General features: G+C 68.2%; 46 protein-coding genes and 1 tRNA gene (1 of these 47 running past the window's edge). 27 read left to right on the top strand and 20 right to left on the bottom strand.

What is annotated here, in order from left to right; all coding sequences use genetic code 11:
• Positions 1–17, top strand: the end of a protein-coding gene (locus tag AC07YH_RS07525; protein ID WP_494746377.1) for a metallophosphoesterase family protein. 898 nt of this gene lie to the left of the window's left edge; only the last 17 of its 915 coding nucleotides appear in the window; its start codon lies off the left edge, out of view; its stop codon occupies positions 15–17.
• Here AC07YH_RS07525 and AC07YH_RS07520 read toward each other — a convergent pair.
• On the bottom strand, positions 14–511 hold the full coding sequence (locus AC07YH_RS07520) for a DUF2141 domain-containing protein (RefSeq protein ID WP_494746376.1): 498 nt from the start codon (positions 509–511) through the stop codon (positions 14–16). The two genes, AC07YH_RS07525 and AC07YH_RS07520, sit on opposite strands and share 4 nt — an antisense overlap.
• A 62-nt stretch (positions 512–573) precedes the next feature.
• Here AC07YH_RS07520 and AC07YH_RS07515 point away from each other — a divergent pair, with 62 nt between their 5' ends.
• The 5 genes from AC07YH_RS07515 to AC07YH_RS07495 are packed head-to-tail and all read left to right on the top strand — an operon-like array spanning position 574 to position 5,195.
• Complete coding sequence (locus tag AC07YH_RS07515; protein WP_494746375.1) at positions 574–1,005, top strand: HIT family protein; 432 nt, start codon at positions 574–576, stop codon at positions 1,003–1,005.
• Complete coding sequence (locus tag AC07YH_RS07510; protein ID WP_494746374.1) at positions 1,002–2,222, top strand: LptF/LptG family permease; 1,221 nt, start codon at positions 1,002–1,004, stop codon at positions 2,220–2,222. Before AC07YH_RS07515 ends, AC07YH_RS07510 begins: the two co-directional genes overlap by 4 nt.
• A complete protein-coding gene (locus AC07YH_RS07505; RefSeq protein ID WP_494746373.1) occupies positions 2,219–3,280 on the top strand; it encodes an LptF/LptG family permease in 1,062 nt (353 codons plus the stop codon). Before AC07YH_RS07510 ends, AC07YH_RS07505 begins: the two co-directional genes overlap by 4 nt.
• Complete coding sequence (gene bcerS / locus AC07YH_RS07500; RefSeq protein WP_494746372.1) at positions 3,280–4,434, top strand: ceramide synthase; 1,155 nt, start codon at positions 3,280–3,282, stop codon at positions 4,432–4,434. The genes AC07YH_RS07505 and bcerS overlap by 1 nt, the downstream gene beginning before the upstream one ends.
• Entirely contained in the window at positions 4,338–5,195 is an 858-nt protein-coding gene (locus tag AC07YH_RS07495) for a nucleotidyltransferase family protein (RefSeq protein WP_494746371.1), read from the top strand. Before bcerS ends, AC07YH_RS07495 begins: the two co-directional genes overlap by 97 nt.
• A 108-nt stretch (positions 5,196–5,303) precedes the next feature.
• On the opposite strand, the gene AC07YH_RS07490 is transcribed toward AC07YH_RS07495, so the two are convergent.
• Positions 5,304–6,068, bottom strand: coding sequence for a phosphocholine cytidylyltransferase family protein (locus tag AC07YH_RS07490; protein WP_494746370.1), 765 nt, complete (start codon positions 6,066–6,068; stop codon positions 5,304–5,306).
• Positions 6,069–6,485: 417 nt separating this feature from the next.
• Here AC07YH_RS07490 and AC07YH_RS07485 point away from each other — a divergent pair, with 417 nt between their 5' ends.
• Both AC07YH_RS07485 and AC07YH_RS07480 read left to right on the top strand, forming a co-directional pair.
• Positions 6,486–7,625, top strand: a complete 1,140-nt coding sequence (locus AC07YH_RS07485) for a glycosyltransferase family 4 protein (protein WP_494746369.1) — start codon at positions 6,486–6,488, stop codon at positions 7,623–7,625.
• On the top strand, positions 7,622–8,620 hold the full coding sequence (locus tag AC07YH_RS07480) for a flippase-like domain-containing protein (RefSeq protein WP_494746368.1): 999 nt from the start codon (positions 7,622–7,624) through the stop codon (positions 8,618–8,620). The genes AC07YH_RS07485 and AC07YH_RS07480 overlap by 4 nt, the downstream gene beginning before the upstream one ends.
• Here the strand turns inward: AC07YH_RS07480 and AC07YH_RS07475 are convergent.
• Genes AC07YH_RS07475 through AC07YH_RS07460 form a run of 4 tightly spaced genes read right to left on the bottom strand, consistent with a single transcriptional unit; the run spans position 8,617 to position 12,062 of the window.
• Positions 8,617–9,222, bottom strand: coding sequence for a response regulator transcription factor (locus tag AC07YH_RS07475; protein WP_494746367.1), 606 nt, complete (start codon positions 9,220–9,222; stop codon positions 8,617–8,619). The genes AC07YH_RS07480 and AC07YH_RS07475 overlap by 4 nt on opposite strands.
• Positions 9,219–10,361, bottom strand: a complete 1,143-nt coding sequence (locus AC07YH_RS07470; RefSeq protein WP_494746366.1) for a sensor histidine kinase — start codon at positions 10,359–10,361, stop codon at positions 9,219–9,221. The genes AC07YH_RS07475 and AC07YH_RS07470 overlap by 4 nt, the downstream gene beginning before the upstream one ends.
• Positions 10,362–10,363: 2 nt before the next feature.
• A complete protein-coding gene (locus AC07YH_RS07465) occupies positions 10,364–11,101 on the bottom strand; it encodes an ABC transporter permease (protein WP_494746365.1) in 738 nt (245 codons plus the stop codon).
• Between the two features lies 1 nt (position 11,102).
• Entirely contained in the window at positions 11,103–12,062 is a 960-nt protein-coding gene (locus tag AC07YH_RS07460; RefSeq protein WP_494746364.1) for an ABC transporter ATP-binding protein, read from the bottom strand.
• A 183-nt stretch (positions 12,063–12,245) separates the two neighbouring features.
• Between AC07YH_RS07460 and AC07YH_RS07455 the strand changes: the two genes are divergently transcribed.
• Together AC07YH_RS07455 and AC07YH_RS07450 are read left to right on the top strand one after the other, a co-directional pair.
• Entirely contained in the window at positions 12,246–15,026 is a 2,781-nt protein-coding gene (locus AC07YH_RS07455) for a PAS domain S-box protein (protein ID WP_494746363.1), read from the top strand.
• Positions 15,027–15,095: 69 nt separating this feature from the next.
• Positions 15,096–17,402, top strand: coding sequence for an acyl-CoA dehydrogenase (locus tag AC07YH_RS07450; RefSeq protein WP_494746362.1), 2,307 nt, complete (start codon positions 15,096–15,098; stop codon positions 17,400–17,402).
• Here AC07YH_RS07450 and AC07YH_RS07445 read toward each other — a convergent pair.
• Positions 17,399–18,460 (bottom strand): sterol desaturase family protein, encoded by a 1,062-nt coding sequence (locus tag AC07YH_RS07445; RefSeq protein ID WP_494746361.1) that lies wholly within the window; start codon positions 18,458–18,460, stop codon positions 17,399–17,401. The genes AC07YH_RS07450 and AC07YH_RS07445 overlap by 4 nt on opposite strands.
• A 145-nt stretch (positions 18,461–18,605) precedes the next feature.
• On the opposite strand from AC07YH_RS07445, the gene AC07YH_RS07440 reads away from it, so the two are divergent.
• The 6 genes from AC07YH_RS07440 to AC07YH_RS07415 all read left to right on the top strand — a co-directional run bounded on the left by AC07YH_RS07440 (position 18,606) and on the right by AC07YH_RS07415 (position 27,270).
• Positions 18,606–20,573: a TonB-dependent receptor gene (locus tag AC07YH_RS07440; RefSeq protein ID WP_494746360.1), complete on the top strand. Its 1,968-nt coding sequence runs from the start codon at positions 18,606–18,608 to the stop codon at positions 20,571–20,573.
• An 83-nt stretch (positions 20,574–20,656) separates the two neighbouring features.
• Complete coding sequence (locus AC07YH_RS07435; RefSeq protein WP_494746359.1) at positions 20,657–23,071, top strand: M1 family metallopeptidase; 2,415 nt, start codon at positions 20,657–20,659, stop codon at positions 23,069–23,071.
• Complete coding sequence (locus tag AC07YH_RS07430) at positions 23,068–23,586, top strand: DUF6702 family protein (RefSeq protein WP_494746358.1); 519 nt, start codon at positions 23,068–23,070, stop codon at positions 23,584–23,586. Before AC07YH_RS07435 ends, AC07YH_RS07430 begins: the two co-directional genes overlap by 4 nt.
• Before the next feature lie 97 nt (positions 23,587–23,683).
• The gene (locus AC07YH_RS07425; RefSeq protein WP_494746357.1) at positions 23,684–25,918 is read left to right on the top strand and encodes a TonB-dependent receptor domain-containing protein; all 2,235 of its coding nucleotides are present in this window, start codon (positions 23,684–23,686) and stop codon (positions 25,916–25,918) included.
• Positions 25,919–26,049: 131 nt separating this feature from the next.
• Positions 26,050–26,997, top strand: coding sequence for a UDP-glucuronic acid decarboxylase family protein (locus AC07YH_RS07420; RefSeq protein WP_494746356.1), 948 nt, complete (start codon positions 26,050–26,052; stop codon positions 26,995–26,997).
• 199 nt (positions 26,998–27,196) lie between these two features.
• Positions 27,197–27,270 (top strand) — tRNA-Cys (locus AC07YH_RS07415).
• Positions 27,271–27,404: 134 nt separating this feature from the next.
• On the opposite strand, the gene AC07YH_RS07410 is transcribed toward AC07YH_RS07415, so the two are convergent.
• Positions 27,405–28,058 carry a sugar transferase gene (locus tag AC07YH_RS07410; RefSeq protein ID WP_494746355.1) on the bottom strand — a complete coding sequence of 218 codons (654 nt, stop codon included), beginning with the start codon at positions 28,056–28,058 and terminating at the stop codon, positions 27,405–27,407.
• A gap of 374 nt (positions 28,059–28,432) precedes the next feature.
• Between AC07YH_RS07410 and AC07YH_RS07405 the strand changes: the two genes are divergently transcribed.
• From AC07YH_RS07405 to atzF, 5 genes are read left to right on the top strand one after another with little or no spacing between them, the layout of a single operon-like run.
• Complete coding sequence (locus tag AC07YH_RS07405; RefSeq protein WP_494746354.1) at positions 28,433–28,900, top strand: CopG family ribbon-helix-helix protein; 468 nt, start codon at positions 28,433–28,435, stop codon at positions 28,898–28,900.
• Positions 28,897–29,721 carry an urea amidolyase associated protein UAAP1 gene (locus AC07YH_RS07400; RefSeq protein WP_494746353.1) on the top strand — a complete coding sequence of 275 codons (825 nt, stop codon included), beginning with the start codon at positions 28,897–28,899 and terminating at the stop codon, positions 29,719–29,721. Before AC07YH_RS07405 ends, AC07YH_RS07400 begins: the two co-directional genes overlap by 4 nt.
• 9 nt (positions 29,722–29,730) lie before the next feature.
• A complete protein-coding gene (locus tag AC07YH_RS07395; RefSeq protein WP_494746352.1) occupies positions 29,731–30,357 on the top strand; it encodes an urea amidolyase associated protein UAAP2 in 627 nt (208 codons plus the stop codon).
• Positions 30,358–30,367: 10 nt separating this feature from the next.
• Positions 30,368–33,991, top strand: a complete 3,624-nt coding sequence (gene uca, locus AC07YH_RS07390; protein ID WP_494746351.1) for an urea carboxylase — start codon at positions 30,368–30,370, stop codon at positions 33,989–33,991.
• Positions 33,988–35,760, top strand: coding sequence for an allophanate hydrolase (atzF, locus tag AC07YH_RS07385; RefSeq protein WP_494746350.1), 1,773 nt, complete (start codon positions 33,988–33,990; stop codon positions 35,758–35,760). Before uca ends, atzF begins: the two co-directional genes overlap by 4 nt.
• Positions 35,761–36,006: 246 nt before the next feature.
• Here atzF and AC07YH_RS07380 read toward each other — a convergent pair whose 3' ends face one another.
• The 3 genes from AC07YH_RS07380 to AC07YH_RS07370 are packed head-to-tail and all read right to left on the bottom strand — an operon-like array spanning position 36,007 to position 38,701.
• Positions 36,007–36,771: an ABC transporter ATP-binding protein gene (locus tag AC07YH_RS07380; protein ID WP_494746349.1), complete on the bottom strand. Its 765-nt coding sequence runs from the start codon at positions 36,769–36,771 to the stop codon at positions 36,007–36,009.
• The gene (locus AC07YH_RS07375) at positions 36,771–37,586 is read right to left on the bottom strand and encodes an ABC transporter permease (protein WP_494746348.1); all 816 of its coding nucleotides are present in this window, start codon (positions 37,584–37,586) and stop codon (positions 36,771–36,773) included. The genes AC07YH_RS07380 and AC07YH_RS07375 overlap by 1 nt, the downstream gene beginning before the upstream one ends.
• A gap of 5 nt (positions 37,587–37,591) precedes the next feature.
• On the bottom strand, positions 37,592–38,701 hold the full coding sequence (locus AC07YH_RS07370; RefSeq protein WP_494746347.1) for a putative urea ABC transporter substrate-binding protein: 1,110 nt from the start codon (positions 38,699–38,701) through the stop codon (positions 37,592–37,594).
• Positions 38,702–39,132: 431 nt separating this feature from the next.
• Between AC07YH_RS07370 and AC07YH_RS07365 the strand changes: the two genes are divergently transcribed.
• The 3 genes from AC07YH_RS07365 to AC07YH_RS07355 all read left to right on the top strand — a co-directional run bounded on the left by AC07YH_RS07365 (position 39,133) and on the right by AC07YH_RS07355 (position 41,975).
• Positions 39,133–39,708: a GbsR/MarR family transcriptional regulator gene (locus AC07YH_RS07365; RefSeq protein WP_494746346.1), complete on the top strand. Its 576-nt coding sequence runs from the start codon at positions 39,133–39,135 to the stop codon at positions 39,706–39,708.
• Between the two features lie 66 nt (positions 39,709–39,774).
• Positions 39,775–40,491: a DUF4166 domain-containing protein gene (locus tag AC07YH_RS07360; protein ID WP_494746345.1), complete on the top strand. Its 717-nt coding sequence runs from the start codon at positions 39,775–39,777 to the stop codon at positions 40,489–40,491.
• The gene (locus AC07YH_RS07355) at positions 40,488–41,975 is read left to right on the top strand and encodes a TIGR01777 family oxidoreductase (protein ID WP_494746344.1); all 1,488 of its coding nucleotides are present in this window, start codon (positions 40,488–40,490) and stop codon (positions 41,973–41,975) included. The genes AC07YH_RS07360 and AC07YH_RS07355 overlap by 4 nt, the downstream gene beginning before the upstream one ends.
• On the opposite strand, the gene AC07YH_RS07350 is transcribed toward AC07YH_RS07355, so the two are convergent.
• The 7 genes from AC07YH_RS07350 to AC07YH_RS07320 form a co-directional block, all read right to left on the bottom strand.
• Complete coding sequence (locus tag AC07YH_RS07350) at positions 41,972–43,069, bottom strand: pectinesterase family protein (RefSeq protein ID WP_494746343.1); 1,098 nt, start codon at positions 43,067–43,069, stop codon at positions 41,972–41,974. The two genes, AC07YH_RS07355 and AC07YH_RS07350, sit on opposite strands and share 4 nt — an antisense overlap.
• Positions 43,070–43,153: 84 nt before the next feature.
• A complete protein-coding gene (locus AC07YH_RS07345; protein ID WP_494746342.1) occupies positions 43,154–46,219 on the bottom strand; it encodes a TonB-dependent receptor in 3,066 nt (1,021 codons plus the stop codon).
• Between the two features lie 111 nt (positions 46,220–46,330).
• A complete protein-coding gene (locus AC07YH_RS07340) occupies positions 46,331–47,275 on the bottom strand; it encodes a FecR family protein (RefSeq protein WP_494746341.1) in 945 nt (314 codons plus the stop codon).
• Complete coding sequence (locus AC07YH_RS07335; protein WP_494746340.1) at positions 47,250–47,831, bottom strand: RNA polymerase sigma factor; 582 nt, start codon at positions 47,829–47,831, stop codon at positions 47,250–47,252. The genes AC07YH_RS07340 and AC07YH_RS07335 overlap by 26 nt, the downstream gene beginning before the upstream one ends.
• Before the next feature lie 124 nt (positions 47,832–47,955).
• Positions 47,956–48,261: a GNAT family N-acetyltransferase gene (locus AC07YH_RS07330; RefSeq protein WP_494746339.1), complete on the bottom strand. Its 306-nt coding sequence runs from the start codon at positions 48,259–48,261 to the stop codon at positions 47,956–47,958.
• An 81-nt stretch (positions 48,262–48,342) separates the two neighbouring features.
• Positions 48,343–49,308: a hypothetical protein gene (locus AC07YH_RS07325; protein WP_494746338.1), complete on the bottom strand. Its 966-nt coding sequence runs from the start codon at positions 49,306–49,308 to the stop codon at positions 48,343–48,345.
• Between the two features lie 57 nt (positions 49,309–49,365).
• Entirely contained in the window at positions 49,366–50,322 is a 957-nt protein-coding gene (locus tag AC07YH_RS07320) for an AraC family transcriptional regulator (RefSeq protein WP_494746337.1), read from the bottom strand.
• Positions 50,323–50,471: 149 nt separating this feature from the next.
• On the opposite strand from AC07YH_RS07320, the gene AC07YH_RS07315 reads away from it, so the two are divergent.
• From AC07YH_RS07315 to AC07YH_RS07305, 3 genes are all read left to right on the top strand, one after another.
• Entirely contained in the window at positions 50,472–51,530 is a 1,059-nt protein-coding gene (locus AC07YH_RS07315; RefSeq protein ID WP_494746336.1) for an NAD(P)-dependent alcohol dehydrogenase, read from the top strand.
• Between the two features lie 28 nt (positions 51,531–51,558).
• Positions 51,559–52,287, top strand: coding sequence for an NADPH-dependent F420 reductase (locus tag AC07YH_RS07310; RefSeq protein ID WP_494746335.1), 729 nt, complete (start codon positions 51,559–51,561; stop codon positions 52,285–52,287).
• Between the two features lie 256 nt (positions 52,288–52,543).
• Positions 52,544–53,845 carry a M20/M25/M40 family metallo-hydrolase gene (locus AC07YH_RS07305; RefSeq protein WP_494746334.1) on the top strand — a complete coding sequence of 434 codons (1,302 nt, stop codon included), beginning with the start codon at positions 52,544–52,546 and terminating at the stop codon, positions 53,843–53,845.
• A gap of 75 nt (positions 53,846–53,920) precedes the next feature.
• Here AC07YH_RS07305 and AC07YH_RS07300 read toward each other — a convergent pair whose 3' ends face one another.
• Both AC07YH_RS07300 and AC07YH_RS07295 read right to left on the bottom strand, forming a co-directional pair.
• Complete coding sequence (locus AC07YH_RS07300) at positions 53,921–56,797, bottom strand: TonB-dependent receptor plug domain-containing protein (RefSeq protein ID WP_494746333.1); 2,877 nt, start codon at positions 56,795–56,797, stop codon at positions 53,921–53,923.
• 348 nt (positions 56,798–57,145) lie between these two features.
• Positions 57,146–57,370, bottom strand: coding sequence for a hypothetical protein (locus tag AC07YH_RS07295; protein ID WP_494746332.1), 225 nt, complete (start codon positions 57,368–57,370; stop codon positions 57,146–57,148).
• Between the last annotated feature and the right edge of the window lie 301 nt (positions 57,371–57,671).

Genomic DNA, 57,671 nt, shown 5'->3' with positions numbered 1-57,671 from the left:
TGATGGACGTCGCCTAGCGCGGGTAGCGCACCTTGACGCGGATCGTCGTCTCGCCCGGCTTCACGCCGAACCGCACCGCGTCGAACGATGGGGAGGCGAACTTGGTCGGGGCGTCGTTGGAGAAGCCATAGCCCTCGGTCGGCATGCCCTGCGGGCTACGGTCCAGGTCTCCATCGCTATCGGTGTCGTGATAGACCAGCACCGCATAGGCGTCGGTCGCCGACGGCAGCCAGAAACAGGCCTGGCTCATCGGGGCCGAGGTCTTGATCTTCGCCCGCTCCACCTTGCCGCGCGGAGCCAGGAATCGGCTGGGATCGCCGGGATAGACCACGATGACCACCGATCCGGCGTCCGAGCGCAGCGCGCCGACCTGCACGGTCAGACGGGTCGCGCTCTTGTGGCCCACGCACTCCTTGTCCGTCAGCGGACGCGCCACGCCTTCGGCCTGGGCGAGACCCGCCATCGCGCACATCGCCAAGATCGCGCCGAAGAGAACGGAACATGCTTTCATCTAAACTGCCGCATCCCTATTGTTACGCGCAGGCGATACCAGCCTGAAGTTCCGGCTTTCTCATGACCAACCCCACAGCGCTGGCCTTCGGCTATCCCGGCTCCAAGATCGCGGAGACCGATCACTGGCTGATTCTGGTCCGTCCGAAGCAACCGACATTTGGGTCTTTGGTCCTGGTGTGCAAGGAAGCGGTTCAGGCGTTCTCCGACGTGAGTCCCGCCGCCTTCGCCGACCTGCAGGTCGCCGTGGCCGGCATTGAACGCCTGCTGAAGGCGCAAGTCGACTACGAGAAGATCAACTACCTGATGCTGATGATGGTCGACAAAGACGTCCATTTCCACGTGCTGCCCCGCTATGCGGGCGCGCGCGAGAACGAGGGTATCCTCTTCCCCGACGCCGGCTGGCCCGCCGCCCCGGCCTTGGGAACGGCCGTGGAGCTGTCGCCCGAAAGCCTCGAGCGCCTGACGCAACGTTTCGCAGAGGCCTGGGCGTGAGCGCCAAGGCCTTGACCACCGGCCCGGTGCGGCTGATCGATCGCTACCTGCTGCGCCTGCTGTTCTGGCCGCTGGTCGGATGCCTGGGCGTCACGGTCGTGGCCCTGTTGCTGGAACGCGTGCTGCGCCTGCTGGACGCCCTGTCGCAGAGCAGCGCCCGCTTCGGCTATGTCGCCCAGCTGGCCGCCAACCTGATCCCGCACTATCTGGGCCTGGCCTTGCCCGTGGCCTTCTTCGTGGCCCTGTTCATCGTCATCACCAAGCTGTCGGACGGCGCGGAGATCGACGCCCTATTGGCCAGCGGCCAGTCGCTGGAGCGCATCGCCGCCCCGTTCCTGGCCGTGGGCCTGTTCCTCAGCGTCTTCAGCCTGGGCGTGTTCGGCTATATGCAGCCCTACAGCCGCTACGCCTATCGCGCCGTCATGCACGCGGCGATCAACGCCGGCTGGAACGGGAGGCTGGCCGGCGGGGCCTTCATCGACGACAAAGGCTCGCTGATGACCGCCGACAGCGCCGACCTGGCCGGTCAGCGCCTGACGCACGTCTTCATCCGCCGCCTGGACACGCACGGCCAGGAAGAGATCATCACCGCCGCCACGGCCGACCTGAAGATGGACCCCGGCGGCAAGACCATCACCATGGGCCTGAAGGACGGTCGCCGCATCGCCCGCGACTCGGCCGGCGCCTATCGCAACCTGGCCTTCAGCAGCCTGACCACCCAGACGCCGCTCTCCGCCGCGGCCGTGCTGCTGCGCGCGCGCGGCGGCGACGAGCGCGAGCTGACCATGGGCGAGCTCTATCGCCAGGCCCACTCGCCCCACCCGGTCGTCTCCAAGGCCACTCTGATGGCCGAGTTCTACGGCCGCCTGGCTCGCGCGGCCTTCCTGCCGTTCCTGCCCATGCTGGCCTTCCCGCTGGGCCTGGCGTCGAAGCGCGGCAACCGCGCCCCGGGCCTGGTCATGGCCGGCGTCCTGCTGCTGGCCTTCCAGCACTCGCTGCTGCTGGGCCAGAGCATGGCTTCGTCCGGCAAGCTGCCGACCTTGCCGGCGGTCTGGGTCCCGTTCGCGATCTTTTCGGGCCTGGGCGTCTGGTTGTTCATGGGCAGCCGCACCCGTCCCGGCGACACGCCCGTTTCACGCACCGTGCGCCGCATCAACAAGCTGGCTGCCCGCGTGATCCACGCCCTGCCCCTGCCGAAGAAGCGACAAGCCGCATGAGACTGCAGCTCTACGTCCTGAAGACCGTCGCGACCCGCATCCTCGGCGCCGCGCTGATCCTGATGTCCATCCTGCAGATCCTGGACCTGCTGGACGTGACCAACGACATCCTCGACCGGGGCCTGGGCATGGCCGGCGTGGCCTATTACGCCTACATGCGCCTGCCGCGCCTGTTCGAGCAGATCGCGCCGATCGCCGTCCTGGCCGGCGGCCTGTTCGCCTTCTCGCAGCTGGCCCGCGAGAGCGCGATCGTCGCCATGCGCGCCACCGGCATCTCGGGCTACCGCATCATCGGCATGGCCATGCCGGCCGCGATCTTCGTGATGCTGCTGGACGCCCTGTGCGGCCAGTACCTGGCCCCGCGCGCCGACCCGGCGCTGGCCGACTGGTGGAAGAACACGACCCCCGTCGCCGAGCGCAAGGTCGTCCCGCCCCGCACCTTCCGCTCGGGCGCCGACCTGGTCATCGGGGCCAGCGCCAGCGCCGACGGCCGCCAGATCGCCAACGTCACCATCTTCCGCCGCGACCCCAAGGGCATCCTGGTCGAGAAGGTCGAGGCGGCCAAGGCCGTCTACGCCAACCATAGCTGGACGCTGGAACAGCCCAAGACCACCCGCTTCGCCGGCGACCTGGCCCAGACCTCGAGCGCGGCCTCGACCAACTGGCCCGCCGCTCTGCGGCCTCGGGACGTCCAGAGCCTGTTCGGCGACGACACGGTCCCCACCGCCGCCTCCGCCCAGCGAGCGCTGGAGAACGGCGGGTCTGACCGGCCCGAGAGCTTCTACCGCACCCACTTCCACGCGGCCTTCGCCGGTCCGTTCGTGGCCCTCGTCATGCTGCTGCTCAGCGCCCCCGTCGCCCTGGCCAATTTCCGCAGCGGCCAAGGCGCGGTTCTGCTGACCGCCGGCCTGGGCGCGGGTCTCTTCTTCCTGGTGGCCAACGGCATGCTGACCGCCCTGGGCGAGTCCGGCGCCGTGTCCCCGTTCCTGGCCGTCTGGGCCGCCCCCGCGATCTTTGGCGCCCTCGCCATCCGCACATTCCTGGCCCTGGAGGGGTGATGCCTTTCGACTCCGCGAACGCCGACCTCACGGTCATCCCGGTCAAGACGGCGAAAGAGCTGCAACGCTTCATCGCCCTGCCCGCCCGCCTGAACGCCAAGGATCCGAACTGGATCACGCCGCTGTTCATGGAGCGCACCGAGGCCCTGACCCCGAAGACCAACCCGTTCTTCGCCCATGCCGAGGTCCAGCTGTTCCTGGCCACGCGCGGCGGCCGCGACGTGGGCCGGATCAGCGCCCAGATCGACCAGCTGACGCCGCAGCCGACGCCGGGCCGCCTGGACGGTCACTTCGGCATGATCGCCGGCGAGGATGACGCCGCCGTATTCCAGGTGCTGTTCCGCGCCGCCGAGGACTGGCTGCGCGCGCGCGGCCGCACCCACGTGGTCGGCCCGTTCAACCTGTCGATCAATGAAGAGGTCGGCCTGCTGGTCGAGGGCTTCGACACCCCGCCGATGATCCTGATGGGCCACGACCCGGTCTATGCCGGCAAGCGCGTCGAGGAGCAGGGCTACGTCAAGGCCCAGGACCTGTTCGCCTATCGCGCCGACGAGACCGGCGATATCCCCGAGATCGCCCAGCGCCGCGTCAAGCGCGGCCTGCCTTCGGGCGTGGTGCTGCGCCAGCTGGACATGACGCGCTACGACCAGGAAGTCGTTACCCTGACCGAAATCCTCAACGACGCCTGGTCCGACAACTGGGGCTTCACCGCCACCACCGAGGCCGAGACCGCCCAGCTGGGCAAGGCGCTGAAGCAGGTGATCGACAAGCGCCTGATCTGGTTCGCGGAAATCGATGGCGAGGCCGCCGGCGTCGTGGTCTTCCTGCCCAACGTCAACGAGGCCATCGCCGACCTGAAGGGCAAGCTCCTGCCGTTCGGCTGGGCCAAGCTGCTGTGGCGCCTGAAGGTCAAGGGCGTGAAGTCGGCCCGCATCCCGCTGATGGGCGTGAAGAAGAAGTTCCAGACCTCCCAGCGCGGCCGCATGCTGCCTTTCTGGATGATGAAGGCCAGTCGCGATATGGCGATGAGCCTGGGCTACAATCGCTACGAGATCTCGTGGGTGCTGGAGGCCAACAAGGCCATGACCCACATCGCCGAGAACGTCGGCGGCACGCACTACAAGACCTATCGCGTCTACGAGAAGGCCCTTTGACTTCCTTCAAGGTCCTGATCCTGGCCGGCTCGCGCGGCGGCGAGACCGATCCGGCCGCCGCCTATGCGGGCGTCAGCCACAAGGCGCTGATCACCCTGGAAGGCCGGACGCTGCTGGACCGCGTGCTGGACGCCGTCCGCGCCGCCGGGCCCGAGACCATCGGCGTCGCGGCCAATGACGAGGCGATCAAGACCCGTCTGGCCGACACCGGGGTCGTGGTCCTGCCCACCGCCTCGGGCCCCAGCCAGAGCGTCGAGAACGCCGCGCGCACGCTGGGCTTCCCGCTGGTGGTGACCACGGTCGACCACGCCCTGCTCAAGCCCGAATGGATCACCCAGTTCCTGGCCGACACGCCCGAATGGGCCGATGTCGCGGTGATGCTGGCTTCGGAAGAGAAGGTCCAGGCCGCCGCGCCGCAGACCAAGCGGACCTATCTGCGCTTCCAGGACGGGCGCTATTCCGGCTGCAACATCTTCCTGCTGCGCAACGAGACGGCGCTGAACGTGGTCGAGACCTGGCGCAAGGTCGAGGCGCTGCGCAAGCAGCCCTGGAAGATCGCCGCCATGCTGGGGCCGTCGTTCCTGATCCGCTACCTGCTGAACTGGCTGACCCTGGACCAGGCCGTGCTGAAGCTGGGCAAGCTGGCCAAGGTCAAGGCCGCCGCCACGCGGGCGCACGACGGCCTGGCGGCCGTCGATGTCGACAAGCCGTCGGACCTGGACCTGGTGCGGGAACTGGTGGGCGAAAAGCCCGCCGCTTGAGCGGAGAAACCTCGTCCTTCGACAAGCTCAGGATGAGGTTTCTACTGAAACGCCGTCAAAAGTAGCCCTCATCCTGAGCTTGTCGAAAGACGAGGGCGACCGCTGAGTTTAAGCCGAAACGGCTTCCTGCTCGGCCCACTTCGCCGTCAGGGCGCGGTTGCCGATCAGGTCTTCCGGGAAGTCCATCTCGGCCCATTCCAGGCCCTGGATCGAGCGCACGCGGACCACATCGTGCTCCTGGGCGATCTCGTTGATGACGCTCAGGTACCAGCGCTTCAGGCCTTCCGGCGTGCGCATGATCTTTTCCAGCGTCTCGATGAACAGCGCCGAGCCCTCGGCGTCGAAGCGCAGGAAGCCGATCGATTCCGCGTCGTACTCGGTGATGGTCTTGCCGATGGCGCGAAGGCTGTCGCCCTCGGTCAGCACCTTCATGTCGTCGCTGTCGTAGACGCCGTCGTCCTTGCGATCGACCGTCACGGTGATCGGGCCGGCCGGGGCGCTGATCAGCCGCTCGGCGATCGCCGGCTCGAACAGGGTGTCGCCGTTGAGGATCATGAACGGCCCGCCGCGCATCTCCTCGCGCGCCAGCCAGCAGGTCGCGAGGTTGTCGGTCACGCTGTAGAAGGGGTTGTAGAGCGTGCGCACGCTCAGACCGTCGAACTGCAGGCGCGCGACCTCGGCCTCGACCAGATCGGCGCGGAAGCCGGTGACGACCACCGCCTCGGTGACGCCCGCTTGAGCCAGGTGGCGCAGCTGCCACTCCAGGACCGTGCGGCCGGCCAGCTCGACCAGGCACTTGGGCCGGTCGTCGGTCAGGGGCGAGAGGCGCTTGCCCTGACCGGCGCTGAGGATGAGGGTCTTGACCGGCTGCATGACGTTTCGAAATCTCGCTGGAATCCGGGGCGCTTCGCCCCGCTAGGAATCGGTGGGCCGCGAACCTGGCGGCCACGCGCGCATAACTGAGCACGAACCAGCCCGACGGCAAGTCCGCGCGGACCGCCAGAAACCGGTCATGACGTCGCGGCGCAAGCCCCCATCGGCGTTTTTCGTCAAGCGCGCTCCCGAGGACACGCCCCGACGAGGTGTAACCCAGACGCTACACCCGATGGGCCGTGCACGGAAAAGGACGCCCTCCTCCCCTTCCGGAAACTGAACCATTCCACCATATGCCCATTGTCATACTCGGAGATGGGCGGGGGCCTCGGAGACGTAACCAACGGAGGCGTCGTGCTGCTCGCGGAAAGAACCTTTCATCAGCCCGCAGAAGAAAACCCCGCCGAAGGCCTGCGCTTGGCGCTGTTCTCCGGGAACTACAATTACACGCGCGACGGCTCGAACCAGGCTCTCAACCGCCTCTCCGCCTACCTGATCAGCCAGGGCGCGGAGGTCCGGGTCTATTCCCCCACCACCGACACCCCGGCCTTCGAGCCAGCCGGTGAACTGGTGTCCGCGCCGTCGGTGGCGATCCCGGGCCGGGGCGAGTACCGCCTGGCCCTGGGCCTGAACCGTGCGCTGCGCGCCGACCTCGCCGAGTTCCGTCCGACCGCCGTCCACCTGTCCGCGCCCGATCTGCTGGGCAACCAGGCCGGCAAGTGGGGTCGCCGCAACGGCCTGCCCGTGGTCGCCAGCCTGCACACCCGCTTCGAGACCTACCTTTCCTACTACGGCCTCGACTGGCTGCGCCCGAGCGCCGAGCGCTATCTCGACAAGTTCTATCGCGGCTGCGATCGCGTGCTGGCCCCCAACGCCCCGCTGGCCGACCTGCTGCGCGAACAAGGCCTGGGCGAGCGCGTCCGCGTCTGGGGCCGAGGCGTCGATCGCGAACGCTTCGCGCCGACCAAGCGCGACATGGACTGGCGCCGGTCGATGGGCATCGGCGACAACGAGATCGTCGTCGCCTTCCTGGGCCGCCTGGTCATGGAAAAGGGTCTGGACGTCCTGACCGAGACCCTGGTCCAACTTCGCGGCCAACCGATCCGCCCCCTGATCATCGGCGAAGGCCCCGCCCGCGCCTTCGTGGAAGAACGCCTGCCCGAGGCGATCCTGACCGGCCACCTGGACGGCGCCGATCTGGGTCGCGCGGTCTCCAGCGCCGACATCCTGTTCAACCCCAGCCTGACGGAAGCCTTCGGCAACGCCAGCCTGGAAGGCATGGCCGCTGGCCTCGCCGTCGTCTGTCCCCGCGCGCCCAGCACCAGCGCCCTGATCGCCGACGGTCAGGACGGCGTGCTGACCGCGAGCGCAGACGCGCAGGCCTACGCCGCCGCGATCCAGAGCCTGATCTCCGAACCCCTGCGCCGCGTGCGCCTGGGCCGCGCCGCCCGCCAGTCCAGCGCCCGCTACGACTGGAGCGCCATCTGCGCCGAGGTGCTGGCGGTCTATCGCGAGCTGGGCGTCACCTCCGACCGGCGAGCCCGCTCTGCCGCATGACGACGGAGACGGGGGACCAAGACACGGGTAAGCCTTCGCCGCTGCGAGGCTGGCTGCTGACCATCGGGGTCGCCTTGCTGGCGATCCTGCTGGCGACGCATGGCGTGGGCGCGGTCCGCGAGATCGTCGCCCAGGTCGGCTGGCAGGCGCTGATCGTCATCGCCGCCCACCTGCCCGTCACCTTCATGGCCACGGTCGGCTGGCAAGTCCTGCTGCCGCCCGATCGCCGCCCACCTCTGTCGTTCCTGTTCCGCGTCCGCCTGATCAAGGAGGCCGTCAACGCCCTCCTCCCCGTCGCCCAGGTCGGCGGCGACGTGGTGCGGGCCAAGCTCTCGGTCCGCAACGGCCTGACCTTGGCCGAGGCCACCGCCAGCTGTGTCGTCGATGTGTTGACCGGCACGGTCGGGCTTGTCCTGTTCGTCCTGACCAGCTTGATCGTGGCCATGGTCACGCTGCACGACCCGCGCCTGGCGCAGGCCGGTCTCGCGCTGGTCGGCATCGTCGCGGCGATCGTCGCCGCCGCCTATCTGGCTCACAGGGCCGGGCTGCATCGCCGCCTGGGCCAGTTCTCCCAGCGCTGGACCGCCGCCGCCAGCCGCATCGGCAAGCTGGGCGAGGCCTTCCGGGACATCGGCCGTCAGCGCAACAACCTGTTCGCCTCCTGGGCCTGGCACATGGCCGCCTGGATCGCCGGAGCGTTCGAGACCTATGTCTCGATGTGGGCCCTGGGCCTCAACCCCACCCTGCTGCAGGCCCTGATCGTCGAGGGCCTGGCCCAGACGGCCAAGGTCGTCGGCTTCGCCATCCCCGGCGCCCTGGGCGTGCAGGAAGGCGGCTACCTGCTGCTGGGCGGCGCGCTGGGCCTGACGCCCGACCAGGCCCTGGCCCTGTCGTTGCTGCGTCGCCTGCGGGAGCTGACCCTGGGCGTCATCGGCCTTGTGTTGTGGCGTACGACCCGCTCGCCAGCGCCCGAACCTGAGCCCGTGACCGCCTAGAGCCAGCCGTTCGAGCGGGCGATGCGACCGGCCTCGACCCGGTTGGCCGCGCCCAGCTTCTGGGCCGCTTCGGACAAGTAGTTGCGAACCGTGCCGGGCGAGAGGTCCAGCACGTCGGCGATATCCTTGTTCGAGCGCCCCTCTTCCGCCAGGCGCAGGATTTCACGCTCGCGGTCGGTCAGCGGGTCCGGCTCGGCGTCCCAGATCGCTTCGGACAGCTCCGGCGCGATGGCCCGGCCGCCGGCGGCGACGGTGCGGACGGCGGCGGCCAGCACGCTGCTGGGACCGTCCTTCAGGAGATAGCCCTTCACCCCCGCCTCCATCGCCCGGCGCAGATAGCCCGGCCGGCCGAAGGTGGTGACGATCAGCACCCGGGTCGCCGCGCCCTCGGCCTTCAGCCGGGCGGCGACGTCGATGCCGGTCAGGCTGGGCATCTCGATGTCGGAGATCAGTACGTCCGGCTTTTCGGACTTCACGAGCTCCAGGGCGGCGGCGCCGTCCGGAGCGCGACCGACGACCTGGATGTCGCCCTCCATCTCGAGCAAGGCGCTGAGCGCGCCCAGCACCATCTTCTGGTCTTCGGCGATGACGACGCGGATCACGAGAAAGTCTCCAGCGGCGCGGTCGCGGTCAGACGCGTCCCGGCCTTGTCGGATTTGATGTCCAGCGCCCCGCCGATGGCGGCCAGGCGCGCGCGCATGCCCTTCAGGCCCGAGCCCTCGACCAGCCTCCCGCTGCTCGGCCCATCGTCGGCGATGGTCAGGACCAGGGCCTTGGCGCTGGGCTCCAGCTTGATGTCGCAATGCTTGGCGCCGGCGTGGCGGATGACGTTGGTCACCCCTTCGCGCAGGGCCATGGCCAGCACCGCCTCCTGGGCCGGATGACCATCGGTCGTCAGAGCCGAGATCTCGGCCCTGATGTCGGCGGCGGCCAGGGCCTGGCGGGCCTTGTCGATCTCGAACGCCAGCGAGGCGCCCTTCATGCCGACCACCGCCGTGCGGACCTCGGACAGCGCCTCGCGGGCGGCGGCGGCGACGGCCTGCATCTCGCGCTCGGCGGCCTCGGCGTCACGACTGACCAGGCGAGCGGCCAGCTCGGCCTTCACGGCGACCAGGGTCAGGGTATGGCCCAGGAGGTCGTGCAGGTCGCGCGAGATTCGCTCGCGCTCGGCCGTGGTGGCCAGGGCCCGGACCTCCTCGTGAGCGACGGCCAGCTCCTGGTTCTTCCGCTCGACATCCATCTGCATCAGGGTGGCGAAGCCGGTGATGCCGCCGAACACCACGCCCGAGGCCCAGATCGGCCAGGGCTCGCGATAGAAGGTCAGGCCGATCACAAGCAGCGCGATCTCCAGGGCGATCATCACCCGGATCGACATCCGCCGCGACGCCAGGCGCGAGGCGAACGACATGGCGTAGATCGTGTAGACGCTCCAGCCGGCGTTGAAGGGCGAGAGCGCCAGGCCGATGCCGTAGATCGCCAGCACCTGCCACAGCATCGGCCGGCCCCGCTTGTTCCAGATCATCCAGAACAGGACGATGAAGACCGCCAGGCCCGCCAGCGAGGCGACCAGCTCGAACGTATCCGGCCGGTGGTTGAACCAGGCGATGAAGTAGAACGGCAGGTAGGAGAGGAAGATCAGGCTGCCATTGCGCCGGAAGTTGGCCCCGACATTCGCCGGGGCCTTTTCTTTGCTGGGTGTCGCCTGATCCATGGCGGCGATGTCGCGCGGGAGGCTCGTCACGGTCAAGCCGCTTGCCGCTTCCAGGCGGTCGCCGCGCCGATCATGGCCGCGATGCTGATCGCGCCCAGCACCGACAGGTGGTGCGAAACACTGGCCATCGGCTGCATGCCCGACAGCATCTGCGACAGCTGACCCAGGTGGTACGAGGGCATGAAGTCGGCGACCTTGCCCACCCAGGCCGGCATGATGCTGAGCGGCGCCCACAGGCCGCCGAACAGGCAGAAGCCCAGGAAGAGGACGTTGGCGACGGCGGTCGCGCCTTGCGAGCCGAAGCGCAGGCCGACGTTCAGGCCGATCAGCGCGAACGGAATGGCCGAGGCCAGGCCCAAGCCGAGCGTCGCGGCCCAGCGCCACGGGACCATCTTCACCCCGCCGAAGTAGGCGAGCACGCCCAGCAGGGCGATGGAGACCCCGACCAGCACCAGCGCCGCGATCAGGCGGCCGGCCAGATAGCCGCCAGCCGGCAGCGGGGCGATCTGCTTCAGCTCGATCAGCTTGGCCTCGCGCTCGGCGGCGACGGCCGCGCCGAAGCCGAACATGGCCGGGGCGATGGCGGCGAAGATCACGTAGTTGGCCAGCATCATGTGGGCGATCTCCTCGTGCCCCTTGCTGAGACCAAGGCCCATCACCCCGTAGAACAGCAGCGGCAGGACCACGCTTGGGATGATGAACTGCGGGGTGCGCCAGGTGGAGACGATCTGGGCGCGGGCTTCACGGATGTAGACGAACAGGGTGTGCATCTCAGGCGACCTCGGCTTGACGGGTTTGGGCAGGCGCGCCGGCCTGCACGAGACGGGTGACGGCGTCCTCCAGCGAGGCGCCGGCGACGGTCAGGTCATCGACGGTTTCGTCGCGGGCCAGCAGCTCACGCAGCGTGGCGGGCGCGGACGTGGTCAGCAGCGTGACCTTGCCGCCGTCGCGGCTGACGCCGGTGACGCGGACCAGGGCCGAGAGCTCGGCGTCCGACAGGCGGGTGCGGCAGCGGATGGCGACGCCGGAGACGCGGCTCTTGATCGCTTCGGGCGAGCCGTCGGCGATGACCTGGCCATGGTCGATGACCACGATGCGGTCGGCCAGCGACTCGGCCTCGTCCAGATGGTGGGTGGTCAGGAGAACCGCGCAGCCGCGGGCGATCTCGGCGCGGACGGCGCTCCACAGGGCGCGGCGGGCGTCGATGTCCATGCCGGTGGTCGGCTCGTCCAGGACCAGGAAATCCGGGCGACCGGCGATGGCCAGGGCGAACTGCACGCGGCGCTGCTGGCCACCGGAGAGCGCGCCGCAACGGCGACGCTCCAGGCCTTCGAGGCCAGCCAAACGGATGATCTCGTCCAGCGGGCGGGGCTTGCGGTAGTAGCCCCGGAACAGCTCGACCTGCTCCCGGACGGTCAGGGTGCGCGGCAGGCCGGCCTCCTGCAGCATCACGCCCATGCGGCCGCGATTGGCGAGGTCGCGCGGATCGCCGCCGAACAGGCTGGCGGTCCCGGCGTCGGGACGCAGCCGGCCCGTCAGCAGGGCCACGCTGGTGCTCTTGCCCGCGCCATTCGGGCCCAGCAGGGCCACGCACTGGCCGGGACGGATGTCGAGGTCCAGGCCGTTCAGGGCCAGGGTCGCGCCGCGGCGCTTGACCGTCTGGCGCAGCATCGCGACCGGTTCGGAAGTTCTGGGTGACATTGGTTGGCTCCCTCGTTGTGAAGCCACCATGCCGCCGCCGGGCGCACTCCATCAGTGCCGGGCGTCACCGGGCCGGCATGACAAACGTCACCTCAAGACCAACCCGCGTTCGCCGACTGCGCCAATCGGCCGCGCTCGCCTTTAACGACGTTCGGCGCCGCTGCCTCGTACGATCCGGAAATCGTTTGAGTAGCCGAGGCTTGTCTTAACTCCATGGACCTTCGTGAAGCCCAGCGCCTAGCCGCCCTGAAGGCCTACAAGGTCCTGGACACGCCTGCCGACGCCGCGATCGATCGCCTGGCCGATCTGGCCGGCAACCTGTTCGACACCCCGATCTCCCTGGTCTCGCTGGTCGACGAGGAGCGCCAGTGGTTCAAGGCCAAGGTCGGCCTGGACGCCCCCTCGACGCCGCGCAGCGACGCCTTCTGCGCGCACGCCATCGCCCAGGGTCCCGAGACGGTGCTGGTCGTCGAGGACGCGACCCTGGACCCGCGCTTCGCCGAAAATCCACTGGTGACCGGCGCGCCCGACATCCGCTTCTACGCCGGCGCGACCCTGACCACGAAGGACGGCCACAACCTCGGCACGCTGTGCGTGATCGACGGCAAGCCGCGCGCCCGTCCGTCCGAGGACGAGCTGCAGCGCCTGAAGCTGCTGGCCCGCATCGTCGTCGACGAGTTCGAACTGGCCAAGGCCCACCGCGAGACCGCCGAGAAGCAGCGCCTGCTGGAGCTGGCCGAGACCGTGGCCCAGGTCGGCCACTGGCGAATCGAGGTCGCCACCAACCATCTCACCTGGTCGGACCAGACGTTCCGCATCTTCGGCCTCAGCCGCGACAGCTACACACCGACGGTCGAAAGCTCGCTGCACCATTACTCGGCCGAGCACCGCATGGCGCTGGAGGAAGGCATCAAACGCGCGATCACGGAGAAAGGCGGCTTCGACCTGCGGGTCCAACTGATCCGCCCGGACGGCGATGTGCGCGACGTCATGGCGCGCGGCCTGTGCGAGCTGGACGAGCGCGGCGAGGTCTCGGCCCTGTTCGGCCTGCTGCAGGACGTCACCGACTACTCGAACGCCTTGCGCTCGGTCGAACGGACCAGCGACCGCTATCGGATGCTGACCGAGAACGCCAACGACCTGGTGACCAAGATGGGTCCCGACGGGCGCTTCACCTATGTCTCGCCGGCCGTGCGGGGGATTTCGGGCTATGCGCCGAGCGAAGTCGTAGGGCGTCTGGCGATGGAGTTCATCCACCCCGACGACCGCGCTCGGGTGGCTCAAATCTTCAGCACGGCCCTGGAAGGGCCCGCCGGCTGGACCGTGGAGTATCGCATCGTCCGCAAGGACGGCGCGGTGCGTTGGGTCGAGGCTCGCCCCAAGCAGGTCTACGACCCCGCCACGGGCGAGACCGCCGTGACGGACGTGATCCGCGACATCACGGATCGCAAAGCGTCGGACGACGCCCTGGCCGACAGCGAGGCGCGCTATCGCCTGCTGGCCGACAACGCTCGCGACATGATCGCCCGTTTCAAGCCGGACGGCGAGATCACCTTCATCTCGCCGGCCAGTCTCAAGATGCTGGGCTTCCGTCCGGAGGAGATGGTCGGCCGCCGGGCGCCGGAGTTCATCCACCCCGACGACCTGACCATCTTCCAGGACTACTTCAGGGCGTTGAGCACGGCCGGCCCCAGCGCCAAGGCCGACCCGCTGCAGTTCCGCTGCCGCCGCAAGAACGGTCAATGGGTCTGGGCCGAGGGTCAGCCGACCCTGTTCTTCGACGCCGACGGCGCCCTGATCGGGATTCTGGACGTGCTGCGCGACATCAGCGTCCGCAAGGCCATGGAAGGCGCGCTGGAGACCGCCCGCGCCGACGCCGAGGCCGCCGCCAATGTGAAGGCCGAGTTCCTGTCGAACATGAGCCACGAGCTGCGCACGCCGCTGACGGCGGTGCTGGGCTTCTCGCAGCTGATCGCCCAGCAACCGGAGCTGACCTCGGACACGCGCGGCTTCGTCGAACGCGTCGCCAGCGCCGGCAAGGCGCTGCTGTCGACCGTCAACGACATCCTCGACTTCTCCAAACTGGAGGCCGGCCAGGTCGAGATCGTCACCGCGCCCTGCGCGCCCGCGCCTTTGATCAGCGAGACGGTCGACATCTTCAGCCTGCAGGCCGACGAGAAGGGCCTGGCGCTGCGGGTCGAGGGCCTCTCCCCCCTGCCCGCCAGCCTGACCCTGGCCCAGGATCGGGTGCGCCAGATCCTGCTGAACCTGATCGGCAACGCTGTGAAGTTCACCGACCACGGCGAAGTGGTCGTCGAGGTCTCCCATGCCGCCGACCGCCTGCGCCTGGCCGTCCGCGATACGGGCGCCGGTATTCCATCGGAACGGCTGGAGGCCCTGTTCAAGCGCTTCTCGCAGGTCGATGGCTCATCGACCCGCCGTCACGGCGGCACCGGCCTGGGCCTGGCCATCTGCAAAGGCCTGGTCGAGGCCATGGGCGGCGAGATCGGCGTCGAGAGCACGTTGGGCGAAGGCTCGCGCTTCTGGTTCGAGATTCCCGCCCAGGCGGAAGCGCCCGTAGCCGCTCGCCCGATTACGGCCCAGGCCGCCCAGAGCGGTTGCCGGGTGCTGGTGGTCGATGACAATTCGGCCAACCGCGACCTGGTCTCGATGGTGCTGCGCGCCCTCTCGGCCCAGATCACCGAGGCTTGCGATGGCGCGGAGGCGATCGCCGCCGCCGCCGACCAGCGCTTCGATCTGATCCTGATGGACCTGCGCATGCCGGTGCTGGACGGCGCGACCGCCGCCCGCCGCATCCGGGAGAGCGAGGGTCTCAACCGCGCCACGCCGATCATCGCCTGCTCGGCCAGCGTCGATCCCGACGTCGATCCGGCGGTGTTCGACGGCGTGGTCGGCAAGCCGCTGGATCCCGGCAAGCTGCTGCGCACGGTCGCCAGCGCGATCATGACCGGACGCGTGGCGGCGGCCGCTTAAAGGCGCAGTTTCCTCGGAGCCTGAAGGCCTGCTCGGCGTTGATGCCTCGTCGAGTAGCGAGGCCGCGTCATGATCAGCTCTTCCTTCCGCCGGGACACCATCACCCGCCCGATCTACCAGTGGGCCAAGGGCGTGCTGCCCGCCCTGTCGGAAACCGAGCGCGACGCGATCGAGGCCGGCGACACCTGGTGGGATGCGAGCCTGTTCACCGGCGATCCGGACTGGAACGAGCTGCTTTCCTATCCCAAGCCGGCCTTGAGCCCCGAGGAGCAGGCGTTCTTCGACGGCCCGGTGAACACCCTGTGCGCCATGCTCGACGACTGGAAGATGACCTGGGAGACGCGCGACCTGCCGCCCGAGGTCTGGGACTTCCTGAAGCGCGAGAAGTTCTTCGGCATGATCATCCCGAAAGCGTTCGGGGGCCTGGGCTTCTCGGCGTTCGGCCACGCCGAGATCGTCCGCAAGATCGCCACCCGCTCGACCTCGGCGGCGGTCACGGCGATGGTGCCCAACTCGCTCGGCCCGGGTGAGCTGCTGGTGCGGTTCGGCACCCAGGAACAGCAGGACTACTGGCTCCCCCGCCTGGCCGACGGCCGCGAGGTTCCCGCCTTCGGTCTGACCAGCCCCGAGGCCGGCTCGGACGCCGGCGCCATGGTCGACGAGGGCGTGGTCACGCGCGGGACCTGGAAGGGCGAGAGCGTCCTGGGCGTCCGCCTGAACTGGCACAAGCGCTACATCACGCTGGGTCCGGTCTGCACCGTGCTGGGTCTGGCCTTCAAGCTGCGCGATCCCGACGGCCTCTTGGGCGGCGAGGAAGATATCGGCATCACCTGCGCGCTGGTTCCCACCGACACGGCCGGGGTCCAGATCGGGCGACGCCACCTGCCGGCCTTCCAGACCTTCCAGAACGGTCCGAACTGGGGCGAGGACGTCTTCATCCCGCTGGACCTGATCATCGGCGGCGCCGAGCGCGCCGGCCAGGGCTGGAAGATGCTGATGACCGCCCTGGCGGCCGGACGCGGCATCTCGCTGCCCGCCATGTCCGGCGCGGCGGCGGCCTACAGCGCCATGACCACCGGCGCCTATGCCCGCGTGCGCCAGCAGTTCGGCATCCCGATCGGCAAGTTCGAGGGCGTGCAGGAGCGCCTGGCCCGCATCGCCGGCAACGCCTACCTGGTCGACGGCGCGCGCCGGCTGACCTGTGCGGGCCTGGACCTGGGCAAGCATCCGTCGGTGATCTCGGCGATGATGAAGTCGGGCGCGACCGAGCGCATGCGGATCACCGTCAACGACGCCATGGACGTCCACGGCGGCAAGGCGATCATGGAAGGCCCGCGCAACTACATGGGCAGCCAGTACCGCGCCCTGCCGGTCGGCATCACGGTCGAGGGCGCCAATATCCTGACCCGCAGCCTGATGGTGTTCGGCCAGGGCGCCATCCGCGCGCACCCGTACATGCTGCAGGAAATCCTGGCCCTGGGCGACGCGGACGAGGCCAAGGGCCTGGCCGCGTTCGACGAGACCTTCTGGAAGCACGTCGTCCACGCCCTGCGCAACGGCCTGCGCGCCACCGCTCGCGCCTGGACCGATGGCGCGCTATCGCCCGCGCCCGACGCCGGTCGCGCGGCTCGATTCTACCGCAAGCTCGGCCGCTACAGCGCCGCCTTCGCCCTGACCTCGGACATCGCCCTGCTGACCCTGGGCGGCGAGCTGAAGCGCAAGGAGATGCTGTCGGCGCGCCTCGGCGACATCCTGTCGGAGATGTACTTCCTGTCCGGCGCCCTGAAGCGCTGGGAGGACGACGGCCGGCCGGACGCCGACTTCCCGCTGCTGCAATGGTGCGCCGAGACCGCCTTCGCCACGATCGAACAGCGCCTGGACGAGGTGTTCGCCAACCTGCCCAACCGCTTCGCCGGCTGGCTTTTGCGCGCGGCTGTGCTGCCGTTCGGGACCCGTCGCGGACCGTCGGACCACGTCACCCGCGCCTGCGCCGAGCTGCTGCAGCATCCGTCGCAGACTCGTGACCGCCTGATCGAGGGCGTCTATGTCGGCGGCAAGGACGAGGCCATTGGCCAACTGATCGACGCCTTCGAGCGCGTGGTCGCCACCCAGCCGATCCACGACCGCCTGAAGGACCAGGGCGTGCGCCACTGGAAGGACGGCCTGGCCAAGAACCTGCTGACGCCGGAAGAGATCGCCGCCCTCGACGCCGCCGATCAGGCCGTGGCGGCCGTGGTCGCTGTGGACGACTTCGCGGCCGAGGAGCTGTCGCCCCGTCCCGTGGAAACGGCCCAGCCGGCCAAACGTCCGAAGCCGATCGCGGAGCCTTCAGTCGTGACCGAGCCCCGCTCGTTCGGCGAGGGCCCGACGGCCTAGCGCTTGCGCCCCAGCCACTTCAGGTCCGAGTCCGGCCCGTCGCTGCGACCGCCGAACCAGCCCATCCAGAAGTGGACGTAGTCGCGCAGCATGTCGCGCGGCACGAAGAAGCCGTGGCTGTAGGGCGTGTCGACGCCGATCACCAGCTTGGGGTCCGGCTTGTCCTGATACCAGGTGCCGAACAGCCGGTCCCAAATCGGCGCGATGCCGAAGTGGCCGGTGGGTCGGCTCATGTCCAGCTTGTGGTGCTCGCGGTGATGGTTCGGCGATTGGACGACCCAGCGCCCCACCCAGCCCCAATCGGACTCGATCTTGGAGTGGATGAGGAAGCCCAGGGCCACGACCAGCACGTTGACATAGATCATCACCTCGCCCGGCGCGCCCAGCACGGCCAGCGGCAGGTTGACGACGAAGATGGCGGTGAAGGTCACCGGATGCTGGCGGCCCGAGGTCACCACGCCGAAGTCCTCGGCCGAATGGTGATAGCGATGCAGCGGCCACATGAACTTGGTGTGGTCCGTCCGGTGGGTCCAATAGTCGAAGAAGCTGTAGAGCGCGAAATAGAGCGGCAGCTGCAGCAGGAACGGCAATGGCGGCGGGCCCAGGTTCACGCCGGTGTGGGTCGCGATCGCGTCGTGGATCCAAGCGCCCGAGATCATCGAGGCGCCCAGCATCAGGATTCGGCCGATGATGTCGGTCACGTGGCCCTGGCCGAGGATGAAGACCGCCAGGTCGGTGTTCAGCGACGGGGTGCGGGCGAACAGCAGCTGGCGCAACGAGCTCTGCGGCCAGCCGACCACCACGCACTCGATCCACAGCGCCGTCGGCAGCAGCAGGAAGACCAGGAAGATGTTGTTCAGGTGGTCGTGGGCCGAGTCCGTGTGCAGGGTCTTGCCCAGGATCGTCAGGGTCAGCTCGGCCGGGATCAGGCGCAGGGACAGCCACCAGGCCGCGCCCGCGGCGGCGGCATAGGCCAAGAAACCGGCGACCAGCGCGATGCGGCCCAGGCCACGCGGCCCCGTGGGCTCGATGCCGATCTCCGCCGCCGATTGAAGCACCGCAGGTTTCAAACGCCCCGCTCCCTTGGACTTACAGGCGGCCATTGATGCCAAAGCGCCGTTAAAACTTGGTGTGGCGGGGCAACTTTCGGGTGAGGATGGCCCGAAACTTGTCCAAACCGCCTCGCTCGCCTAACAGCCGAGGATGGTTCGTTCCGCCGCCTTGCTCGTCCTGTTCGCCGCCGCCTCGGCGCCTGTCCTGGCCCAAGCCCAGGAGGTCGAGGCGATCTCGGTCTGGGGCCGCCGCGCCAACGACTTCGGCCGCGCGACTTCGGCCAGCGAAGGCCGCATCAGCTATTCCGACTTCGCCGTGCGGCCGCTGCTGCGTCCGGGCGAACTGATCGAGGCCGTGCCGGGCCTGGCCGCCACCCAGCACTCGGGCGCCGGCAAGGCCAACCAGTACTTCCTGCGCGGCTTCAACCTGGACCACGGCACCGATCTCTCCGCCTCGCTGGACGGCGTACCGCTGAACCTGCCCAGCCACGGGCACGGCCAAGGCTATCTGGACCTGAACGTCCTGACGCCGGAGTTCGTGCACGACATCGGCTTCAAGAAGGGCCCCTATTCGGCCGAGAACGGCGACTTCGCCACGGCCGGCGCGGTGGCCTTCGACACCGCCGACCACCTGCATGGCGACGGCCTGCAGGCCTGGATCGGGCAGAACGACTACTACAGCGCCGTCGGCTCCAAGGCCCTGAGCCAGAACGTGCTGGTCGCCGCCGACGTCTCGACCGCGCGCGGCGCCTGGACGAACCCCGAGGACCTCAAGAAGATCAACCTCCTGGGCCGCGCCATCGTCGGCGGCTGGTCGATCACCGCCATCGCCTACGACGCCGACTGGAACGCCACCGACCAGATTCCCCGCCGCGCGGTCGAGGACGGCCGGCTCGGCTATCTCGATGCGGTGGACAAGACCGACGGTGGCAAAACCTCGCGCTACATCCTGTCGGCCCGCCGCCGCGACCTGCTGCGCGGCCTGGACAGCGTGGTCTATGTCCAGCGCTACAAGCTCGATCTCTTTTCGAACTTCACCTACTTCCTCGACGATCCGATCCATGGCGACCAGTTCGAGCAGGCCGACCAGCGCTGGATCTATGGCGGCTCGCTGACCAAGCGCTGGACCTTGGGCGACGGCTGGAGCGCCCGCACCGGCGTCTCGGCCCGGATCGATGACATCGGCAAGGTCGGCCTCTACCGCACCACCGCCCGCGCGCGCCGCGAGACCGTGCGCCAGGACGCCCTGACCGAATGGTCGACGGCGCTGTGGGGCGAGGCCTCCCGGTCCTTCGGCAAGTTGGACGCCACCCTCGGCGTGCGCGCCGACGCCATGGGCGCGGATGTGAGGGCCGGCGATCCGCGCAACGCCGGCGACGTCAGCGATCTGCTGGTCAGCCCCAAGCTGGCCCTGGCCTGGCGGATGTCGAAGACCTTCGAGCTCTATGCCGACGCCGGACGCGGCTTCCACTCCAACGACGCGCGCGGGGCGGTCGGTGACGATCCGAGCCAGCGTGCGCCGTTGCTATCGCCGTCCGACGGCGCCGAGCTGGGCCTGCGCTGGAAGCACGAGGGCCTGACCCTGACGGCGGCCGCCTGGGCGCTGCACGTCGATTCCGAGCTGGTCTATGTCGGCGACGCCGGCTTTACCGAGGCCGCCGGCGCGACCCGCCGCAAGGGCGTCGAGCTACTGGCCGACTGGCGGCCGACCGCGCGCCTGAACATCACCGCGTCGTACGCTGGGACCCACGCCCGTTTCACCAACGGCGACCGCATCCCCAACGCCGTCAGCTCGGTGCTGAGTGGCGGCGCCAGCTGGAAGATCGGTGACGCCTCGACCCTGTCCCTGACCTATCGCCGCCTGGGCGGCGCGCCTCTGATCGAGGACAATTCCGTACGCTCAAAGCCCACCAACCTGGTCAATGCGCTGTTCGTGCAGGACTTCGGCAAGGCCAGCCTGATGATCGAGGTCCTGAACCTGACCAACAGCAGGAAGGACGACATCGCCTATGCCTACGCCTCGCGCCTGCCCGGTGAGCCGGCGGGCGGCGTCGACGACGTCCATTTCCACCCTGTAGAGCCCCGTGCCGTGCGCGCGGGCGTCAAGATAAATTTCTGACACAAACGCACGAAAATGGGATGATTTTTGCCTGAGCCCTGCCAAGGTCCCTGCGGGGTTTTGTCAGGGTTCTGAGGGGCTGAATGTCCAAGGGTTCTATCCGCTACGTCGTGGCCGGCGTGCTCGCCGCCGCGCTCGCTTCCACCGTTGCTCACGCCGACGCCATCAAGCAGACCAAGGCGCCGATCGAGGACAAGTTCCGCCAGCTGGAAGGCGAGGACTGGCCGACGCCGACCGACTATCGCAACGCCGCCGGCGCGCCGGGCTATCGCTACTGGCAGCAGAAGGTCGATTACGACGTCGCCGTTCACCTGAACGAAGACACCAAGCTGCTGACCGGCAAGGAAACGATCACCTACAAGAACAACTCGCCGGACAACCTGCCCTATCTGTGGCTGTTGCTGGACCAGGACTACAAGCGCGACTCGATCAGCAAGCTGACCGAGACCGTCTCGGGCGACACCATCAGCCTGGGCCAGGTGCGCCGCATCCAGCGCTTCAAGGACTGGGAAGGCGGCTTCACCATCAAGTCGGTGAAGGACGCCTCGGGCCGTGCGCTGAAGTTCACCGTCGTCGACACCCTGCTGCGCGTCGACCTGCCGGCCGCGGTCCGCGCCAATGGCGGCGAGACCAAGCTGACCATCGAGTGGACGCTGCCGATGGTCGAGAACAAGGTCGTCGGCGGCCGCAGCGGCTATGAGTGCTTCACCGGCAAGGGCGAGGACGGCAACTGCATCTACGAGGGCGCTCAGTGGTTCCCACGCCTAGCCGTCTATTCGGACTATGAGGGCTGGCACAACAAGGCCTTCCTCGGCTCGGGCGAGTTCACCCTGGAGTTCGGCGACTACCGCGTCGCCCTGACCGTGCCGTCCGACCACGTGGTCTCGGCCACGGGCGTGCTGCAGAACCCGGCCGCCGTGCTCAGCGCCGCCCAGCGCGACCGCCTGACCAAGGCCCGCACCGCCGCCGAGCCCGTCTATGTCGTCACCCCCGAGGAGGCCGTGGAGGCCGAAAAGGGCAAGGCCAAGACCGAGAAGACCTGGGTGTTCTCTGCCACCAACGTCCGTGACTTCGGCTGGGCCAGCTCGCGCAAGTTCGTCTGGGACGCCCTGGGCGTGAAGCAGGAGAGCGACGCCGCCCACCCGCTGGTCATGGCCATGTCCTTCTTTCCGAAGGAGGCCCGCCCGCTGTGGGACGCCTATTCGACCAAGTCGATCGCCCACACCCTGAAGGTCTATTCGGACTTCACCTTCTCCTACCCCTATCCGGTGGCCCAGTCGGTCAACGGCCCGGTCGGCGGGATGGAATATCCGATGATCAGCTTCAACGGCCCGCGGCCGGTGAAGGACAAGAAGACCGGCGCCCTCACCTATACCGAGCGCGCCAAGTACGGCCTGATCGGCGTCGTGATCCACGAAGTCGGCCACAACTACTTCCCGATGATCGTCAATTCGGACGAGCGTCAGTGGACCTGGATGGACGAGGGCCTCAACAGCTTCCTCGAGTTCCAGGCCGAGGTGCAGTGGGACAAGAAGTTCCCGTCGCGTCGCGGTGAGCCCAAGGACATCGTCGAGTACATGGTCAGCCAGGACCAGGTGCCGTTGATGACCCAGTCGGACTCGGTCATCCAGTTCGGCCCGAACGGCTATTCCAAGCCGGCCACCGCCCTGGTGATCCTGCGCGAGACGGTGATGGGTCGCGAGCTCTTCGACCGCGCGTTCAAGGAGTACGCCAACCGCTGGCGCTTCAAGCACCCGACGCCGTACGACTTCTTCCGCACCATGGAAGAGAGCTCGGGCATCGATCTCGACTGGTTCTGGCGCGGCTGGTTCTACTCGACCGACCACGTCGACATCTCGCTGGACAAGATCGTCAAGGCCCGCCTCGACAGCGGCGATCCCGACGCCGAGGCCGCCGTGCGCAAGGCGGCGGACGGCAAGGAGCCGGAATCGCGCACCGCGGCCAACAACAAGGGCCAGACCGTCGCCGAACGTGACCCCAAGGTCCGCGACTTCTACGACCAGAACGACCAGTTCTCGGTCTTCGACAGCGCCCGCAAGAAGGCCAAGACCGCTCGCGAGGACCTAACGCCCGAGGAACAGTCCGCCCAGGACCTGAAGGACAACTTCTACCGCTTCAGCTTCCGCAACATCGGCGGCCTGGTGATGCCGGTGATCCTGAAGATGGACTTCACCGACGGCACGACGGAGACGGTCCGCATCCCGGCCGAGATCTGGCGCAAGAACTCCAAGCAGGTCACGTGGCAGTACGTGACGGGCAAGGAGCTGAAGGACGCCGAGATCGACCCGCTGTGGGAAACCGCCGACGCCGATCGCGGCAACAACGTCTATGACGGCGCCATCACCCCGATGACGCTGAAGATGCAGAAGTTCCCCGACCAGGCGAACCGCATGAAGGACGCCAACATGAAGGTCGAGCCGGGTGGCCTCGCCACCTTCCCGTCGGCCGATCCCAAGAAGGACGAAGGTCCGAAGTGATCGCGCGCGCGGCCGCCCTCTTCGCGGCGGCGGGCCTTGTGCTCGCCCCGCTTCCGGCGGCCGCGCATCGCGGCCACGGCGCGCTGAGCGTCGTGGAGATCGACGCCAAGACCGGCGCGGTCACCGTCAGCCACCGGATCCCGACGCACGACGCCGAGCCGGCCCTGGCGGTGATCGCCCCCGACGCCCAGGCCAGCCTGGACGATCCCGAGGCCATCGACGCCTTGAAGACCTATATGGGCGAGCACTTCGCCGTGGCGGTGAACGGCGCCCTGGTCGGCCTGACGCTCAAGGACATGACCCTGGGCGCCGACGACGTCCGCTTCCAGTATTCCGGCAAGATCGCGCCGGCCGACGCCCGGGCCGAGGTCGCCGTGAAGGCCTCGATGTTCGCCGACGTCTATGGCGACGAGGTCAACCAGGTGAACGTCCGCCGCCTGGGCGTGACCCGCACCCTGGTGTTCAACGCCGGCGATGGCGCGCAGACCCTGGACGCGGTCGATCCGGCCAACTGAAAGCCGACATGACAAACGTCACCTCGCGGGCCTGACGCCCGGCACTGCAACGCTTTGAGTCGCTGCGGCAGGTTCCTCGCAACAGAGGAGACCTTCCATGACCTTCACGACCCGCCGCGCCGCACTCCTGGCCGCCACGGGCCTGGCCGCGATCAGCACCGCCGCCTTCGCCCAAACCACGTCTACGGCGACGACGCCTGCTCCGGCCAAGAAGGAGCCGTCCAACCAGGTCCAGGGCGTGACCATCACCGCCCCCGCCGCCCAGAACATCAAGACCTCGATCGACCGCCGCAGCTACAGCCTGGGCAAGGACTTGCAGGCCACGACCGGCTCGGTCGCCGACGTGCTGCGCAACGTCCCCTCGGTGCAGGTCGATGTGCAGGGCAATGTCAGCCTGCGCGGCGATCCCAACGTCACCATCATGATCGACGGCAAGCCGTCGGGCATGTTCAAGGGCGACAATCGCGGCCAGGTGCTGCAGCAGATCCCCGCCAGCCAGTTCGAGCGCGTCGAGGTGATGACCAACCCGTCGGCCGCCTTCAGCCCCGAGGGCTCGGCCGGGATCATCAACCTGATCACCAAGCAGCAGCGCGGCGTCGGCACGACCGGCTCGGTCCGCGCCAATCTCGGCACTGAAGGCCGCAAGAACGCCAGCATCAGCCTGGCCCGCAACACCAAGCAGCTGACCCTGTCGGCCGACGCCGGCTGGCGTCGCGACAAGGCCAAGGGCTCGATCGAGGACGACCGCTCGCGCCTGGACCCGACCACCGGCCGCTACGCCGACAGCCACCAGAAGGTCGGCTTCAACAGCAAGGGCCAGTCGCACAACGCCCGCGCCGGCGTCGACTACGACCTCGACAAGCAGACCCGCCTCAGCGCCGAGGCCCGCTACACCGACACCGCCTACGACTCCAAGGCCGGCTCTTCGTACGAGGGCAAGGACGTCAACGGGACGCCGATCGTCCGCTACCAGCGCCTCAGTGACGGCCACATGAAGAAGTCGGTGGGTGGCCTGACCGGCGACCTGCGCCACAAGTTCTCCGGCGATGAGCACGAGTTCACCCTGCACACCAGCGTCGAGCGCACTCGCGATCGCCAGACCACGGATGCTAACGGCTTCAACCAGCTGCCGGCCGTCTCGAACTATGTCGAGCACGTCAGCATCGGCGACGAGCTGGTCCAGAGCCGCCTGAAGGCCGAGTACAAGCGCCCCCTGCCCGGCGGCGCCAAGTTGGTTACCGGCTATGAGCTGCAGGTCGACAACAACGACTACGACAACTACGGCGCCCGTGGCCCGACGGGCGGCGCCCTGGCGGTCGATCCGGCCCTGACCAACCAGTTCAAGTACGACCAGACGGTCCACGCCGCCTATGTCACCTACAGCCGTCCGATCGGCGACCTGACGGTCATGCCGGGCCTGCGGATCGAGGAGGTCACGGTCGACACCAACCAGGTCACCAGCAAGCTGAAGGATAGCTACGATTACCTGCGCGCCTACCCTTCCCTGCACGTGCAGTACAAGCTCGACGACACCCGTCAGATCAACGCCAGCTACAGCCGCCGCATCCAGCGCCCCACGGCCCAGGACCTGAATCCGTACCGGATCTATCAGGACCCCTATAACTACCGTCAGGGCGACCCGCGCCTGAAGCCCCAGACCACGGACTCGTTCGAGGTCGCCTACCAGCTGCGCAAGGGCTACAACTACTATCAGGGCACAGTGTACTTCCGTGAGGCCCGCGACGGCGTCACCGACGTGATCCGCGACATCGGCGACGGCGTGCTGCTGACCACCAAGGCCAATCTGGCCAAGAGCCGCAGCGGCGGTCTGGAGCTGGTCGCCAACGCCCGCCTGACGCCCAAGATCTCGTACACGATCAGCGGCAACGCCTTCTGGAACGAGATCGGCGCCACCGACCTGGGCTTCCCCGACAAGCGCTCGGCCTGGACCGTCTCGGGCTATGCCGCCATCAACGTGCAGGCCACGCCCAAGGACTTCCTGCAGATCAGCGGCTTCGCCACCGGCAAGCGCCTGACGCCGCAGGGCTACAAGGCGCCGACCGGCATGCTGCTGCTGGGCTACCGCCACAAGTTCAGCGACCGCGTCTCCGGCGTCGTGACGGTGCAGGACGCCTTGAAGACCTTCGGCGACAAGCTGGTCATCGACACCCCGGCCCTGAAGGACCGCCGCGCCCTCGACTTGGACCTGCGGGCCATCTTCGTCGGCGTCACCTACGCCTTCGGCGGAACCGGCGCTCCCGACCCGCGCCGTCGCGGCCGCGAACCGGCCTTCGACTTCCAGACCAACCCGGGCGGCGTCGGCCCGATGTAGCGGACAGATCGGCCGGCCCTGCGACTCCGTTGCAGCGGCCGGTCTCGCTCGGAGGGCTCGACGGTCTGGAAAGCCCGGCTGTACAACTGGGGAGACGACTCTCTTCGAGTCCCTGAAAGGTCGGCCCGTCCATGCACACGCAGAGAATCCTGGTGACGGGCGGCGCAGGCTTCGTCGGCTCCCACCTCTGCGACCGTCTGCTGGAAACCGGCGCCGAAGTCCTGTGCGTGGACAACTACTATACGGGCTCGCGCCAGAACGTGGCCCAGAACCTCTCCAATCCGCGCTTCGAGCTGCTGCGCCACGACGTGACCATGCCGCTCTATGTCGAGGTCGACCAGATCTACAATCTGGCCTGCCCCGCCAGCCCGGTTCACTACCAGTTCGATCCGGTGCAGACGACCAAGACCAGCGTCCATGGGGCCATCAACATGCTGGGCCTGGCCAAGCGGGTGAAGGCCAAGATCCTGCAGGCCTCGACCTCGGAAGTGTACGGCGATCCGGCCATCCACCCGCAGGTCGAGAGCTACTGGGGCAACGTCAACCCGATCGGCATCCGCTCGTGCTACGACGAGGGCAAACGCTGCGCCGAGACCCTGTTCTTCGACTACTGGCGCCAGCACAAGCTGCGCATCAAGGTGGCGCGGATCTTCAACACCTACGGCCCGCGCATGCACCCCAACGACGGGCGCGTGGTCTCGAACTTCATCGTCCAGGCGCTGAAGGGCGAGGACATCACCCTCTATGGCGACGGCAACCAGACGCGCTCGTTCTGCTATGTCGACGATCTGGTCGACGGCCTGATGCGGCTGATGAACACCGGCGACGACGTGACCGGCCCGATCAACCTGGGCAATCCGGTCGAGTTCACGATGAAGCAGTTGGCCGATCTGGTCGTCGAGCTGACCGGGAGCAAATCGGCGCTGGTCCACCGTCCCCTGCCCTCCGACGACCCGCGCCAGCGCCAGCCCGACATCACCCTGGCCAAGCAGGTGCTGGACTGGACCCCGACCGCCCCGCTGAAGGTGGGCCTGATGCGGACGATCGAGTACTTCGACGGGCTCTTGAAAGCGGCCTAGCTGTGCAGGATCGGGACAGGCCGGCCTGGCGTCACGGAAGTGCGGATACCGGATCGCCCCGAACAACCCTGGAAATATCGATCAAGGTCGCTGGCTGTCGCCAATGACGCGATCGCGAAAATTCGAAGTTGCAGCCCCGATAAGGCTCCTGTATCGAACGCCCTCCCCCGCCGACGTGATTTGCGTCGTCGACCCGGATGGCCCGGTGGCGGAGTGGTGACGCAGCGGACTGCAAATCCGTGCACCCCGGTTCGATTCCGGGCCGGGCCTCCAAAAACCCACCTACATCGATGTCGATATTCCGCACGCAGCGGCCTCGCGCGCCCGCGCGACAGGTCATAAAAACAATTGGCCGCGAGGCGCTCTACGCTTCCTCGCGGCCTCAAAGGACGTTTTGTCAGGCGGACCTAGTAGGCGTTTTCGGCCATCAGCAGGTGCGGCACGGTCATCAGGATGATCCGGACGTCCTCACCGAACGTCCAGCGCTCGATATACTCGTTGTCGGCGTCGACACGGGCGGCCATCGCCTCGACCGCATTGGTGCCGCCGCGCAGGCCCTTGATCTGCGCCAGGCCAGTCAGGCCGGGACGGGCGCGGAAGCGAAGGTGGTAGTTGGCGATCACGGCGCCGTACTGCGCGTCGTGGGCCAGGGCGTGAGGACGCGGGCCGACGATCGACATGTCGCCCTTCAGCACGTTCAGCAACTGGGGCAGTTCGTCGATGCTGGTCTTGCGGATGATACGGCCGACCATGGTGATCCGGTCGTCATCGCGACGCGCCTGGACGACCTTGTCGCCATTCTCCTGCACCCGCATGGAGCGGAACTTGAAGATGGTGAAGGCGTGGCCGTTCAGCCCGCCTCGCGCCTGCCGGAAGAACACCGGGCCACGCGATTCGAGCTTGATCAGCAGGGCTACGATCAGGAGGAGCGGCGCGAAGAACAGCAAAGCGCCGCCCGCCACGAACACATCCATGACCCTCTTGAGCGGATTCTTAGCCACCGGCTGTGTTTTCGCCACGTAGCTGCGCTGTTCCGCGGGCGGATTAGATACGATCATCACAAGATCCCCACCAGGCTATACGTTCTGGGTCTTCGCCCGAGATTTAGAATACGTTTACTAAATCAATGTTCGTCAGACAACGCTGGACAGCGCTGGCGACGATACTTTTTTGCACTGCAGCGATTTTGAAACACCGCGGAGCAACAAGCGCTACGCTTGCAAGCGACGTGCCAGCCAAGAACGCCATGGACGCCAGCTGAGCTGTGACCTGCTCGATGAGCTGACTGACCACATCTTGCGGTGGACGCGCTGTCTGGCGGCAATGCTCAAGGATCAGCCGCGGGCCGCCCAAATGCCGGGCGCCGGCGCTCGCGTCGCCACGCCATCAGTATTACGTATTGCATCCTTCGTAATATCAACGAACGGATGCCGACATGGACGCCTCCTCCTCCAACCTGGCCCGGCTGAGCATCAGCCTACCCGCCGAACTGATGGCCCAGCTCGACGCCATGGTCGCCGAGCGCGGCTTGCCCAGCCGCTCGCAGATGATCGCCGAGCTGATCCGCCACGAGCTGGCCGAGCATAGCGGCGAGCGCCCCGACGCGGTGCTGGCCGGCACCATTACCCTGATCTACCGCGCTGAAAGCGGCCGGGTCCGTCACGCCCTGGCCCAGACCCAGCTCGGCTATGTGAAAGAGGTGATCTCGGCCCAGAACGTCTTCCTGGAGGACGATCAGGCCATGGAGGTCCTGCTGGTCCAAGGCCCCTCCGAGCGGCTCCAGCAGCTGTGCGACGACCTGCGCAAGGTGCGCGGCGTCCAGCAGATCAAGCTTGTCACCACCACCGCCCTGCTGCCGCCGCTGCACTTCCACGGCGACGAGCCCGACGGAGAGAGCTCTTGAGCGACACCGCGACTCCCTACGCAGCCCAGGCCCATGCCCGCGCCCAGGCCGGGACGAAGGTCGAGGCCATGCCGACCGTGCCGGCCAGCGCCGCGACGGACTTGCCGCCAGGCGTCGCGGCCGCCGACCTGGTCTGGGACGAGACGATCGCGCCAGGCGGCTACGCCAGCCGCCAGATCGCCCGGGGCGCGCGCCTGCGCCTGACGGACCTGGCCGGCGATGCGGCCGTCTCGCTGCTGATCTTCAATGCCGAGCGTCCTATCGAGCGCCTCAACATCGCCGACACCCTGAAGGTCCAGTGGAACGGCTATCTGGGCCAAGGCCGGCTACTGTTGTCCGACATGGGCCGGGTGCTGGCCAGCATCGTCGAGGACGAGGCCGGAACCCACGACGCCTTCTGCGGCGCCTCGAACCCGGCCAGCAACGCCCGCAAGTACGGCGACGGCTTCAACCACGGCGCCCATCCCAACGCCCGCGACCGCTTCTCGCTGGGCGTCGCCAAGTTCGGCCTGGGCCGCAAGGACATCCATCCCTGCCTGAACCTCTTCAAGGAGGTCCGCGTCGGCCAGGGCGGCGAGACGGTGATCGATGTCGGCCCGTACGCGCCCGGCCGCGCCCTGACCCTGCGCGCCGAGATGGACCTGATCGTGGCGTTGGCCAACTGCCCCCACGTGCTGGATCCGCGCGAGACCTACGCCGTCACCCCGGTGCGCGCCACCGCCTGGCGCGGCCCGGTCACGCCGCAGAACGACCCGATCCGCAACGCGACGCCCGAAGGCCTGCGCGCCTTCCTGAACGTCGAAGACTACTTCTCGCGCTGAGGCCCCGTCATGGCGTTCGATCCCCCTCCCCTCGGCAGCATCGTCCACGACGAGGTCGTCCCCGCCCGCGCGCCCTGGCTGCACGAGGTGAAGGCCGGCCAGACCCTGCGCATCGTCGACCTGGAGGGCAACCAGGCCGTCGACTTCCTGGCCTACAGCGCCGCCGACGACGCCGAACGCTACAGCGCCCAGGACACCATCGCCGCCCAGAAGAACATCTTCCTGCGCGAGGGCTCGGTGCTGCTGTCCAACGAAGGCGCGCCGATGATGACGGTGACGGCGACGGCCGTGGCCTATCACGACACCATCGGCGGGGCCTGCTCGTGCGAGAGCAACACCCTGCGCTATGGCCATCACACCAAGAGCCAGCACGCCTGCGTCGAGAACTTCCTGGTCGCCAACGCCAGCCAGGGTCGCGGCAAGCGCGACATGGTCAGCAACGTCAACTGGTTCATGAACGTCCCCGTCGAGGTGGACGGCGCGCTGGGCATTGTCGACGGCATCTCCGCGCCCGGACTCTATATCGACCTGCGCGCCGAGATGGACGTGATCGTCGTCGTCTCCAACTGCCCGCAGATCAACAACCCCTGCAACGGCTTCGACCCGACGCCGGTGCGCATGATCATCGCCCAGTAGGACCAAGCTCATGTTCGACAAGGTCCTGATCGCCAATCGCGGCGCCATCGCCTGCCGCATCATCCGCACCCTGAAGGCCATGGGCGTGAAGTCGGTGGCCGTGTTCAGCGACGCCGACGCCGGCTCGCTGCATGTCTCACTGGCCGACGAAGCCGTGCGCCTGGGCCCTGCCCCGGCCGCCGAGAGCTATCTGCGCGCCGATCTCGTACTGGCCGCCGCCAAGGCGACGGGCGCCCAGGCGATCCATCCGGGATACGGCTTCCTCAGCGAGAACGCGGCGTTCGCCGAGGCCTGCGAAAAAGCGGGCGTCGCCTTCATCGGGCCGACGGCGGACAACATCCGCGCCTTCGGCCTCAAGCACACGGCGCGCGACCTGGCGCAGGCCCACGGCGTGCCGCTGGCGCCCGGCACCGACCTGCTGGTCGATCCGGCGGCGGCGCTGGCGGCGGCGGAACGCATCGGCTTCCCGGTGATCCTGAAGGCCACGGCCGGCGGCGGCGGCATCGGCATGCGGGTCTGCGAGAGCCCCGAGGCCGTCGAGGAGGCCTTCGCGGCCGTCCAGCGCCTGGCCACCGGCAATTTCAGCGACGGCGGCGTCTTCCTGGAGCGCTATGTCCGCAAGGCGCGCCATGTCGAGGTGCAGGTGTTCGGCGACGGCGCCGGCAAGGTCGTGGCCCTGGGCGAGCGCGACTGCTCCCTGCAACGCCGCAACCAGAAGGTCGTCGAGGAGACCCCCGCCCCCGGCTTGCCCGCCGCCACCCGCGCGGCCCTGCTGGACGCCGCCGTGCGCCTGGCTCAGGCGGCGAACTACCTCTCGGCCGGTACGGTGGAGTTCCTGTATGACGCCGACCGCGACGATTTCTTCTTCCTGGAGGTCAACACCCGCCTGCAGGTCGAGCATGGCGTGACCGAGCAGGTGACCGGCGTCGATCTGGTCGAGTGGATGGTGCGCGGCGCGGCGGGCGACTTCGCCTTCCTCGACGTCCCGCCGCCCGAGCCCAGAGGCGCGTCGATCCAGGTGCGGCTCTATGCCGAGGACCCGGCCCAGGACTATCGGCCCAGCTCCGGCGTGTTGACCCAGGTCGCCTTCCCGGACGACGTTCGCGCCGACGGCTGGGTGGTCGACGGGACCGAGGTCAGCGCCTTCTACGACCCGCTGCTGGCCAAGCTGATCGTCACCGCACCGGATCGCGAAGCGGCGGTCGAGGCCCTGCGGCAGGCCTTGGACGACACGCGTTTGGCCGGTATCGAGACCAACCTGGACTGGCTGCGCGCCGTGGTCCGTAGCGAGCCGTTCACGAGCGGCCAGGTCTCGACCCGCGCCCTGGAGACCGTGGCCTGGACGCCCGACACCATCCAGGTACTCAGCGGCGGTCCCGCCACCACGGTTCAGGACTGGCCTGGCCGCCAAGGCTACTGGGACGTCGGCGTGCCGCCGTCTGGGCCGATGGACGCCTTCGCGTTTCGGCTGGGTAACCGCCTGCTGGGCAACGGCGAGGATGCGGCCGGGCTGGAGATCACCGCCCTCGGCCCGACGCTGAAGTTCAACCGCGCCGCCATCGTGTGCCTGACCGGCGCGCGCTTCGACGCCCGCCTGGACGGCGCGCCGGTCGAGCCCTATGCGCCCCTTCAGGTCCAGGCGGGCCAGGTGCTGAAGATCGGTCGCGCCGTCGAGGCGGGCCTGCGCGGCTATCTGCTGTTCCAGGGCGGCCTGGACGTGCCGGAATATCTGGGCAGCCGTTCGACCTTCACCCTGGGCGGCTTCGGCGGTCACGCGGGACGCAACTTGACGGCCGGCGACGCGCTGCGGCTGCTGGAGCCCACCGGCGCGACCGCCGCGACCGCGCTTGCGGACGACCTGCGCCCCGAGACGACCAAGACATGGTCCATCCGCGTCCTGCCCGGCCCACATGGCGCGCCGGACTTCTTCACGTCCGCCGACGTCGCCATGATCGGCGGCACGGACTGGAAGGTTCACTACAACTCCAACCGCACGGGCGTGCGCCTGGTCGGGCCCAAGCCCGAGTGGGCGCGACGCGACGGCGGCGAGGCCGGGCTGCATCCGTCGAACATCCACGACAACGCCTACGCCATCGGGGCCGTAGACTTCACCGGCGACATGCCGATCATCCTGGGCCCGGACGGCCCATCGCTGGGCGGCTTCGTCTGCCCGTTCGTGATCATCCAGGCCGACCTGTGGAAAGCCGGCCAGCTGGCGCCGGGCGACACCGTCCGCTTCGCCGTGGTGGACGACGCGACGGCCGCCGCGGCGCTGGACGCCCAGGAAGCGCTGATCGCCGACCTCGCGGCCTCGCGCGCCCCCGCCGCGCCGCCGGTGGACGAACAGACCAGCCCAATCCTCCACGAGCTGCCCCAGGACGGCCACCGCCCGCGCGTGCTCTATCGCCGCCAGGGCGATCAGCACCTGCTGGTGGAGTACGGCCCGATCGTGCTGGACCTGGAATTGCGTCTACGCATCCACGCCCTGCTGCTGGACCTCCAGGCCCAGACGCTGGAGGGCGTGATCGACCTGACGCCAGGCATCAGGTCGCTGCAGGTGCACTATGACAGCCGCCGCCTGCCCCAGGCCAAGCTGCTGGAAATCCTCGTCGCCGCCGAGGACCGGCTGGGCGGGCTGGACGATTTCGAGATCCCGTCGCGCGTCGTCCACCTGCCGCTGTCGTGGAAAGACCCGGCGATCTACCAGACCATCGACAAGTACATGCAGGCCGTGCGCGACGACGCACCCTGGTGCCCGGACAACATCGAGTTCATCCGCCGGGTCAACGGCCTGGACAGCATCGAGGACGTCCAGCGCATCGTCTTCGACGCCCGCTACCTCGTCATGGGCCTGGGCGACGTCTATCTGGGCGCACCGGTGGCCACGCCGGTCGACCCGCGCCATCGCCTGGTGACCACCAAGTACAACCCTGCCCGCACCTGGACGCCGCCGAACGTGGTCGGCATCGGCGGGGCCTATATGTGCATCTACGGCATGGAGGGTCCGGGCGGCTACCAGCTGTTCGGCCGCACGATCCAGGTCTGGAACACCTGGCGGCAGACCGAGGCCTTCACCGACGGCAAGCCCTGGCTGCTGCGCTTCTTCGACCAGATCAGGTTCTTCCCGGTCAGCGCCGACGAGCTGACCGACTGGCGGCGCGACTTCCCGCTGGGCCGCCGCCAGATCCGCATCGAGGAAGAGACCTTCCGCCTCTCGGACTATCGCCGGATGCTAGCCGAAGAGGCCGACAGCATCGCCGCCTTCCAGGCCACCCGCCAGGCCGCCTTCGACGCCGAGCGCGCCGACTGGGAGGCCAAGGGCGAGTTCGCGCGGGTCGAGGCGCTGTCGGGCGTCGCCGACGCTGAGGAAGAAACGGCCGCCGTCGAGGTCCCGCCCGGCGCGGACCTGGTCGAGGCTCCGCTGGGCGGCAATGTCTGGAAGGTGCTGGTCGAGCCCGGCCAGCGGGTCGAGGCCGGCGCGGTGATCGCCATCATCGAAGCCATGAAGGCCGAGTGCGACGTCAACACCCCGGTGGCCGGCGTGGTCAGCGCCGTCTACGCCCAGCCCTCGCAGTCGATCGCCGCCGGCGCGCCGGTCATCGCCGTGACCCCGGACCTGGAGGCCGCCGCGTGAGCTTCCAGCGCCTCTCCGTCGAGGCCATCGCCGCGCGTGTGAACGCCGGTACGAGCGCCGTCGAGATCGCCCAGGCCACGCTGGATGCGGTCGCCGCGTACGACCTGATCCAGCCCCAGGTCTGGATCCTGCGCCTGCCCGCCCAGGCTGTCCTGGCCCAGGCCCGCGCCGTGGACGCGAGGATCGCTGCCGGCGAGACCTTGCCCCTGGCCGGCGTGCCGTTCGCGGTGAAGGACAATATCGACGTCGGCGATCTGCCGACCACGGCCGGCTGCCCAGCCTTCGCCTATACGCCCGAGCGTTCGGCGACGGTCGTCGAGCGCCTGATCGCGGCCGGGGCGGTGTTGATCGGCAAGACCAATCTCGACCAGTTCGCCACCGGCCTTGTCGGCGCCCGCAGCCCCTACGGCGCGCCGCGTTGCGTGTTCAACCAGGCCTTCGTCAGCGGCGGTTCGAGCTCCGGCTCGGCGGTGGCGGTGGCGGCCGGGCTTGTCGCCTTCTCGCTAGGCACCGACACCGCCGGCTCGGGCCGAGTGCCGGCGGCGTTCAACCACCTAGTGGGCCTGAAGCCCAGCAAGGGCCGCTGGAGCACGCGCGGTCTCGTGCCTGCCTGCCGCTCGCTGGACTGCATCAGCGTCTTCGCCGCCGACCTCGCCGGCGCGGCGCGGGTGGACAAGGTGCTGGCCGCCTTTGATCCCGAGGACGACTACTCCCGCCGCCTGCCCGAGGCGCCGATCAAAGGCCCGCGCTTCGCGATCCCCCTGCCCGAGCAGCGGATCTTCTTCGGCGACACCGAGTCCGAGACCCTCTACGCCGCCGCCATCGCCCGCCTGGAAGCCGCTGGCGGCGTCGCCGTCGAGGTCGACATCGCGCCGCTGCTGGACGCGGCCAAGCTGCTCTACAGCGGCCCCTGGGTCGCCGAGCGCACCGCCGCCGTGGAGCCCCTGCTACGCGCCGCGCCCAGCGCCATCGAGCCGACCGTTCGCGCCATCGTCCAAGGCGGCCTGGCCGTCACCGGCGTCGAGACCTTCAAGGGCCTCTACGCCCTGGAAGGCTATCGCCGCGCGGCCGAGGCGATCTGGGACGTCGCCGATGTCCTCTTCCTGCCCACCACGCCGACCATCTACCGGCTGAAAGAACTGAAGGCCGAGCCGCTGGCGCTGAACGCCAATCTCGGCCTCTACACCAACTTCGTGAACCTGCTGGACCTCAGCGCCCTCGCCGTCCCGGCCGGCTTCCGCGCCAACGGCACGGGCTTTGGCGTGACCTTCGTAGGCCCCGCCTTCGCCGACCGCGCCCTGCTGGACCTGGCCACGCGCTATCTGGAGACCTTCCCCATGGCCGACACGCCCCCGCTGGACCTGACGCCCCACAAGCCCGGCATCAAGCTGGCCGTGGTCGGCGCGCATCTCGGCGGCATGCCGCTGCACTGGCAGCTGACCTCGCGCGAGGCTCGCCTCGTCACGGCCACCAGGACCGCGCCGGCCTACAAGCTGTACGCCATCGCCAACTCGACCCCGCCCAAACCAGCGCTGGTGCATGTCGGAGACGGCGGCAGCTCGATCCTGGTCGAGGTCTACGAACTGGACGTCGAGGCCTTCGGCAGCTTCACCGCCGAAGTGCCCGCTCCGCTCGCGATCGGCACCGTGACCCTGGAGGATGGGACCTCGGTGAAGGGCTTCGTCGCCGAGCCCCGCGCCTTGGACGGCGCGACTGACATCACCCACCTGGGCGGCTGGCGAGCCTATATCGCGTCGCTCGCGGGCTAACCACTTCGCACCGCACAACGAAAAAGCCCGCGAAACTGGTTCGCGGGCTTTTCAGTACCGTCCGAGACGGAAAACGGCTTTAGGCCGAGGCGCGAGCGGCCTTCAGGGCCGAAACGGTGTAGTAGATCAGGCTGAACATCGGACTTTCCGGGTTGCGAACTGGCGAGGACATTTCCTCGCGACACAACCCATATATGATGACAACGTTGTCACGACAAGAGGCGATGCTGCAGCGCAACATCGCAGCTACTTGCCCAGCCCCGCCAATGCCTCCGGCCCCACCGCGCCCGGCTTGTCCAGCGGGAAGTCGTAGACCGCCGTCGCACCGTAACGATGCGGCGCATGTGGATCGCGGCGGCGCTTGTCGAAGGCCAGGACGCGGGTGCCCAGCTTGAAGGCCTCCTTGATGTCGTGAGTGACCATCATGATCGTCAGGCCGTTGTCGCGCCAAAGGCCGGTGATCAGCTCGTGCATGTCCAGACGCACGCCGGGATCGAGGGCCCCGAACGGTTCGTCGAGCAGCAGGATGCGGGGTTTCTTGATCAGGGCCTGGGCGATGGCCAGGCGCTGCTGCATGCCGCCCGACATCTTGGCCGGATAGAGGTCGCCGCTGTCTGAAAGACCCACGGCGGCCAGCATGGCGTCGGCCTCCTCCAGCGCCTTGCGGCGACGCGCGCCCGACAGCTTGCCCAGCAGAGGCGAACCCGCGCAGTCCAGGCCGAACACGACGTTGTCGCGGGCCGACAGATGCGGGAACACCGAGTACTTCTGGAACACCACGCCCCGGTCAGGTCCCGGCTCGGCGCGCAGCTTGTCGCCGTCCAGATCGATGGCGCCGCGCGTGGGCTTCTCCTGGCCGATGATCAGCCGCAGGAAGGTGCTCTTGCCGGCACCGGACGGACCGACGATCGAGACGAAACTGCCCTGCTGGATCGAGAGGTCCACGTTCTCGAGCACGACCTTGTCGCCGTACTCGACCCAGACGTTACGGAAGGTTAGCAGGCCGGCCATCAGCGCGCCCTCTCGGGATAGGCCCAGGGGTAGGCGCGGCGAGCGATCAGCCGCAGCGTCACATCCATCGCCACGGCCAGGATCGAAATCCAGACGACGTAGGGCAGGATGATGTCCATCGAGAGATACCGGCGGACCAGGAAGATGCGGTAGCCGAGGCCCGTGTCGGCGGCGATCGCCTCGGCCGAGATCAGATAGACCCAGGCCGGGCACAGCGAGAGGCGCAAGGAGTCGATCAGGCGCGGCATGGCTTGGGGCAAGGCCACGCGCAGAGCCAGCTGCCAGGTGCTGGAGCCCAGGGTCTGGGCCTTGACCAGCTGCTCCTCGGGGATGGCCGCGACGTGGGCGGCCAGGTCGCGGACCATGACCGGCGTCACCCCGATGACGATCAGGGCGATCTTGGCGGTCTCGCCCAGGCCGAAGACGATGAACAGGATCGGCAGCACGGCGATCGGCGGGATCACCGCGATCGCCGCCACCAGCGGCCCGAACTTGGCGCGCAGCAACGGCAGCAGGCCAAGCCCCAGGCCCAGGACCAGGCTCAGCGCCGTGGCGATGACCAGGGCCAGGCCGATGCGCTCCACGCTGGCCAGGGTGTCGACCAGCAGCGGCGCGTGGCCGGTCAGCGGATCGACCCTGGCCATCAGCTGCACGGCCTCGACCATGGCGGTCGGGGTCGGCAGCAGCTTGTCGCGCGGGTTCTCCGCATGACGGGCCTGGGAGGCCATCAGGTAGAGCAGCGCCGCAGCCAGCAGCGGGATCATCCCGAGCAGGACCGCAAGACCGCCCCGGGGCCTGACGTTGAGGAGGCGCATGAGGACTAGAGCTTACCGTCGGCGGCCTGCTGCACGTAGGTCGTGTCGAAGCGCAGCTTGACGTTCTTCGGATCGCCCAGGGTCTTGCCGCCCGGGAAGGTGATGCCGATGTCGTCGACCGACTTCGCCCCCTGGCCGAACAGGCCCATGCTGAAGCTGAACTTGCGCACGCGGTCGTTGGCGGTGACGAGGTCCGGGCTGACCGTGGCCGCCAGGGCCGACTTCGGATCGGCGTAGAGGTGGGTGGTCTTCAGCTGGCTCTCGAAGCTGGCGAGGTCCGCGCCCGACAGCTTGGCCATCTGCTCGCGGGCCGCCTTGCCTTCCGGCGTCTGGGCCACGGTCAGGGCCATGGTCTCGTACCAGATGCCGGTCAGGGCCTTGCCCAGGTTCGGATTGGCCTTGAGCGCCTCGGTGCTGACCATCAGGCCGTCCAGGATTTCGCCAGGGATCTTCGAGCTGTCGAAGACCTCGGTCGCGCCGGGCGTCTTCTTCACTTCCGACAGCTGCGGGTTCCAGGTCACCAGGGCCTTGGTATCGGCCGCCCCGAAGGCGGCGACGATGTCGGCGTCCGAGGTGTTGATTGTCTTGACGTCGCTCATCTTCAGCCCGGCCTTTTCCAGGGCGCGGGCCAGCAGGTAGTGCGAGACCGACATCTCGACGAGGTTGACCGGGCGGCCCTTCAGGTCGGCCAGGCTGGTCCCGTTCTTCAGGATGACGCCGTCATTGCCGTCGGAATAGTCGCCGATCATCACCACGGTGGTGTCCTTGCCGGCGGCGGCCGGCACGGTCAGGGCGTCCATGTTGGTGGCGGTGACGCCGTCCAGCTTGCCCGCCGAGTACTGGTTCAGCGACTCCACATAGTCGTTGATCTGCACCAGCTCGATCTTCACCCCGTACTTGTCGGCCCACTTCTTCACGATGCCCGACTGCTGGGCGTAGGCCCATGGCATCCAGCCGGCATAGATGGTCCAGCCGATCTTGTACTCGGTCTTGGCCGCCTCGGCGGTCGCCGCCGGCGCGGTCTTGTCGGCGCTCTTGGGGCCACACGAGGCCAGCGCCAGGGCCGACACGGCCAAGGCCGCCATGAAACGCTTGCGGTTGAACTGGATGCTCATCAGCGGCTCCCTCCGAATTTGCTGCCAAAATTCGCTGAGGGGAGCGTTTTCCATATTACGAGTTGCCGCAATCGTAATACCGACGACGCATGGCGGCGGTGTTTTCATCACGGTCGTTCTGCCGAAAAAGCAGGCCGATCCAGCCCTCGGCGCCGCTTCACGCGCCGTTCTCCGGTGTCGCCCCGCCACAGCCCTGGCGGCGTTTGCTCCAGCCGCCCGTCGCGCCCAGCCTTCAAGCGAAGATGGAGGCCCACGACCATGCTGTCCCAGCTGATGATCCGCCTGTGGTCGTTCGTGTGTGAGGGCTTCACGGCGCGTGGCGGCCGATACTGGCTAAGCTGAGCCACGCCGCCTAGATCGTCGGATAGAGTTACCCAAGCCACCCTTGTCGCTGGATTGACGTCGCTTCGATAGCGACATATGTTTCTGTCATGACAGAAACAGCAGATAACACGAAACGCCTCCCCGCCGCGGTCGAGCAGTTCGTGCTGCGCTGGGGCGACATGGGCGGGCAATGGGGGGTCAACCGCTCGGTGGCCCAGATCCACGCCCTGCTCTATCTGGCCGACCGGCCGATGACCGCCGAGGACATCGCCGACGACCTGGGCATGGCCCGCTCGAACGTCTCCAACAGCATCCGCGAGCTGATCGGCTGGAAGCTGATCCGACGCGTGCCGATGCTGGGTGACCGTCGCGACCACTACGAGGCCGAGGCGGACCTCTGGCAGATGCTGACCCGCATCGCCCAGGGTCGCAAGGAACGTGAAATCGACCCGATGGTCGAGGCCATGGGTCCCGTGCTGGCGGCGGCCGAAGACGACCCCACCCTGAGCCCGGTGGCGCGCAAGCGCCTGAAGGAGATGCACAGCTTCGTCACCACGATCGACGGCTGGTACGGCCAGATGCTGACCGTGCCGCCGTCCACGCTGATGTCGCTGATCAAGATGGGCACTAAGGTGGTGGGCCTGCTGGGCCTGGGCCGCGGCAAGACGGACAAGACGCCGTAAAAAATTTCGCCTGCAATTTCTCTTTTGACAGAAATAACAGGTCAGACAGGAACAGGGGATTTGGCGATGTTCACGACCGAAAAGCTCCATCCGCTTCCGGACCACGGCGCCCGTGAAGTCGAAGTCGCCGAGCCCGCCGCCTTGCGTGACCTGCGCTTTCGCGTCCTGCTGGGCGAAGCTGGCTGGAACCGCCTGCCGCAAGCCGTGCGCGAACGGTTCAGCAAGCGCCTGCGCCCCGGCATGGCCGTGACCTATGCGGGCCGGATCACCGAAAGCCGGCGCAACGCGGCGGGCCGAATCCTGGCCCAGCTGTGCCGGGTGATCGGCGCGCCCCTGCCCCTGAACGACGACCTGGGCGCGGCGGCGGTCGTGACCGTGACCGAGGACGGCGACGCCGGCGGTCAGTTCTGGACCCGGATGTACAACCGCGCCCACGGCTTTCCGCAGGTCATCCACAGCAGCAAGCGCTTCGCGGGTCCGACGGGTCTGGAGGAATATCTCGGCGGCGGCTTCGGCATCGCCCTGGCGGTCAGCGCCGACGAGACCGCCCTGCACTTCCATAGCCGCCACTACTTCCTGGCGCTCGGTCCCGTTCGCCTGCGCCTGCCCGCCTGGCTGGAGCCCGGCGCGCTGACCATCAGCCATATCGACCAGGGCGACGGCGGCTTCGCCTTCGTCCTGGACCTGCGCCATCCGCTGCTGGGCGGGATGCTTCGCCAGGTCGGGTTGTTCCGCGACCGCCCGGCCCCTCCGATCCACGACAATGAAGGATATCGGCCATGACCGACCTGATCTGGACCCTGGTCTTCATCCAGGTGGCGATGGGCGGGTTCGACACCCTCTATCACCACGAGCTGACCGAGCGCCTGGCCTGGCGGTCGTCTCAGGCCAAGGAACTGCGCCTACACGGGGTGCGCAACCTGGCCTATGCCGTGATGTTCCTGGCCCTGGGCTGGAGCCGGCCCCAGGGCCTTGCGGCGGCGGCGCTGATCGCCCTGATGCTGGCCGAGCTGATCATCACCCTGTGGGACTTCGTCGAGGAGGATCGTACGCGCAAGCTGCCGGCCAGCGAGCGGGTCACCCACACCCTGCTGACCCTGAACTATGGCGTTGTGCTGGCGCTGGTGGTTCCGCTGCTGGCCGGCTGGGCCGCGTTGCCGACGGCGGTGGTCCCCGCCTTCCACGGTGTCTGGAGCGTGCTGTGCGCCGTGGCAGCCGTGGGGGTCGTCGTGTCCGGCCTGCGCGACCTGGCGGCCGCCAGACGGACCAACCGGATCGCCGCCAGCGATCCCGTCCCGCTGGTCACGGCCCTGCCGCCCCGCCAAGCGGTGCTGATCACCGGGGCCACCGGCCTGATCGGCGGCCGTCTGGTCGCGGCCCTGGTCGGCGCTGGCCACGAGGTGACGGTCCTGACCCGGAGCCGCGCCAACGCCGCCGCCCTGCCCGCTCCTATCCGGATTGTCACCAGCCTGGATCAGCTGCCGGACGACACCCGCATCGACGCCATCGTCAACCTGGCCGGCGAGCCGATCGCCGAGGGGCTGTGGACCCCGGCCAAGCGCCGCCGCATCATCGCCTCCCGCGTGGAGACCACCCAGGCGGTCGTGGCCCTGATCCGCCGACTGCGTCAGCGACCCAAGGTCCTGATCAACGGCTCGGCCATCGGCTGGTACGGCCTGCGCGGCGACGAGACCCTGGACGAGACCGCCGACGGTCGCGACTGCTTCTCCCGCACGATCTGCGCCCAATGGGAGGCCGCCGCCGAGCCCGCCGAAGCCCTGGGCGTGCGCCTAGTGCGGCTGCGGATCGGCATCGTCCTGGCGATCGAAGGCGGCGCCCTGTCGCGCATGCTGACGCCGTTCGAATTCGGCCTGGGCGGACCGTTCGGGGCTGGACGGCACTGGATGAGCTGGATCCACCTGGACGACCTGGTGCGCCTGATGGCCCACGCCATCGCCACGCCTAGCCTGAAGGGCGCGGTCAACGGCACGGCGCCCGAGCCGGAACGCAACCTGGCCTTCGCTCGGGCCCTTGGTCGCGCCCTGCATCGGCCCGCCATCCTGCCGGCCCCCGCCGCGCCTCTTCGAGCGGTGCTCGGCGACTTCGCCGAAGAGCTGCTCCTGAAGGGTCAGAAGGTCGTCCCAATGGCAGCGTTGGCGAGCGGTTTCCGCTTCACCTACCCCACCCTGGACGCGGCGCTGACGAACCTCGTCGGCGTCAGGCCAATCCAGCCTGAAGCCGCCGTCGTGAAGCTTGCAGAGGCCTAAGCGAGAACTTTGGCCTTCGTCATGGCTTGCGCCTCGGCCCGCGACAGCCAGCGCCCACGGGACAACTTGCCCGCGCCCGGCCCCTTCGGGCGATATTGTGAGAAGCGCGCGTCCTCGGGCTGCAGCATGGTCCGAGGATTGCCGTCCTTGCCGGTGTACCACATCTCGGTCCACCCGGCCGGGGCGATGTGGTCGTCCATCCAGCAGTCGAGGAAGGTGGCCATGCCGACATATTTCGGGTCGCCGTAACGCCCGTCGGCGAATTGGCTGGAGGGACGCCAGGGGCGGCCCAGATAGACGGAACCCACCTTGGTCCCGGCCTCTTTCGTCAATCGGCAGTTCTGGAACACGAAGCCGAAGGGCTGGCTGAGCGGCGTGCTGGGCGCGACGATGTAGCCGTCGATCGGATCGACGGGCCGGGGCCGCGAACGGATCTCGCAATCCTGGAAATAGGCCCGTCCCGCGCCGAAGATGAAGTCGTAGCTGCCGGTGATCAGGCAGCGCTCGAACAGGCTGGAGCCCGCGTCGGGGAACAGCGTGTCCTGATAGCTCAGGATGTCGACCTCGGTGAGCCGGGCGCGGTCCGAGCCCTTGTCCAGCATCAGGGCCACGGCCTGGGGGCCGCCACCGTCGTGCGAGTGGAGCCCGCCGGGCTTGCTCATCTCGGCCAGGCCGTCGAAGGCGTTCTGGATGGTCAGGTTGCTGGCCGCGAAGTCGGGCGCGCGCACGAATAACGTGGGTGTGCGGAATGTGCCCCACCGCTTGCCGTCCGGGGCGGTGAGGCCCGAGGCCGCGAGGTGGCTGATCACCGAGGCCTTGCGGTCCTCGCCGACCAGGTGGACGAACGGCTTGTCGATGACGACCTGTTCGTCCCAGACCCCGCGCGTGACCAGGATCCGGAAGGGCTTTCGGCCATCGGCCGGCGCGGCCGCGACCGCCGCCGACAGGCTGGCGAAGGTCGGCCCGGCATGAGGACTCGCGCCCTCCCCGCGCCACAGCACGGCGTCGTAGCGCGGCGCGGCCAGGGCCAGACCGGGAACAAGCAGCGTCGCCCCGGCCAGGACATGACGACGGGACAGAGCAGGCAACGACATGACGCCTCTTTCAAAAGGGGCGGGCGCCGACCGGGAGGACAGCCGACGCCCAATATTCCTCGGGAGGAGGAACCTCTACGATCGTTAGAACGCGTACCGCAGCCCGAAATTGAACTGCCGGCCCGTGTGCGAATAGACGTAGACGCTGTCACGGTTGCTGTCGGTGTACTGGTTGTTGAAGGCGTCGGTCAGGTTCAGCCCCTCGAACGTCAGCTTCAGGCGCTTGTTGATCGCGTACGACGCCGAGGCGTCGATGGTCGTGATCGAGCGCACGCCGTCGATGTCGTTGGTGCTGGTGCCGCTGGGCACGGCGGTCAGGTACTTGTCGCGATAGGCCGCCGAGACGCGGGCGCTGAACGCCTCGTCCTCGTAGTAGAGCGTGGCGTTGAAAGCATTCTTCGACAGGCCGACGAGGTCGTTCTGCACGAAGCCGGTCGGCGAGCGGGCCGAGATGTAGTCGATCTTGGAGTCGACCACCGTCACGTTGAAGATCGCGCCGGTGTGCTTGAGCAGGCCCGGCAGGAAGCTGAACGGCTGCTGGTAGCTGACCTCGATCCCCTTCAGCGGGCCGCCCTTGGTGTTGACCGGCTGGCTGAACAGGAAGGTGTCGCCGGCCGAAACGCCCAGGCCGTCCAGCAGGCTCAGCGGCAGACCCGAGGCGTTGAAGGGCTGCGAGATGCGCGAGGTCTGAATGTAGGTGTCGATGTCCTTGTAGAAGAGGCCGACCGACAGCAGCGCGTCCTTGGCGAAGTACCATTCGGCCGACAGGTCGTAGGTGGTGGCGCGGATCGGCTCCAGGTTCGGATTGCCCGAGCTGACGCTGAACACGCCCACCGTCGACAGGCTGCCGCCCGGCGTCAGGCTGCCCAGGTTCGGACGGGTCATCACCTTGGCCGCGCCGAAGCGCAGCAGGAAGTCGGGCGTGACCTCGGCGGTGATGTTCAGGGCCGGCAGGATGTCGTCGTAGTCGCGCTTGACCGTGGCCTGCTGGGCGGCGCCGGCCACCAGCTGGTAGCCGGTCGAGCTCTGCTCGGTCTTCACGTAGCGCACGCCGACGTCGCCGCGGATCGGCCAGGCGAAGTGATCGGTGCGGAAGTCCAGCTGCGCATAGGCGGCGCTGTCCTTCTCCTCGACGCTGCGGATGTTGCCTCGGGCGTTGGCGTTGGAGGCGCCGCTGAGTTCGAACAGGCCCGTGCCGCTATAGATGTTGAACTGCTTGGCGAAGGCGTCGAGGTCCGGCGCGGCCCAGCTGGTCGGGTAACCCGAACCGCCGAGGTTGCGGCCGAAGCCCGAGACCAGCTTGGTCAGGCTGCTGAGCGTCACGCCGGCCGGCAGGGTCGGCACGACCGACTCGTTGACCCGGGCCTGGGCCCAGGAGTCGAAGTCGTACTTCTTGAAGTTGACGCCGACCTTCAGGTTCAGGCTGTCATTGATGCGATAGTCGCCGTCCAGCTGGGCGGTGGCGATCTTGTTGGTCACGCCCTGCGGCCGCAGCCGGATTTCCGAACGCGCCGCGCCGAAATTATAGGCCAGCGGGTCGGTGACGTCGAAGCCGAAGCTCATCGCCGGCAGGTTCGGATTGACTCGATAGTCGTACGAGAAGCCGTCGGCGTTCTCTCGGTTCAGGATGACCGTCGTCTGGATCGGGTTGTTGAAGTCCGACTTCGAGGCGCCCACCAGGCCGCTCAGCTTGAAGCGATCGCCGAACTCGTGCTCGGCGGTGAAGGTCACCTGGCTGTACTGGGTGTCCAGCTTGTCGAAGCGGGTCTCGCTCTCGACATCGACGTCGTCGAACAGGCCATAGACCATGTCGCCCTTGGCGTTGACCACGCCGTCGCGGACGATGATCTCGGGACGGCCGCCCTGCGAGGCGTTGCGGGCGAAGGACAGGGCTTCGAGCCAGTTCTCCTCGCGCGTGGCCTTGAAGTCCGAATAGAGGACGTCCAGGCCGATCAGGGTCTTGTCGTCCGGGCGCATCTGGAACGAACCGGTCAGGCCCAGGCGCTTCTGCTCATGGCTCAGGCGGCCGTAGCGCGGGAAGCGCGGCGTGAACACCGCGGCCGTGCTGGCCGGCTTGAAGGTCGAGGCCGGATTGAAGCCGCCGACTTCCGTGCCGTTCAGCCAGCCGCCCGAGCCGTGGCCCTCTTCGAGCAGGCCGCGCTCGGTGTAGGCCACCGAGACCAGCGCCCCCAGCTTGCCGTCGAACCAGGTGTTGGAGGCCAGGACCGCGAAGCGCGGGTCCCAGGACTTGGAGAGGTCGTTGTAGCCCTCCTGGGCCGAGACCACGAGGGTCGCGCCCTTGTAGTCGAACGGCCGGCCCGTCTGCAGGTCGACCGTGGCGCCCAGCGAGCCTTCCTCGGTCTGGGCCGAGGCCGTCTTGCGCACGGTGATGCTGTTGAAGAGCTCCGAGGCGAAGACGTTGAAGTCGAAGGCGCGGTTGCGGTTGGCGCCGCCCGAGCTGTCGGTGCCGCTGGCCGTGCTCTGGCCCTCGACGCCGTTGATGCGCACGCGGGTGAACTGCGGGCCAAGGCCGCGAACGGTGATCTGACGGCCCTCGCCGGCGTCGCGGGCGATCGAGACGCCCGGCACGCGCTGGATGGACTCGGCCAGGTTGGCGTCCGGGAAGTCGGCGATGTCCTCGGCCTTGATGACGTCGACCACGCCGCTGGCGCGGCGCTTGAGGTTCATGGCGCTCTGCAGGCTGGCGCGGAAGCCTGTGACCACCACGGCCTCGACCTCGGCCGAGGCCTCTTCCTGCGGCGCCGAGACCGGTGCGACGGCCTGGGCGGCGATCATCGGAACCGCGGCGGTCGAGGCCAGCTGAAGCGAGGCGGTCTGCCCCAGAACCGCCGTGCGGCCGTTGTTGGAGACCACGGTCAGGTCCGCGCCGCGCAGCAGGCGCGCCAGACCCTCCTCGACCGTGTAGGCGCCGCGCACGGCGTTGACGCGCTTGCCCGTTACCGCGCTCTGCGGAGCCAGGATCTGCAACTCGGCCTGCTGGCCGAACTGGGGAATGCCCGTGGCGGCCGACTGCTCGCGCACGTCGAACGTACGCACCTGGGCATGAGCGCCCGACGCGACCAGCAGCGCGGTGGCGCCCGCCGCCAGCATCAAATAGGACTTTTCGTAAGTACGCAGCGACGTCCGCATGCGCCCCTCCCTCTCATGGTTCAAACGGCGCTTCTTGGAACGCCTGTTTGGAGCGATGCGGGGGAAACCGGTTTCCGTCAGGCATCGGTCAATTTTTTTGCACGCGGCGCTCTATTGGCCTCGCAGGACGATGGCGTTGTCGCCCACGGCCACCTTGCCGTTGAAGGTGGCCGCGGCGGCGACCGCGAAGCCTTCGGGGTCGTTGGTTCGGAACCAGCCCACGAAGCGTTCGTCGGCCAGGCGCGTGTCGGCGACCTCGATCTTGCGGTCGTTGTAGCGATTGAACTCGGCGGCGGCCTCGGTCAGCGTCTGTCCATCCAGGACGATCTGGCCATCGCGCCAGGCCAGCTGCCGCGCCAAGTCCGCGTCGGCCTCGGGCGGGATCAGGACGCCGGCGCCGTTGTCGGCGAACACCCGCTCGCCAGCGGAGACACGGCGTGGCGGGGTCTTGCCGTCCTTGGTCCAGACCTCGACCACGCCTTCGGTAACGAGGACGTCGCTGCCCCCCTCGCGCTTGCGCACCGAAAAGGCCGTGCCGACCGCGCGAACACGGACGGGTCCGCTCTCGACGACGAAGGGGCGCGACGCATCCTTGGCCACCGCGAACCAGGCCTCGCCGCGCTCCAGCTTCACGGCGCGAAGCCGCGGCTGCATGTCCACTTCCAGCTCGGAGCTGGTGTTGATCGCCGCCACCGAGCCGTCGGACATCGGCACGCGACGGATTTCGCCCAGGGCGGTGCCGTATCGCTGGGCCAACAGGCGCGGACCGACCACCATGGCCGCCAGACCCGCGGCCATGGCCCCCAACCCTGCCACCACGCCTCGACGGCGCAGTTGAACGGGTTCGGGCGCAAGCGGCTCGGGGGAGGACAGGGCCTGGGCGCGGTCAAGATGCGTCCAGCCGGCTTCAGCCCGCGCGTAGGCGCCCATGCGGCGCCGGTCGCCAGCCAGCCAGGCGTCGAGTTCGGAGCGGACGGCCTCGCCGTCGCGATCGACGCGGACCACCCATCGGGCGGCGTCCGCCTCGATGTCAGCGGCGCTTTCGCGTTCGACCATCTGTCTTCTCTCTGGCTCCTTGCGCGCCCGCGGACGCATCCTGTTCGGTCATGGCCGCGAGGATGGCGCGCAAGCCCCGCACCGCCTCGTTCTCGACCACATGTTCGGTGACGCCCAGCCGCCGGGCGATCTCGCGCTGAGGCACGCCCTCGATCTTGCGCAGCTCGAAGATCCGGCGGCAGCGATCCGGCAGGGCCGCGATCAGCCCCCTCACCCGCTCCAGCTCCCGCCGGCCCGAGACGATGCGCTCGGCCGAGGGCTCCTCGAGCGCCAGGTCCAGCGCCTCGATCTCGCTGACGGTCTCGATGCGCACCACGCGGGCGCGGCGGATCTGCTCCAGGGCCACGCTACGCGCGGCCTGGAAGAAATAGCCGCGCGGCTCGGCGATATGGTCGATGTTGCTGAGGGCGGCCAAGCGGCAATAGGTCTCCTGAAGGATGTCGTCGACGTCGCCGGCCGCGGCGAACGAGCGCCGCAACCACACGCGCACGGCGGCTTCATGGGGCAGGATTTCCCGCCCCAGCCACGCCACGATGCGCGCACGCCCCTCCGACACGTTTCCTCGCCCTGTTATTGGTCTTCCCTGTCAGCGATGCATGGCGAAGGGATTTCCGTCACATTGAAAAGCACAAATCCTGAATGTCAGCCGCGCCCGCTTCGTCGCGGCCCGTAAGACCCGATCAAATGCCGAGGATCTTCCGATAGGTGGGGTCCACCACGGGCGCATGTTCGGGGTGCTTCTGCAGATATCCCGCGAAGAACGGGCAGACCGGCAGGATCAATAGACCACGATCCTTGGCGTCGGCGAGCACGTGCTTGGCCAGCCGACTGGCTATCCCTTGGCCCTCCAACCGCTCGGGAACCAGGGTCTCGGTGATCATCAAACTGGTCGGCGAGAGGTTGTAGGTCACCACCGCGACGTCACCGTCCACGGGCAACTCGTAGCGATGCTTCTCGGCGTTGTCGTGGATTTCGGGGTCGGACATGGCAGGTCTCGCAGGTGGAGGGAAGGACGTCGGCCCGACTAGCATAGGCCGACGCCTGTCGCGCCGCCCATCCCCCACGTATCAACGATGGCGATCGGTCCCGGCCGCGGCCTCCTTTGGCTTCGCTGCATCAGCCAGCAGGTCTTCGACGACTGCGAAACGGCGGCGAACGGCCTTGGCCTTCAGGGGCTCGTAGGCGAACACCGTCCGCCCCTGACCGTCCTGGACCTCGACCTTCAGCTTCTGGCGACGTCGCGTGGCGAGTTCACGCCAGGCGGTCAGTTCGGCCAGGTCCTCGGGCGCGGCGGCGGTGGCGTAGAAGGACACGAACGGCGCCCGCGCCAGGGCGCGGTAGTAATCTGGGGCTTGGGCGGCCGGGATCTTGGGCGCCCTGCGATACCAGGTCTTGGCGATCAGCGCAGAGGCGTAGGGTTCGGAAAGCTGACGAGGGCCGCTCCAAAGTCCAGCGCGGAAGGCGCCGCCCTCGGCCGCCGTCAGCCCCAGGACCTGATCCACGACATGGGTCGCCTCGTGCAGCAGGACATAGGTCAGGGCGTCGGTGTCGCCCGCATCGAACCGCACGCGATAGCCGGACCCGTCCGTCTCGAAAAGATTGGCCTCCTTGGTGTCGAGGAAGTCGGTCAGGGACTCCCGAAGAAGGCTGGCGCGGAAGGTGATGTCGAAGACATCGCCCTTCTGCTCGGGATCGGCCCTGCTCGTCAGGGCGCTGCCGGCGCCCTGCTTGCCATCGACGAAGCTGAGCCTGCGCAGGTGGGCCTGGAGGATTCGCCGGTGAAGCGGCGGCAGCTTGGCCAGCGCCGCCTCCACGATCGCCCACTCGCTGTCCGTGAGCTGATGGGCCGTGATGTCGGCCGCGCCAGCCTTGACGTAGGTGTCGATGACCAGGGCTTCGGGCGCGCCCACCCGGGACCTGAGCGACGAGGCAGGATCGATCCCGTAGCGCTGCAAGCCGGCCTCGGCCACGATCGGCGTCGATGGCGCGCTTCCAGCGGCCGGCGCAACACCGATCAGGCACAAGGACACCATCGCCGCCGCCACACTGGCGCGCCCTTTTCTCACGTTCCCCATGAGCTTCATCGGCCTCTACTCCGCGGCGACGAGCTGTCCGGCGCCGCCCCCGCGCATCTGGTTGACGTCGCGCGCCGGCGGCGCGCCGAACAGCCGCCGATATTCCCGACTGAACTGCGTGGCGCTCTCATAGCCGACCTGGTAGGCGGCCGCGCCCGCATCGATCCCCTCGACCAGCATGAGACGCCGCGCCTCGTGCAGGCGAACGCGCTTCTGGTACTGCAGCGGGCTCATCCGCGTGATGGCGCGGAAGTTGTGATGGAAGGTCGAAAGGCCCATGCCCGCCATGACGGCCAGCGCCTCGATCCGGATCGGCGCGGCGTAGTTGTCGCGAAGCCAGGTGATCGCCCGGCCGATCCGCTCGCATCGCGACCCCTGGATCACCATCTGGCGAAGCCGTCCGCCCGCCGGTCCCATCAGCAGGCGGTAGACGATCTCGCGCAGGACCATGCGGCCCATGATGGCGATATCCTCGGGGGTGTCAGCCAAGGCCGCGAGCCGCACCACCGCGTCGATCAGCTCGACGCTCGCCTCGCCCACCGCCATGGCCGATCCAGCGGGCGCGGCCTGCGCGCCTTCCAGGTCGATTTCCGCGGCCATCGCCTTCACCGTGGCGGGATCCAGCTTCAGGATGATCGACAGGAACGGATAGGTTTCGCTGCCATCCAGGACCTGGGCGATGGTCGGCAGATCGACGGACGTGAGGACGAACTGGCCCGCGCCATAGTCGAAGGTCTCCGAGCCCAGAACCACCTTCTTGCGCCCCTGCACGACCAGGGACAGGCCCGGCTCATAGAGCGCCGAGGTCGGCGGACAGAAGCCGTCACGGCGATAGAAGAACAGGCCCGGCACGGCCGAGGCGTGATCGCCGGGCTCGGGAAGATGGCGCAGCATGCGCGCGGCCAGCCGGGACCGCGACGCCTCGAGCGGCGTCTCGGCAGATCCGGGCGGGATGTCCAGCGGTCGATCCATGGCGACACGTTGCCGAGCGCGACCGGCATCGACAAGCGGCGAAGCGCGCGCCGACACGAATGGGCAAGCAATCGGAAGGATCGAGCTAACGCCGCCCAACCAGCGGGTCCTAGTTCAAAGCCATCCCTCCCCAGCCCACGGGTTTCCAGATGCAGACCATCGGTTATGCCGCTCACGACGAGCACAGCGCCCTGACGCCATTCCCCTTCGAGCGCCGCGCCCTGCGCGACAACGACGTCGCCCTCGAGATCCTCTATTGCGGCATCTGCCACACCGACCTGCATCTGGCCCGAAACGCCTGGAAGGACTGGGGCCCGACCAACTATCCGGTTGTGCCGGGCCACGAGATCGTCGGCCGCATCGTCGAGACCGCGCCCGGCGCGCAACGCCACAAGGTCGGCGACCTGGTGGCCGTGGGCACCATGGTCGACAGCTGCCAGCACTGCGACCAGTGCCGCCGCGACCAGGAACAGATGTGCCGCGAGTTCCCGACCATCACCTACAACGCCTTCGACCGGATCGACGGCAGCCCAACCCATGGCGGCTTCTCCAAGCACATGGTGGTGCGCGAGGAGTTCGTCCTACGCGTGCCCGAAGGCCTTGATCCCGCGCGGACCGCGCCGCTGCTGTGCGCGGGCATCACGGTCTATTCGCCGCTGCGCCAATGGAATGTCGGCCCCGGCAGTCGCGTGGGCGTCGTCGGCATCGGCGGTCTGGGCCATCTGGCCGTCCGCTTCGCCGCCGCCCTGGGGGCCAGCGTCACCGTCATCACCCGCACTCCCGACAAGGCGGCCGAAGCCCAGGACCTGGGCGCCGACCATGTGCTGATCTCCACGTCTACCGAGGCGATGACGGCCGCGGCCTCGTCCTTCGACGTCATCATCGACACCATCCCGGTCCGCCACGACGTCTCGCCCTACATGACCCTGCTGGACGTCGAGGGTGTCCTGGTCATCGTCGGACAGCTGGGCGGCATGGAGGGCTTCGACACCCTGCCTCTGCTGATGGGCCGTCGCCGTATCACCGGCTCGCCATCGGGTGGCCTGGCCGAAACCCAGGAGATGCTCGACTTCTGCGCCAAGGCCGGGGTGCTGCCGGACTGCGAGACGATCCCCATGGATCAGGTCAACCAAGCCTTCGACCGCCTCGAGCGCGGCGATGTCCGCTATCGCTTCGTGATCGACATGGCCGACCTGACGCTCGCCTGACCCTCCCCTTCAGAACCCGCGGATCATCATGAAAATCGGAATCATCGGCGCCGGCCTGATCGGCGGCGCCGTCGCCCGGCTCGCGCGCGCGGCCGGCCACGACGTGCTCATCGCCAATTCCCGAGGCCCGGAAAGCCTGGCCGACCTTGCCCGCGAGATCGGCGCCCAGGCCGTCACCGCCCGCGAGGCCGCCCAGGCCGACGACATCGTCATCCTCTCCATCCCACAGGGCGCGGTGGCGAACCTGCCAGGCGATCTCTTCGCCGAAACCCCGGCCTCGGCGGTGATCATCGACACCGGCAACTACTATCCACGCGCCCGCGACGGCCTGATCCCGGAGATCGAAGCCGGACGACTGGACAGCCAGTGGGTGTCGGACCGCATCGGCCGACCGGTGATCAAGACCTTCAACATGCTGAAGGCCAACAGCCTGTCCCGGGGAGCTCCGCGCGGCGCGCCGGACCGGATCGCCATCGCCCTGGCCGGCGATGACGCCGACGCCAAGGCCAAGGTGGCCGGCTTGATCGATGCGATCGGCTTCGATCCGGTCGATGCCGGCCCCATGTCGGAGTCCTGGCGTCTGCAGCCTGGCACGCTGGGCTATTGCCACGACTACGACGCCCTGACGCTGGACGCGGCCATGGCCGCCACCGACGGCGCCCGCATCGCCGACTATCGACGCGACGGCGACGCCTTTGGCTGCGAGCTGATCAAACGGCTAGGCAGCGTGGACGCGGTAGGCCGCGCCCGGTCTTGAGCCGGATCGCAGGGGCGAAATTTGAGCGTCATCAGTGTGATCCAAGGCGCCCCCGGCTTTGGATCACGATCCCCTGGCGCCTGGACAGCATTGGTATGTGCTCATCGCCGAACAGCACGTAGGGTCCTGCAGGCTCGGCAAACAGGGTTCCCCGGGTTCATATGGCGTTTGACACCAAAGGCCGTGTGACCACGACATCGGGGCCGGCGCCGTCTTGGACGCTCAAACCAGTTCAATAGGAAACGAAGGGGAAGTCGTGCGCTTATCGTCAATGGTCCTGGCTACGTTGTTGTTGCCTGCCGCCGCCTCCGCCCAGACCGCGCCTGATTCGGCCCGACTCAAGGCCGACGTCACCAAGCTGGTGAGCTTCGGGACGCGGCACACGCTGTCGGACCCGGATCACCCCACGCGCGGCATCGGCGCGGCGCGGCGCTGGTATGCCGAGGAGATGAAGCGGATCGGCGCGGGTTGCGGCGACTGCCTGCAGGTCTCCACCGTCGAGCGCGTGTTCACCAATGACCGCGCGCCCAAGGGCGTGAACATCGTGGATGTCCTGGCCATCCAGCCTGGCCGCGATCCCAACCGCGTGGTCATTGTGCAGGGCCACATCGACAGCCGCGTGACCGACGTCATGAACGCCACCAGCGATGCGCCGGGCGCCAATGACGACGCCTCGGGCGTGGCGCTGGTGCTGGAGGCCGCGCGGCTGCTGTCGAAGCAGAAGTTCGACGCCACCATCATCTATGCCGCGCTCTCGGGCGAGGAGCAGGGCCTGATGGGCGGAACCCTTCTGGCCGACACGGCCAAGGAGCGGGGCTGGAAGGTCACCGCCGTGCTGAACAACGACATCGTCGGCAATACGGTCGGCCAGAACGGGACGCGCGTCGCCGATCGGGTGCGGGTGTTCTCCGAAGGCATCCGGGCCAATGAGGACGGGGCCGCACAACTGGTGCGCCGCGGCAACGGCGGCGAGGACGACGGCCCTAGCCGCGCGCTGGCCAAGGCCATCGATCATGTCGGCGAAGGCATCAAGGGCGGCCTGGACGTGTTCGTCGACCGTCGCCCGGACCGCTTCGGCCGCGGCGGCGACCATGAGCCGTTCCTCAAGCTGGGCTACCCCGCCGTCCGCTTCTCGGTCGGCGTCGAGAACTACAACCAGCAGCACCAGGACCTGCGCACCGCCGACGGCGTCGAATACGGTGACACGGTCGACAAGATGGACTTCCCCTACCTGGCCAAGGTGACGGCGATCAACGTCGCGACCCTAGCGCGCCTGGCCACCGCGCCGGCGGCGCCCGACGAGGTGCTGCTGCGCGGCGCCCTGGGCAGCGACACCACCGTCTCCTGGACCGCCGTGCCCGGCGCGTCGGGCTATCGCGTGGTCTGGCGGCGGAACGACAAGCAGGACTGGACCGACCATCGCGACGTCCCGGCCGACGCGAAGGAGACCGCGCTCAAGGGCGTGAATGTCGACGACACCTTCTTTGGCGTGTCGGCGCTGTCGTCGGGCGGCGTCGACAGCATCGTCACATTCGGCGGACGCGCCCCGCGCCGCTGATCTCCCCCTCTCCAGACAAAATCGAACCCGCGCAGGCTGGCCTGCGCGGGTTCTTTTTCGCCTGGGCTGCGCTTCTTAGAACCGGAAACGCATCCCGCCGCGGAAGGTGCGGCCCAGCAGGTCGTAGGGCGCGCTCGTGCCGAACGAGGTGCCGCTGCTGGGGATCGGTTCGGGATCGCGGTCGAGCAGGTTCTCCACCGCCGCGAACAGCGTGATCCGCCGGCCGCCGATAGTGACGTCGTAGTTCTCGGCCAGCTCGACGTACCAGACGGGATCCACGTGGTTGTAGGCCTCGGGGATGCCGGTCCGGCTGGTCTCGGGCTGGTTGGTGATCCGGCCCTTGCCCAGGTAGCGGGTGGTCACGGTCGTGCGGCTGGCCCCGACGGCGTAGGTGGCCGTCAGCATGCCCCGCCACTTCAGGCTGGCGAAGGTGCCCAGGGTCGGCGGCGCGACATCGCCCGGCAGGATGGTCTCGTCCTTGAGCCGCTGGGAGACCAGCAGGCGCAGGTTGATCGCGCCGGGCAGCGCATCGTTGAACCGGCCGAGATTGGCGCGGTAGCCGACCTCGTAGTCGATGCCCTCGACGGCGACGGTCTGGGCGTTGATGCCGCTGGTGTAGATGGTGGCGTTGACCAGGTTGGTCGCGCCCGCCGCCTTGACGATCGAGTCGCAGGCCGCCGGGTTCTGCGGCCGGTTGAAGCCATAGCACATGTCGATGATCTGCTGCGCGCCGACGGCCGTGATCGCGTCGGCGATATCGATCTTGTACCAGTCGATCGAGAGGCTGAGGCCGGGCGCCCAGTGCGGCTGGTAGACGCCGCCGGCGGTCCAGGTGTCGGCGATTTCCGGCTTCAGGTTGGGATTGCCGCCGCTCAGGGTGATGTTGGGCACCTGCGGGCTGCCGGCCTGGGTCCGGTCCAGATAGGCGTTCACGAACTGGCTGCTGGGAGCGAACAGGTCGTTCAGGTTCGGCGCGCGGATGTCGCGCGAGCGGGTGCCGCGCAGGCGCAGATCGTCATTGATGTCCCAGGTCAGCCCCGCCTTCCACGTGGTCACGGCCCCGCTGGTCGAGTAGTCGGTCCGCCGGGCCGCCCCGTTGAATTCGACGCTCTTGGCCACCACGCTGTCCTTCAGCAGCGGGACCAGGATTTCGCCGAAGGCTTCCTTGACGTTGTAGCCGTTGGCGCCGCCCTTGTAGTTGCCGACATTCCACAGCGACTGCAGGGAGTAGGCGTCGGCCGTCGAGGAGAAGGTCTCCTTCCGGTACTCCAGGCCTGCCGCGATCGAGACCGGTCCGGCCCAGGTGGAGAACGGGCTGTACTGGCCGTCGATCGACCAGACATCCTGGTTGAAGTCGAGGTCCTGACGCGTCCGCAGTCCCTCGGCGGCGCCCGTGACCCAGGCGACCGACGCGGCGCCCAGCGATCCCTCGCCAAAGAGGTTCATCGGCACGCAGCCATTGGTGGGATTGGCCACGGTGGAGCGGCAGATCGGCGTTCCCGCCGCGACGCCGGCCACGCCGCCGGTCGCCGGGTTGGCGATGACGTCGATCGCCCGGTTGAACCGGTCCAGGATGATGTTGTTGTCGCGGGTGTACCAGACCTTGCTGTGGCCGTGCTGGTAGTAGGCGCGCCACCGACCGCTATCGGCGAAACGACCCTCCAGCGCCGCCAGGACCCGGTCCTGACGCCGATAGTATCCTGCCTCGCCGATGTGCGTCCCCGGCGTGTTGATCATGTCGTAGAACAGCCGCGCCATCTGGAACGAGCTGACGCCGGCCTGGTCCATGGCCTGTTGCGTCACCAGCGGGATGAACGGATTGCTCCTGTTGATCGTGATCGCGGTGGCGCCCTGGCGGTTATAGACCGCCGACCAGTTGACGGTGTCGTTGCCGGCGTAGCTGGCCTCGAAGATGGCGGTGATCTTGTCGGTCAGCTCGTAGCTGCCCCGGCCATAGACGCTCCAGTGCTCGTCGTCGGGCAGGAGCGCGCCGCGGATCGGCATGGACTCGATCGTGCCGCCGGCCTGCACCTGGCCTTGCTGGATCGGACCGAAGACGAAGTTCTGGATCGTCCCGCCAGGACCAAAGGCCATGCCCATCAAAGGGCCTGAGGCGATCACGCCGCCGGGCGTGCTGTTGTAACCCGCGTCCGTGCGGACGATCTGACCGGGCTGGCCGTTCGTGGCCGTCCAGTTCGGGTTGTTCATCAGGCGAAGCCCCGGCTGGAACCAGTCGCGGGGGTCGTCGTAGAAATCGATCCGGTCGCCCTTGTAGTAGTTGCCGCTCAGCAGCAGATGGCCTTTGCCACCGGCGAACTTGCGGCCATAGGCCAGATCGCCCGAGACGATCTTGCCGTCGCCATGGCCGGTCTTGCTGAAGTTGACCCCGCCCTTCAGACCGGTGAAGCCGGTGTCGAGGATGAAGTTGACGACGCCGGCGACCGCGTCCGAGCCATAGGCGGCCGAGGCGCCGCCCGTCACGACATCGACCCGCTGCACCAGGTTCTGCGGCAGCAGGTTGACGTCCACGGCCGGGGACATGCCTGAGCCCACCACACGGCGGCCGTCCAGCAGCACCAGCGTCCGGGTGACGCCCAGGTCGCGGGCGCTCAGCTGGTTCGCGCCGCCGGTGGCGTTGGCGAACAGCGTCGTCGTGCGCGGCGTGTTGCCCGTGCCCATCGAGGGCAGCTGGGTGATGTAGTCGGCGATATTGGTCGGGTTGCGCTCCTGGATGTCCGCCGCCGACAGGACGGTGGTCGGCGTCGGCGCCTCGTTGCCGTTACGCACGATGCGCGAGCCGGTGACGAGAACCTCTTCGACCTGGCTGGCGTCCGTCGCGGTCGGCCCCGCCGCCTGCGCGGCGATCTGGAGGATCGCGGCCTGCTCCGCCGCGGCGGCCGGGTCGGCCGCGAGGCTCATGGCGGCCCCCGCCGCGATGGCGGCGCTGGTCAACAGGCGCCACCGGAGGCTCTTCAATACAGTCACTTGGGACATCAACCCGCCACTCCCCGATACAAGCGTTACATCCATAACGTCGTTACGTCATAAATTCGCCACAGTTGACCAGAGAGCGCCAACGTCGGGGTGGAGACGGCTTATCGCTTAGGGATTGACCATTTCAGATACCGTATATCTTCGATTATGTGCACGCTGCGGGTCTTGATCGCGCCAATGGCGGCGATTGGCCTCCCCCCGAAAATGACCATCCAGATCGTCGCGCAAAACAAAACCGCGACGCGCTGAGGGGGAGCGCGCCGCGGTCGGTGGGGGACTTTCGAGGGGAGAGTTCGTGCCTGGGTCTTAGGCGGCCTTTCCGTGACGCAGGTGACGGGCCTTCTTGTGCGCCGAAACCTTGTGCATCGCCGCCTTCGGCGCGGCCTTCTTGGCGGTGACCTTGGCGGCCTTGGCGGGGGTCGCCTTCGCGGCGGGGGCCGAGGCCGGGGCGACGGTGGCGGCGTTGGCCGAGACGGCGGCCAGGCCGGCGGTCGACAGGACGGCGGCGGCGAGAATGGCGCGGATGGTCACGATGCTGTCTCCTTCAAGGTTCGGCGGGAGCGCCGATGAAGATGAGCTTGAGACCCCGCCCTGACGCGGTCCGTTCAGCAACCTTACAAGGTCGTGAGAAAGCCTCGCCGAACCTTACAAATCTGCGAGATTGACGACGGCTCGCCGCAAGGCGCGCATGGCTCTATGGTTGCGCGCGGGGCTGCCGCGCGCCTTCCATGGGAGTCGAGATGTCCACGATCCGCACGCTTGGCCTGGCGACCGTACTGGCCGCCCTGAGCCTGACGGCCCAGGCCGCGCCGCGCCATGCCCCACCCGATCC

It is taken from the genome of Caulobacter sp. GW456-12-1-14-TSB4, assembly GCF_059424195.1.
The sequence above is the reverse complement of the archived record's forward strand: the minus strand, read 5'-3'. Positions and strand labels throughout refer to the sequence as shown.

Bases quoted from the DNA above. Each gene is read 5' to 3' on its own strand.
- AC07YH_RS07520 (WP_494746376.1), bottom strand. From the start codon at position 511: ATGAAAGCATGTTCCGTTCTCTTCGGCGCGATCTTGGCGATGTGCGCG.
- AC07YH_RS07515 (WP_494746375.1), top strand. From the start codon at position 574: ATGACCAACCCCACAGCGCTGGCCTTCGGCTATCCCGGCTCCAAGATC.
- AC07YH_RS07505 (WP_494746373.1), top strand. From the start codon at position 2,219: ATGAGACTGCAGCTCTACGTCCTGAAGACCGTCGCGACCCGCATCCTC.
- bcerS (WP_494746372.1), top strand. From the start codon at position 3,280: ATGCCTTTCGACTCCGCGAACGCCGACCTCACGGTCATCCCGGTCAAG.
- AC07YH_RS07490 (WP_494746370.1), bottom strand. From the start codon at position 6,068: ATGCAGCCGGTCAAGACCCTCATCCTCAGCGCCGGTCAGGGCAAGCGC.
- AC07YH_RS07480 (WP_494746368.1), top strand. From the start codon at position 7,622: ATGACGACGGAGACGGGGGACCAAGACACGGGTAAGCCTTCGCCGCTG.
- AC07YH_RS07465 (WP_494746365.1), bottom strand. From the start codon at position 11,101: ATGCACACCCTGTTCGTCTACATCCGTGAAGCCCGCGCCCAGATCGTC.
- AC07YH_RS07460 (WP_494746364.1), bottom strand. From the start codon at position 12,062: ATGGTGGCTTCACAACGAGGGAGCCAACCAATGTCACCCAGAACTTCC.
- AC07YH_RS07455 (WP_494746363.1), top strand. From the start codon at position 12,246: ATGGACCTTCGTGAAGCCCAGCGCCTAGCCGCCCTGAAGGCCTACAAG.
- AC07YH_RS07450 (WP_494746362.1), top strand. From the start codon at position 15,096: ATGATCAGCTCTTCCTTCCGCCGGGACACCATCACCCGCCCGATCTAC.
- AC07YH_RS07440 (WP_494746360.1), top strand. From the start codon at position 18,606: ATGGTTCGTTCCGCCGCCTTGCTCGTCCTGTTCGCCGCCGCCTCGGCG.
- AC07YH_RS07435 (WP_494746359.1), top strand. From the start codon at position 20,657: ATGTCCAAGGGTTCTATCCGCTACGTCGTGGCCGGCGTGCTCGCCGCC.
- AC07YH_RS07425 (WP_494746357.1), top strand. From the start codon at position 23,684: ATGACCTTCACGACCCGCCGCGCCGCACTCCTGGCCGCCACGGGCCTG.
- AC07YH_RS07420 (WP_494746356.1), top strand. From the start codon at position 26,050: ATGCACACGCAGAGAATCCTGGTGACGGGCGGCGCAGGCTTCGTCGGC.
- AC07YH_RS07405 (WP_494746354.1), top strand. From the start codon at position 28,433: ATGGACGCCTCCTCCTCCAACCTGGCCCGGCTGAGCATCAGCCTACCC.
- AC07YH_RS07395 (WP_494746352.1), top strand. From the start codon at position 29,731: ATGGCGTTCGATCCCCCTCCCCTCGGCAGCATCGTCCACGACGAGGTC.
- uca (WP_494746351.1), top strand. From the start codon at position 30,368: ATGTTCGACAAGGTCCTGATCGCCAATCGCGGCGCCATCGCCTGCCGC.
- AC07YH_RS07380 (WP_494746349.1), bottom strand. From the start codon at position 36,771: ATGGCCGGCCTGCTAACCTTCCGTAACGTCTGGGTCGAGTACGGCGAC.
- AC07YH_RS07375 (WP_494746348.1), bottom strand. From the start codon at position 37,586: ATGCGCCTCCTCAACGTCAGGCCCCGGGGCGGTCTTGCGGTCCTGCTC.
- AC07YH_RS07370 (WP_494746347.1), bottom strand. From the start codon at position 38,701: ATGAGCATCCAGTTCAACCGCAAGCGTTTCATGGCGGCCTTGGCCGTG.
- AC07YH_RS07365 (WP_494746346.1), top strand. From the start codon at position 39,133: ATGACAGAAACAGCAGATAACACGAAACGCCTCCCCGCCGCGGTCGAG.
- AC07YH_RS07360 (WP_494746345.1), top strand. From the start codon at position 39,775: ATGTTCACGACCGAAAAGCTCCATCCGCTTCCGGACCACGGCGCCCGT.
- AC07YH_RS07355 (WP_494746344.1), top strand. From the start codon at position 40,488: ATGACCGACCTGATCTGGACCCTGGTCTTCATCCAGGTGGCGATGGGC.
- AC07YH_RS07350 (WP_494746343.1), bottom strand. From the start codon at position 43,069: ATGTCGTTGCCTGCTCTGTCCCGTCGTCATGTCCTGGCCGGGGCGACG.
- AC07YH_RS07345 (WP_494746342.1), bottom strand. From the start codon at position 46,219: ATGCGGACGTCGCTGCGTACTTACGAAAAGTCCTATTTGATGCTGGCG.
- AC07YH_RS07340 (WP_494746341.1), bottom strand. From the start codon at position 47,275: ATGGTCGAACGCGAAAGCGCCGCTGACATCGAGGCGGACGCCGCCCGA.
- AC07YH_RS07330 (WP_494746339.1), bottom strand. From the start codon at position 48,261: ATGTCCGACCCCGAAATCCACGACAACGCCGAGAAGCATCGCTACGAG.
- AC07YH_RS07325 (WP_494746338.1), bottom strand. From the start codon at position 49,308: ATGGTGTCCTTGTGCCTGATCGGTGTTGCGCCGGCCGCTGGAAGCGCG.
- AC07YH_RS07320 (WP_494746337.1), bottom strand. From the start codon at position 50,322: ATGGATCGACCGCTGGACATCCCGCCCGGATCTGCCGAGACGCCGCTC.
- AC07YH_RS07315 (WP_494746336.1), top strand. From the start codon at position 50,472: ATGCAGACCATCGGTTATGCCGCTCACGACGAGCACAGCGCCCTGACG.
- AC07YH_RS07310 (WP_494746335.1), top strand. From the start codon at position 51,559: ATGAAAATCGGAATCATCGGCGCCGGCCTGATCGGCGGCGCCGTCGCC.